The sequence below is a fragment of the Pyrinomonas methylaliphatogenes genome, from assembly GCF_000820845.2.
GTDB classification, from domain to species: Bacteria; Acidobacteriota; Blastocatellia; order Pyrinomonadales; family Pyrinomonadaceae; genus Pyrinomonas; species Pyrinomonas methylaliphatogenes.
In genome coordinates this window covers 1-57,671 of the sequence record NZ_CBXV010000003.1, presented here as the reverse complement: position 1 = coordinate 57,671, position 57,671 = coordinate 1, and the positions used below count along the sequence as shown (strand labels likewise).

Here is a 57,671-nt window from a genome sequence, read left to right as displayed (position 1 = left end):
ATCGCCCGGCGACCTTGGCCGGTAGCTTGATGCGGGGCGTCACCGCGCGCTTCAACGCATCGAACCGCTGCGCGGGATGGAAGCAGTGCTGCAACGCGATCGGGATCGCGCCGAAGAGGCTTGGACGTTGCACGCTGGCGGGCCGGATGTTGAGGTTAATGCGCGATGGGAGAATGTATCGGCTCTGCACTTTCTCGCGGATGAGCGGACCGATGATCTGCCATGCGCCGGCAATCTCTCCGCCGATGACGATCGTCTCAGGGCTCAATCCATGCGCGAGGTTGGCGATCCCCTCGCCCAAGTAAGCGGCGGTCGCGCGAAGCGTTTCGAGCGCCGCCTGATCGCCCTGCTGGGCTAGCGAGATAAGATCCGTGACGGAACCGATGGACGTTCCGGTGACGGCTCGGTATCTAGTCAGCGTCGCGCGATTCGAGGCGAGCGTTTCCCAGCAACCGCGCCGCCCGCACGAGCAGAGCGGCCCATTGGGATCCAGGCTCATGTGTCCGAACCCGCCGAGTCCGACGCGCGAACCGACATGAAGTTCGCCGTTGATGATCAACCCCGTCCCGAGTCCTTCGACGACGAGGACGAAAAGGAGCGTCCGCACGCCGACCTCTTCGAGCGGCCCATACCAAAGTTCGGCAAAAGCCGCCGCATTCGCGTCGTTTTCGACATAGACCGGATAGCCGAGCTCTTCCTCTAGAATGGCGCGCACCGGGATATCTTTCCATCCGAGATTTGGCGAGATCACCAGCGTCCCCTCATCGCGATCGATCAAGCCCGGGATGCTCACGCCGACCGCTTTGAAGCGCGTGCGGGCATATTGCGCGCCGATCAGATCTTTGATCTCGCCGGCCAACGAGCGCAAAAAGGCTTCCGGCTCCCCTTTAGTCAGCATCGCCCGTTGGGTCAGCAGACGGCCATTGAAATCGCTCACCGCATAGACCGAATCACGCACGCCGATGTCGATCGCGATGACGTACGCGCTTTCCGCATTGACGTAAAGATATTTCGGCGGTCTCCCTCCGCTCGATGGCCCGGCGACGCCCTCATAGACGAGTTTCTCGCGAATCAAACGGTTGACGATCGCCGAAACGGTTCCGGCGCGCAGGCCCGTTGCTTTGGCGATTTCAGCGCGCGAGATGGGCTGCCGTTCGCGAATCAGATGGAGGAAGACCGTTTGATTGATATCGCGCACATCGCGCAGACCGACCATGTGCAGTTTACGATTATCCGCTCTTTTCATCACTCGCTCCTTTGCGCCTTGACGCGAGCCCTTTTGCGCTCCGGGGGACTCGGCTCCATCAGCGCTCGACTGACGAGCGTCTAATTGTATATCTCAGCGCGGCGCGGAGCGAGCGGCTCCCCTTCAAAGCCGCTCCAGCGTTGCCCGTTTCGCTTTTACATCTGGCACCTCGCGACACTCATGCGTATTGAAATCCTCGACGTTCTTCAGGACGAATGTCGGCACGTCGGCGGCGCGGAGAGCGCGGACGAAGATGAAAGTCGCATCTTTCACATCGTCGAGGATAAACGGAGGACGTAAATCCTCTTGCAAGTACTGCACCTCAACGTCGTTCATTTTGATCCCCTTGACATGCCGGATGAAGAACCCGTAAGCGGGGATCACGCCGAACATCGCCGGTTCGGGATAAGCTTGTTCGTTCTCTGGCGGTTCAAGTGTGGCCTGTTCGCGTGTTCCGCCGCCGCGGTAATAGATCCGAATGGCATTCAAAGTCACATCCTCTATCGCGTGGTTTGGTATGCCGCTGATGATCGAACTATATCTTGGATCGGCGTTATAGACGACGACATTGCTGATGATCACCCGTCGAAGAGCTCCGACCGCCGTCCCTTTAGGGCCGCGAAGCCGCGCGCCGAGCCGCAAGAAGATCGGCGAGTTGGTCACATCGCGCATCGTGATATTAGCGATCGTGACATCCTCGAGCGCTCCGCCATCAACCGTTTCAAGCGCCAACCCGCGCGAGTAGTCGAAGACGCAGTTCGCGATCGTGATGTTCTTGAATCCGCCATTCGACTCCGTTCCGAACTTGATCCTCCCCGTTGGGTTGCCGAGGCTGTATCCCCGATCGTCGCGCTTGAAAGTCCCATCGAGGAACGTCCCTTCGTCATAACCGCTCACCTGACAGTTCGTGATGGTCACATTCTCGGTCGCCCGCGCGAATCCCAAAGCGTATGAACTCTTCAGACAGATGCCATCGTCGAACGGCGAATTGACGCTGCAATTCGAGACGCGCACGTTACGGCAACAATCTATATCGATGCCGTCGCGATTCGTGTCTATCTTCACGTTGTCGATCGTCAGATTATCGACGCCTGTTGCGAGGATCGCGAAATGGCCGCCGTGAAGGATCGAGACATCGCGGATCGTGACGTTGCGACAAAGCTTCAAAGAGATCGCTTTGTTGCCCCATCCCGGTTCGACCGCATCGCGCGGATTTGGATAGCCGAACGGCCCGCCGGAAGGCGCCGCGCGCAACGCCTCGTTCTGTTCGCGCGAGCGCGATTGATTGCCGCTGCGAACAAGTCCCTTCCCCCAAATCAGTCCCGGCCCTAGGATCGAGACGTTCGCCACGCCCTCGCCCCAAATCAAACTGTTATGCCAATGGCTGTGGCCGAAATCTTGATACTGATCCCACGGATTCGGTTCCGGATCATCGTACTTCCCGTCCCCGTCGCGCGGATCGGCGGCCAAAATCACAGCCCCATGATCTAAATAAAGGGCGATGTTGCTTTTCAAACGAATCGAAAAAGATCGATAGGTCCCCGCGGGAAAATAGACGGTCCCACCGCCAGCTTGCGCCGCCGCCTCGATCGCCCTATTGATCGCAGGCGAATCGAGCGCTTTGCCATCGCCTTTCGCCCCGAACGCGCGCACGTCGTAGACCATCGCGCGTTCGAGCTGTCCGCTACTTACCTTTCGTTCGCTGAACGCCGCCGAATAAGAAACGAAGAATCCAAACATGAGGAGCCAATGGCACCAGCTTCGCTTCATCCCTCTCCTCCTGACTGAGCAATCGCCGGAACGCAGATCGCATCCCGCTTGTTAGCGGTAACAGATCGAACACTTTAACGACGCTAAAGCCACCTCGTCAACCGCCGCGCTCATAGCGGGCTGGATTCTCAGCGACATGGGACCGTCCGACGGAAGATGAGCGACTTCGATGTTCGCGATTTTTTTAGGTTAGTACGCCATCCCGCATCACACCTATTGCCCCCTAACCATCTCGCAGCCTTCGAACTTAGCGCCCTTCGACTAGCTCAACTTGCGTTACGCTGGGTCCGAGCGGGATCGCATATGCGCCGCGCTCCGAAGCGAAGCGTTGGCGCGCGCGATATGCGCCGACGCCTTGGACTTTCGCCGGTTGCTCTACGCGCAGAAGAGCCCGAGAGACATAGCGGGTCGCGCCCGATAAGCGGATGCGCACCGCTCGAGTGCGAACGTTAATTGCCACGCTCTCGAACGAGCCAGCATCGAGCGTCAACCATAATCCGAGCGGCGCAATATAGATGCGCTGCCGCATGGAGTCGCGCGGCTCGACCGTCACCCAATCGCCCGACAATTTGAGATTCCCGCCAAAGGATAGCCAGCCCAACTCAGGATGATTGACGATGTAAGTCGCTGCGTTGATGACGTGACCGAAGAAGTTCGGCCCATAATCGCCGCTGTATGCATCCCAGCGAAGAGTCGTCGGGTAAGAATGGAAAGCCGCTGAGGCGAATCCTTCTTGATCTATGTTGGAAAGAGCGCCGAGCGCGCCGCCATACCCGATGCGAAGAAGATAGTAGTCATCCGGATGCTCGCGGTAGTGCGCGAGGACCGGAATCGCATTCAAGCCCGACCCATAATGATGAAGCTGCCGCTCGATACGCCGCAACTTACCGGCGTAGAGAAAGTCCCAATAACGACGAGCGTTGCCGTTATACCCCCAATGCGGGATGGTCGGCATGTAGCCGATGATCGAAGCGAGCGCGATTTCCGCCTTATCGTCGTAGCCGAAATATTTGCACCACGCATAGACCTCTTCCTGTCCGGTCGAATCCCACGCCATCTCGCTGCCGAACGGATAGGCCTCTTGCCGCCAGCGATCGGCGCGCTCTTTCATTCGCGTTTCGAGATCGCGGGCCTTCTCGTTCCACCCTTCGCGTTTCAGATCCTCAAGCAGGAGGACGAAGATCGTCCCTTCCATCAACCCTTTGTCGACGTAGCCGACTCGATAACGCCCGCGTGCATCGCGCTCGGTCAAGAATCTGGCCGTCTGATATGCCTGCTCGAGATACCATTCCCACGGATGATTCGTCACAAGCCCGCGCTGGTTCCGCGCCAAGCGATAGAAGGCCCAGTACGCCGCGACGACGTGTGGATAGTTGTAGGCGCGTCCGATCGATTCGGCTTCGGCTCGTTTCCAACTGGTCCACGTGGACCAGTTAAACGATGGGTCGTATTTGAATCCGGCCATCTCTTGCGGCGCGTAGAAGAATAGGCTTTTACGCACGCCGTACTTGTTCGGCCCATCTTTGTACTGAATACCGCCCCACAAAACCTGATCGATGAACCGCTCGTATTTTCTGATCTCCTCTTCGTCAGGCTGTGCGAGCTGCTTCATCGCCGCCGCGAGCCACGATCCGGCGCCACCTTCATCGCTTAAGCCGGCGATCCAGACGCGACTCTCCTGCGCGATGATCTTGTTGGCTTCGCGGTCATAGCTCATCACCGATGGACTGCGACGAAATGGATCGTTGGGATCGTCGAACCATTGTCGCGTCATCAAGAAACGACCGAGATCGGCGACCGCCTGCGCAGCCGGCTTGATCACGTAGTAATGGACCGATTGTTCTAGACCATCATCATAAGAGATCGTCAAGCGCGCGCGTCCCCAAGTCTTGCCGCGCAAGCTGTAGGCGAGCCAACCGTTGCGCGGTCTCTCTTCGGCGATCGCGATCGCGCCTTGCGGTTCAACCCTCACGCGCTTGACCTTGTGTCCCGCGTAACGCAAGAAGAGGCGCCCTTCCAAATCCATCGGCAGAATGTAGCCGGGAACGCCGACGGCGACCGGTCGCCCGTGAGCGATCAAACTGTTTTCGATCGAGCGAATCTCGTCGGCGAGAAGAAACCTCAGGCCGTAGCTTACCGTTTCGCCCGGCGCGAGCGTCCGGCTCGTCGGCGGGTTCCACGGCTCAGCCGAGCGCCATTCGTTCTCCGCATAGGCACGACTGTGGACCATCCAGGCGAACATCCCTTCGAACGTTTGACTGGGCCGCATGGGTTCGCTGAGCGGCATATACGCTTCAAACGGCGTGCGTCCATCGGGCACGACGATGAGCGCCGGACCGCGACCGTTCAAGCGCGTCACTTGCAAGTAACCGCCATCACGACCGATGTATGGATCGGAGAAGGAACAGACCTCATGCGCTTGTTCAAGCGTCCGATTGGTGAGGATGTTATTGAAGACCAAAGGGATGCCGAGCGCGCCGATTTCGACCGGCACGTCGCGCCGGTTCCTGATCGCAAAACGCAGGACGAGCCTCCCGCCATCGAGCGCCCAGGTTCGCGTGATCTGCAATGGAGAATCCGGCGGCAGGGTCGGTTCCAGATCAGCCGCGGCAAGCGCTGGTCCAGAGACCGGCAATTGACGCACCGGCTTGCGCGCCGCCGCCGTCGAATAATCCTGCCAAGAAGATTGCCCTTCTACCCGCACACGAAAGATCAGATCGCCCAAGTGATAGAAACCGTCACGCGCGCGCAGGGTGAGCCTGTCTGCCGGCGTGAAATCGAAATCGCCCGCCCCCTTCGGCTGCAACGCGGCGACTGTCTGCGAAGCGCGCACGAGCTTCAGCCTGAAGTCCGGCGTTTCGAATTCGATGAACCCTTGCTCTAAGCCGAGAGTCGGCGGCCCGCTCGGCCCGCGTTGCTGTGCCAGGCTCGAAGCGAACAGGGAATGGCACAGTAGAAGCAGAAGGCAACCGACGCTCGTTCTGATCCACAAAGATGCTTGATGATGGTTCGACACGCTGCTCACCTCCTCATTGGCCTAAATCTTCGCTGGCATTCATTTCGAGATCTCCATCCGCGCGCGCGACAGTCGCGTTTCGTTTGAGTTCGATCTTGTTCCAATCGGGCGGTTCGACTCCCAGCAGGTTGTGAACGAAGAAATCGAACCGTTTCCTTTCGCCGTAGTCTCCGCCGGGAGTATGGCCCTGGCCCGGTAGGACCAGCAGATCGAAAGTCTTGTTGGCCTTGATCAAGGCGTTGACAACCTGCATTGTCGAAGATGGATCGACGTTGGTATCCAACTCGCCGACGACGAGCAAAAGCTTGCCCTGCAGTCTGTAAGCATTCTCGACGTTAGATGAGGCGGCATATTCAGGCCCGAGCGGCCAACCCATCCACTGCTCGTTCCACCAGATCTTGTCCATGCGGTTATCGTGACATCCGCCCGAAGCGACGGCGACCTTGTAAAATTCGGGATGGAAGAGGAGCGCCGCCAAGGCATTCTGTCCGCCAGCCGAATGGCCGTATATCCCGACGCCGCGGCTGATGTCGTAGTACGGATATTTCGCCGCGACCGCTTTGTGCCACAAGATGCGATCGGGGAAACCGGCATCCTTGAGATTCTTCCAGCAGACGTCATGGAAGGCTTTTGACCGGTTGGAAGTCCCCATCCCATCGATCTGCACGACGATGAAGCCGAGTTCGGCTTGCGCTTGCATCTGGTAGTAAGGACTGAACGATTTCGGAACGAATGAATCTTGCGGTCCGGCGTAGATATACTCGATGACCGGATATCTCTTCGTCGGATCGAAATTGGTCGGGCGGAAGATGACTCCCCAGATATCGGTCTTGCCATCGCGCCCCAAAGCCATGAACGATTCGGGCGCACGCCAACCGGCTTTGATCAGATCCGAAATGTCGCCGCGTTCGACTTCAGCCAATATTTTCCGGTCTGCCGTGCGACGCAATTCGACGACCGGCGGCTGGTCCACGCGCGACCATGTATCGACGTAGTATTCCATGTCGGGCGAGAAACTGACCGTGTGATTGGCGTCTGCTTCAGTTAAGGGCGTCAACCCCGTGCCATCGAAGTTGATCTTGTAGTAGTGCACGAAGTACGGGTCCTTGCCCGGATACATGCCGCTTGCCCTGAACCAGATGACGCGATTCTTCTCATCCACCTTTTCGACTCCGCGCACGACCCAGTTGCCCTTGGTGATCTGATTCTTCACCTTGCCGGTCCGACCGTCATACAAGTACAGGTGGTTCCAACCATCGCGCTCCGACATCCAGATGATCTCCTCGCCATCGTTGACGTCGTAACGGTACTTCTTGCTGGAATAACAGAAGAAAGTTTTGCTCACTTCGTCGATGAGAGGGCGCGCGCTTCCCGTCTCACCATCGACTTCTATCACGCGATAGACTTGATGCCCGCGCTGGTTGTATTCGAACGTGAAGGCGCGACCGTCTTTTCGCCAGACCAACGGCGACATGTCGTATGGGTTTGGGAAGAGGCCGTTTTCGATGTTGATCTGCCTTCGCGTCTCGACGTGGAAGAGGACCGGTTGTTCAAGGTTGAGCACATCTCCTGGTTTGGCATAATCGATCGTGAAATGTTTCGGTTGAAGCTGGTCCGACGGCGAAGATTCGATGTAATGGACCTGGCGGCGATATCCGGGGCGCACGCGATAAACGGCGAGCTTTTTCGAATCGGGCGACCAACTGATCGAAGAGAAGTCATAATAGTTCCCTTCGGAACCGTCGGAACTGAGCGCAAATTCCTCTTTCTTGTCCGCAGAACGAAGATAGAGATTGTAGTTTTTGATGAACGCTTCCCATTTCCCGTCGGGCGATCGTTTCGCTTCGCTGCTCATCGCCTGTGGCTCGCGCCAGCGCGGCGGCCACTCCGCGCGGCGACGTTCGACCGGCCCGATCTTGCTGCACACGTAACTCGTCAAATCGCACTTCCACCGCGCATCATCGAACGCGACTTCGATCGCACGCTCATCGTCAACAAATTCGATCGTCGTAAACGGCAGCTCAAGCGCTTTATACTCCTTGCCCGCCGCGGACGAGAGCGCCGCCGCCAGTCGTTCGTGATCGAACGCGGGCCGCTTGGCGAGCCTTTCGGCATCGAACAACACGAACTCATGTCCGCCCTTGACCGATCTCCTGTACCAGAAGCGATGGGTCTTCCCGATCCAGTTGATCCTTCCGGGGATGTTATAAGCCAGCTTCTCGAATTTCTCGCGCAGGCCGAAAGCTCGTTCATAATCGGCCAATGTCCCTTGCGCGTACACGGGAAGCAGCGAAAGATAGATCCAGAAGAGCACGAACGCTGCCCTGCGGTAGTCGTTCATAGACGCCTCCTTAAAGACATGGGATAGGTTGACGCGAAGAGATCATCCAACGCACGTCGACCGTGCCGGCCCAATCGATAAAGCACGGGTGGAGAACTCATGCCGTGTCCTCCACCCGGACGAGCCTCGCGCTCAAAGAACGCCGCAAGCTTCTTAGCGCGCTCGAAGAACGGCAGAGACGCGCTCAGCTATTCGTCGGTTCGATCGAATTCGATCAGCATGGATCTTTCGTCAACACGCCATCCACCATCCGCCAGATGCCGAGCGGATTTCCATCCTGTAACTCAGGCGGCAGCGCCATGGATGGGAAATTCTGGAAAGAGACCGGGCGCGTGAAGCGAAGGATGGCGCGCGTTCCGACGGAGGTCGAACGACCATCGGAAGTCGCCGGGAACGGCCCTCCATGGACCATCGCATGGCACACTTCGACGCCCGTCGGGAAACCGTTGAAGATCAACCGTCCAGCTCTCTCTTCGAGAGCAAACAATAGCTCGCGATATTCACTCAGCTCGTTTTCGGTCGCATGAACCGTCGCCGTCAACTGCCCTTCGAGTGAACGCGCGACCTCCATCAACTGCGAACGATGCGTGTAAGTGATGATCAACGCCGCGGGACCAAAGACCTCATGAGCCAACTCCGGATCGGTCAAAAACGTCGCGGCATCGGTGCGAAAAAGGGCCGGGCACGCATGACAGCCGCTACGATCGGAGGGCGCAGGATGACCGACAAGCACATCTACCCCGCGCTTTTGCAGACGTGCGGCGATCGCCTGATCATACATCGCGCGGATGCGCGGCGTAAGTAGAACGAAATCAGCGGTGCTGCTCATCAATTCGCGGAACAGTTCAATGAACCGTTCAGCATCTTCGCCTTCCTCAAGGAAGATGAGTCCCGGCTTGGTGCAAAATTGACCAGCCCCTAAAGTCACTGAGGCGTGCAAGCCTTGCGCGATCCTTTCGCCACGCTCGCGCAAAGCTTCCGGTAAGATGAAGAACGGATTCACGCTGCTCATCTCGGCATAGAAAGGGATCGGCACAGGACGTGCCGAAGCGGCCCGCATCAATGCGAGCCCGGCGGCGCGCGAACCTGTAAAAGCACCCGCTTTGATCAAAGGATGCGTGACCAACGCCAGGCCAACTTCGTTACCAGCATCATAGAGAAGCGAGAAGACGCCTTCGTGGAGATTCGACTGGCGGACGGCATCGCGTACAGCGCGGCCCACCAATTCAGAGGTTCCGGGATGGGCCGGATGCGCTTTGACGATGACCGGATTGCCTGCGGCCAAGGCGGATGCCGTATCGCCTCCTGCGACCGAAAAAGCGAGCGGGAAGTTGCTCGCGCCGAAGACGACTACTGGACCGAGCGGGCGAAGCATGGAACGAACGTCAGGCTTCGGCACGGGCTCGCGTCGCGGGTCGCCACGATCTATGCGCGCATCGACCCATGAACCCTCTTCGATAAGAGCAGCGAACAGGCGAAGCTGGTTGCATGTGCGCGCCCTCTCGTTCCTGAGACGATTCTCATCCAACCCCGTTTCGCGCGCGGCGCGTGTGATGAGCGCTTCGCCCAATGCTTCAATCCGCTCGGCGATCAACCGCAGAAAGCGAGCGCGCTCTTGACCCGATGTGCGTTCGTAAGAGGAGAAGGCTTCGTCCGCTAAACGGGCTGCCTCATCCACCTCATCGGCGCTCGCCGAGTAATAGACCGGAACCAACCTCTCGCCGGAAGCAGGATCGATCGCTTGAAACCGTTCACCGCCCGCTTCCCCATCGCGAGATCCGATGAGCGATCTTCCCCGCAGCTCCATCTCGTTTCACCTCCCGAAACCCTGCATTCGGCGCGCATCAGAGCAAAGCGGCAGGTCGCGCCTCCAACGCGGCGCGAATCGTCGCCAGCGCGCCTGCCAATTCTTCGCCGACGAGCTCCAATCGCGGCGGACGCACGCGCGCGTTTCCCATTCCGACCTCTTGCTGGACCAGCTTGATCAGCTGGACGAATTTCGGAACCGTGTCCATCCGCAACAACGGCAAGAACCAGCGGTAGAGTTCAAAGGCTTTGTCGCGCTCCCCATCCTTCGCGTAGTTGAACAGCGCCACAGATTCTCTGGGCAGCGCGTTGGCCAACCCCGCGACCCAACCGACGGCTCCCGCGTTCACTCCTTCGACGATGACATCATCAACCCCAACGAAGATTCGCAGACGGTCGCCGACGAGCGCGCGAATAGCCGTCACGCGCCGCACATCCGCGCTCGATTCCTTCACCGCCTGCAGATTCTCATGCTCTTCGGCCAACTCCCGAATCTGTTCTGGCAGAAAGTCAGTGCCGTAAGCGATCGGATTGTTGTACAACATGCAAGGGAGCGTCGTCGCCTCGATGATGGCTGCCACATGCGCCTTCATCTCGCGCCAATCGCCCGAAGCGTAAACATAAGGCGGCAAAACCATCAACCCATGGCAACCGCACTCGGCTGCCGCTTTAGCTAAACGGACCGCCTCCGCCGTGCTCAACGCGGAGACGCCGGCGACGACCGGGGCGCGATCGCCCACGGCGCGGACGCAAGCCTTTAAGATGGCGAGCTTCTCGTCAAACTCCAATGTCGCGCCTTCGCCCAGAGAGCCGAGCGCGATGATGCCCGCGCATCCATTGTCCACCAACCAGCGGCAATGGCGAGCCATGAAATCGAGATCGACTTTCGAATTCGCATCGAAGCATGTCGTCATCGCAGGCATCACACCCTGCCATTCGATCTTCATCGTCTACCCTCACCTCTCAATTGACGTAATGAGCATTTCTCAACGACAACTTTAACCGCGTTCGACCCTCTCCGCTTCGGAAGAGGGATCGTAGGCCAAATTCCGCAACTGGACCGGAAACAAGGGCGGCCTGATCGAAGTGACCCGCCAGCCGAACAAGAACTCCAACGCCGCTCCGCACACTCGCCCCTGACACGGCCCCATGCCACACCGCGTCTGTAGCTTCGCCGCGCGCCACGAATCGAACTCGCGCAACTGGCCCAGTCTGACATCTTCGCAGCGGCAGACGATCGTCTCTTCGGTCGCCAACTCTCTTAACTCTTCGCGCAGATCGAAAGCGGCGTTGAGCGCCGAAGCGAAGCGGCGCGCGCGTTGGCGTGCGGCGAAAAGACGCCGCGCTTCATCTTCGCGCCCCGCCGCTGCGCATCCGGCGATCTGCCCTTCGATCAAGGCCAATTCGACGCCGCCGACGCCCGTCGCCTCTCCAGCGCAATAGATCTCAGGTCGCGAAGTCCGCTGCAGCTCATCGACCCAGACGGCGCCATCGACCGTTTCACAACCGAGCAACTGAGCGAGTTCCGCATTGGGCACGAGATGAAAGCCGCACGCCAAATAATCGCACGCGACCTCCCAAAGGCGCGCTCCCCTCTTCAGCGTGACGCGCTCGAGCTTCCTTCTGCCGTGTGCCATGACGGGCCAGCAGCCGGTCAGGTACGGAACATTGAACAGATATCTTTGCAACCGCATCAGATGAAGGAGCTTCTCCGGCCACTCGATCAAGCGCAGGCCAAAGCGCAGAACTCTCGCGCGCGGCGCTTGTTCGGCGATGAGCAAGACTTCCGCTCCGCGCTTCCGCAAGTGCGCTGCGACGGCGAGCAGAAGCGGCCCGCTGCCGGCGACGACGACCCTTCTCCTCCGAATCGAGAGGCCGGATTTGACCAGAGCTTGTAACCCGCCGGCGCCCATGACGTTGGGTAACGTCCAACCGGGGAAAGGCAGGAACCTTTCGCGCGCCCCGGTCGCAAGGATGAGCTTTTCATAGCTAAATCGATGAACGCCGTCCGCCGCTTCGGCCAATAAAGATCCATCTTGAAGCTGATTGAAGACGTGCGCGCCGCCGATGAACTTCACGCCCGCTCGCCGCACTTCGTCGAATAACGAAGTCGCTTGAGGAGACTCATCTTCGCCAGATCCGCGGCGCCAAATTTGACCGCCCCAACGAGGATTATCATCGACGATGATGACCCGCCGCCCACAGCGTGCGGCATGGGAAGCGGCGGCCAATCCGGCTGGTCCACCACCGATCACCAACACGTCGCAAGCGTGGGCCGTCTCATACATCTGTGCGCACGTCCATCCCCTCTCGACAGAGAATCTGGCAACTACGGCGATGCGGCTGCCCGTCAATCGTCACGCGACATTCGAAACAGACGCCCATGCCGCAAAGCGGCCCGCGCGGCTCTCCCGTCACCGACCGACGCAGAGCGATCGCCCGCGCTTCGAGCAATGCCGCGCAGACCGTGCTGGAAGCTGAAACGGTCACCGGCACGCCGTCGATAAAAAGAGTCACTTCGTCAGACATGAGCCGACTCCTGCATGAATCTGATCGGCAGAAAAGGCTCGCTCGAGATCGGCGGTGTGCGCCCCATGATCTGTGCGACGATCAGTTTAGCCGTCCCAAGCGAGGTCGTAATCCCCAAGCCTTCGTGCCCGGTCGCCAAATATAAGCGCGCGCCCTCAGCGTATGGACCGATGAGCGGGAGATTGTCAGGCGTCGCCGCGCGGAACCCAGTCCACACGCGAATCGCGGATAGATCCGCAAGGCCCGGCATGAACGCGAACGCGCGATTCAGCATCCGCGCCAACACGCCCTGATCAACGCGCGCGTCTTCGGCCCCGTACTGCCTTGACGATCCGATCAACAATTGCCCGGTCCGCCTCGGTTGAACGTTGAAGGCGACGGAATCTGACGATGCGGCATGCGCGCTCTCGAGATAACCCAATTCGACGAGCTGGTGCCGAACGAAGCCCGCATAGCGATCCGTGATGACGAGATGCCCTTTCCGCTTCTGCACTTTGATCTGCGGCGTCAGTTTCGGCGATGAACTGCCCGCGCAATTGATCACGATCCCCGATGAGATGTTCGATCCATCTTGCAGACGGACTTCTCCGCCGAGCGTCGCTTCGATGACGGCGCGCCCGACGATCAACTCGGTCCGATGCGCACGCGCTTTAGAGAGCAGGAAATGCGCCGCCGCTGGCGGATAGATGACTCCATCGCCCGGAACGCGAAGACCGCCCCACAGATCTCGACGCAACCGAGGTTCGGCCTCCCGCAATTCCCTCGCATCGAGCAGTTCGACCGCGACGCCACGTTCGGCATAGAACTTTCCTTTGCGCTCGGCTTGCCGCATCTCATCCTCAGTCGCCGCCACCCAGATCGTCCCGCATCGATCGTATTCGACCGACGGCGGCAACTCTTCGGCCAATTCCTCCCAAAGCCGCTGCGAATAGAGGGTCAACTCGAACTGCGCTTCCGAATCATCCATCACGACGATGTGGCCCATGCCCGCCGCCGTCGCCCCGCCGCCAACCATCTCGGCTTCGACGACGAGGACGCGCAATCCTTCGGCAGCGCACTCCGCGGCACAAGCCGCACCGACGATCCCGGCTCCGACGATGACCACATCATACGTGGGCACGCTCATTTTCGGATCCCCATGCAGAACGGGTCGCGCTCATCCAGAATCAGATCCGCCTCCGCCGTGATGTAGGCCGAGCCCCTGATGTGCGGTATCACCTGGTCGTTGACGATTGAGATCGTCCCCTCGAACAGACTGCCGACGATGCTCTCCTGTCGCCAGATCTGTCCCTCTTTGAGCTTCCCGTCGGCATAAAGACAGGCGAGCTTCGCGCTCGTCCCCGTGCCGCACGGCGATCGATCATAGGCTTTGCCCGGACAGAGGACGAAATTTTTACTATCCGCACCCGCAAGCTGCGGAGGACCGAAAAGCTCGATGTGATCGATCTCTTGACCGTCCGCTCCGGTGATCCCAGCCCGCGCCAAAGCTTGGCGAACGCGCCACGTGTAATCGGTCAGGGCCTCGAGGTTGTCGAACGCGATCCGCTGCCCGTGATCCTCGACGAGGAAGAACCAGTTGCCGCCCCACGCGATGTCTCCCGTGACCGGCCCAATCCCCGGCACGTCAACCGTAACCGCCGCCGCATAACGATAGCTAGGCACGTTCGTCACCGTCACCGAACCGTCTTCATGAAGTCGCGCCTCGACCGTCCCGACCGGAGTCTCCACTAGATGCGCGCCGGGCCGAATACGGCCCAGATAAGCGAGCGTGGCGAGCAGACCGATCGTCCCGTGCCCACACATCCCAAGATAACCGACGTTGTTGAAGAAGATCACTCCGGTAAGACACCGCTGGTCCACCGGAGCGCACAAGAGCGCGCCAACCACCGCATCCGATCCGCGCGGTTCGTTGACGACGGCTGAACGGAAGTCATCGTGATCAGCCTTGAAACGTTCCAAGCGCTCGGCAAGCGAGCCGCCGCCTAAATCTGGACCACCCCCGATCACCACGCGCGTCGGCTCACCCCCCGTGTGCGAATCTATCACTTTCACGCGCCTCATCGCTCCACGATCGAATCCCAAGTAAGACATAGATCCATCTCCCGGGTCTTGAACTCTCGTAAGACTATTTGAACATACTTAGGGCATCGCGCCGCCATGAGCTCGAACCCGCGACGCGCGATGGAAAGCGCAAGCGGCTTGACACCTGTTCGTTTTAAACTAAAATGAACTATAAAATGATCGTTTAATACCATTTGGAGAGTCAAGATCGCGCGTCCGACTGACAGCGAGGATCCGTTTCCGGGGGACAATCGATTCTGTGGAGGTTCAGGCTCGCACGCAGCGAAGCGATTTCGGTGGTCCAGTTCATCTCGGCGGTTAGCTCCGCGCTTCGGCTGATGCGACCGTAAGATGTTCTTTATGATTTCGCACGAGCGGGCTTTTCGACATCAAGCACCTTGCTAGGTCAAAGGCCATCGTTTCGATCGCCGTGCTGCGCTGCGAGTCGAAAGGAGGATCCTAATGCCCAGACAACTGCCGCCAGGCTATTTCTACGGCGAAACGCTCAAACGTTATGAGGTGCCAGACTTCGCGCTTTGGGAAAGGGCCTACCCGCCAGGTTTCAAAACTCCGACGCACTCGCATAAGCGGGCTCTGCTCTGTTTTGTGATCCGGGGCGAGTATACGGAGACATACGGGCGCCGGATGCGCGAATGCAAACCATCGACCTTGCTTTTTCATCCCGCCGAGGAGACCCACGCGGAACACTTTCACGATTTAGGCGGCCACTCCTTCATCATCGAACTTGAACCGAGCTGGCTCGAGCGGATACGCGAATATCAAGCTGTGCCGCGCGATTCGGCCCAATTTCGTGGCGGGATCCTTGAGGTGTTGATGCGCCGGCTATACCGCGAATTCGCTTACATGGATGAAGTCTCGCCGCTCATCATCGAGGGGATCATGCTCGAGATCATGGGCGAGATCTCGCGTCGCTATAGCATCGGCGAAGGGATGCTTCCACCGCCTTGGCTCCGACGGGCTAAAGAGATCATCCAAGAGCGCTTCGCCGAAGCGCTGCGGTTGGAAGATATTGCCGAAGCGGTCGGCGTACACCCGGTCCACCTGGCCCAGATGTTCCACAAGTCATATCGGTGCACGATCGGGGACTATATACGCAAATTGCGCATCGAGTATGCCTGTCGCGAATTGGCGACCTCCGACACGCCGATCGTCGACATCGCGCTCGCCGCAGGCTTTTGCGACCAAAGCCATTTCACCAGAACCTTCAAACGTCTCACTGGAATCGCGCCTTCGCAATATCGACGCTCCTTTCGCCTGTCGAAGTGAGCGTGAACAGCGTCGAGCGTGATGGGACATAGATGTCCGACCTTACTATTTGATCAGCGATTTTCATCTTCTGAATTGGAAGGAGGCTTAAGAAACGACGGCGATGGAGAGACGAGAGTTCTTAAGGAGCGCCGTCGCCGCTTGTGCGACGACGCTCCTTACCAAGCGCAGCATCCAAGCGACCGAAGCGAGAATCGAAATCCTCCTCGACGAACCGATCGCGACGATCTCCCCGAATATCTACGGCCACTTCATCGAACATTTGGGCGGCGTCATCTACGACGGCGTGTGGGTCGGCGAAGATTCGAAGATCCCGAACATCGGCGGGATTCGCGCGGCACTTGTCGAAGCGTTGCGGCGAATCAAACCGAGCGTGGTCCGCTGGCCCGGCGGCTGCTTCGCCGATAGCTACAATTGGCGCGACGGCACGGGGCCGCGCGCTCAAAGGCCGCGCCGCACGAACTTCTGGATTCGCGACACGACACGGAATCTCGACCGCTTCCAAGTTTACGATCCCAATCAATTCGGCACACATGAATTCATGAGCTTCTGCAAGCTCATCGGCGCGCAACCCTATCTAGCGGCGAACGTGCGCAGCTCGACGCCGAGAGATTTTTACGAATGGGTCGAATACTGCAACGCTCCTGCTGGCTTGACGACGCTTTCGAAACTACGCGCGGCCAACGGCAGCGCGGAGCCATTCAACGTCAAATACTGGGGAATAGGAAACGAATCGTGGGGTTGCGGTGGCAACTACAGCCCGGAAGAGTACGCCGTCGAATTCGGCAGATTCGTCGCGTGGGTGCCGCAGTATGGAGAAAGGCTCGCCTTCATCGGTTCCGGACCGAACGGCGGCGATTGGCGATGGACGCGCGGCTTCTTCACTAAACTGGGCGAAAAGAGGATGCTCGGCGCCGTCTACGGTTGGGCGCTCCACTACTACTGCGGCAGCACGGGAAACAGGAACGCGGCCGTGTTTACGAACGATGAGTGGTACGAACTGCTCGGCAACGCGGATCGAATGGAATCTTTGATCGTCGGCCACTGGGGAGTCATGGGCGAGATTGACCGAGAGCATCGAGTCAAACTCATCGTCGATGAGTGGGGCGCTTGGCACGCGCGTTGGGATAAGATGCCGGAAGAGTATCTCTGGGCCTACCCCGGCACCCTACGCGATGCGCTCGTCGCCGGATTGACGCTCGACACCTTCAACCGCCACGCGGACAAAGTCGCGATGGCCAACGTCGCGCAACTCATCAACACCATCCACTCGCTCTTTTTGGCTTACGAAGACAGATTCATCGTCACGCCGAACTTCCACGTCTTCGAGATGTACGCGGCTCATCAAGGAGCGCAAGCGGTGCGGACGCTCTTCTCCGCCCCTTCGATCACTTACACGCGCGCCGGAAGACCGGCTCAACTGTGGGGCTTATCGGGTTCGGCTTCGCTTCGCGATAAGCGACTGACTCTAACGGTCGTCAACCCGTACGTGAGCGAACCGCGCGAAACCGAAGTGGTCGTCCGCAATGCTGAGATACGCTCATGTCGCGCGAGGATCCTAACAGCCAACGACATCCACGCTCACAACACATTCGATGACCCGCGCCGAGTCGAACCGCGCGATGAGGATGTTTCGCTGAGCGGAAAGACGCTGGTCTATCGTTTTGCCCCGGCTTCGGTGACAAGGCTGCAGCTAGATCTCGCTTAACCTCACACAGGCGAAATCCCGAGCCTATTCCAACCGGCGGACGGGAAGTCCGAAGCCCCCGTCCGCCGAACGATTTAAGAGTCGGTTTCGACTAGCGTGCCATGCCATCTCTCACGCCCTGCATTCTGCCGATAACCCAGATGGCTTCAGAATTACGCCCCAGACAGATAGCGCCGATCGCGTTCGGCTGATAACTCCAGAAGGCCTCAGAATGAGGCCTTTCGACTGAGCGCCGCTCAAATTTCGCGATTCGACCCGACGCTTTCGAATCGCCTTAAAAGCATACAATACACTTGCCGGATCGCTTAAAAACGTACAAGACAAATTCTTCTAAATGCCTAATATGCTCCTCACAGCCAATATCCGAGGTCGTTGGTCATAGCCATCCGCTGAGGAGGTCCGCCATGATTTCTAAAGCGACGAGGTCTTTATTCTGCGGGATCGCCCTCGCGTTCTTCGCTTCGCTTCTATCTTCAAGCGCGCATGGGCAATTTCGCAATGCGATCGAGGGAACCGTATACGACCCCGAGGGGAAGATCATCGCTAACGCTCAGGTCGTGCTCGTCAACGTCGAGACGGGAGTGAGCCAAAGCACACGCACCAACGCCGAGGGGCATTATCGCTTCCCATCGCTCCCGCCCGGCAAGTACAAGATCACGGCTTCGGCTCCTGGGTTCAAACAGGTGACGCAAGAGAACATCACGCTTGGCGGTTCTGAAGTGCGCACCGTACCGATCACGCTCGAAGTCGGGCAGGTCGCCGAGCAGGTGACCGTCACCAGCGAACCGCCGCCGGTGCAACTGTCCGAAGCGAAGGTCACATCGAGCCTCTCGTCGGTCGAGGTGCGAAATCTTCCGCTGGCCGGGCGGAATGTTCTCGATCTCGTTTCGCTGGCTCCGGGTGTCACCGGAGCGGGTAACATCGGCTCTGAGGCTGGAGGGAGCGATATCTTCAGCTTGGTCGGCAATCCCAGCTTCAATGCTGGAGGCCAACGCGGAGAGGGCAACGTCTTTTACGTCGACAGCACCTCGGTGACGAGCAATCCCGATCCCGGCACGTTCAACATCATTCCCAATCCCGACTCGATCCAAGAGTTCAACGTCGCCGTCAACGATTATTCGGCGGAATATGGGCGCAGCAGTTCCGTCGTCATTCAAGCCGTGACGCGTTCGGGCACCAACCAGTTTCACGGCTCACTCTTCGAGTTCCATAGGGACAATCGCCTGACGGCGCGCAACGTCTTTCAGAACACGGTCAATCCGCTCACGGGGCGCGTCATTCCGGTCACGCGGCGGAATGAGTTTGGAGGCTCGCTCGGCGGACCGATCAAGAAGGACAAGCTTTTCTTCTTCTTCAGCTGGGATCAGTTACGCTCATCTTACGCCATCACCCGTCGCGTCACTGTCGAACATCCGGATTTCGTCAACTTCCTGAAGACCAATTTTCCGAATAACATTTCGACCAAACTTCTGACCAGCTTTCCGATCAACGATGTGAGCGGATTCGAGCCCGGGAGCATTCAAACCGTCGCGACCGTGATGAACATCTTCGGCTTGGGCAACTGTTCGGGTCGCGGTCCACTTGGGATGCCTTGTGACATGCCTGTGCGCGGGACGGCGATTCAAGATTTCGCGCCGACGCGCAACGGGCTGCAATGGAACGCGCGGATAGACTGGTACTTCAACGAATCGAAGGACCGCATCTACTTCAACTCGTTCCGCAAAACGACTGAAGAAGCCGGAACGGCCGTACGTCCGGCTTTCAGGACTCCCTTTAAGCCTGAGGCGACGTATGCCAACATCGATTGGACGCACACGTTCGGCCCTTCGGCGGTCAATGAGGCCGCCGTCGGTTTCATCCGCAACCACGGCAACTCCGATTGCAACCATTGCGAGGTGCCGCCGATCAGCGCTGGCGGGTTGAACGGTTTCGGCAATGGGTTTGCCCCTGCGCTCTTCATCCAAAACGATTTTCACTGGCGCGACATCCTCTCCATCAACCGCGGCAATCACGCTTTCAAAGCGGGGGTGGACATCCTCACCGACCAAGAGAACGATCTTTTCTCCGGATCGCAACAACGGCCAACCTACTATTTCCTTAACCTCTTCGAATTCGCTGCCGATCAGATTCTAGGTCAAGCTGGCGTCAATTACGATCTGCGAACGGGCACCCCCTCTTTCCAAGATGTCCAGTACATCACGACCACATATGGATTCTTCGCGCAAGACAACTGGAAGGTGCGCAAGGACTTTTCGCTCAACTTGGGTCTGCGCTGGGATTTCTCCTCCAATCCGTATGAGACGCATGGTCGTTTGAGCAACGTAGTGATGGGCTCAGGCAACACGTTCGCGGAACGTTTGGCTAACGCTTCGGTACGCATCGTGCCGAATGCTTTTTACGCGAAGCACCGGATCGGGTATTTCGCTCCGCGTTTGAACTTCGCCTGGGCCCCCGCTCGGTTCAACGACAAATTGAGCATCCGTGGCGGATTGGGCGTCTTCATGGAGCGGTGGCCGAACATCGTCTGGAGCGACGCGCTGCGATTCAATCCGCCATTTCAATCGAGCGTCACTGCCGATCGACGTAACGCTTCCGGTCCGCAGCCGGTCTATGGGCTTTGCCAGCTAGATAAACCGCCCTTCAACTGTCCATTTCCGAGCGGGCTGGTCATCGGCGTCAATGAGCGGGGCGGGCCCATCGGGGCGCTCGCCGATATTGGGGGCGTGGCGGCTGATCTTCGCTACGCTTACTCGATCAACCGCTTCTTAGGTTTCCAGTATGCCTTCACTCCGGACTGGACGCTCGAAGTGGATTACTTGGGGTCGCGCGGCGTGCATCTTTACACGACGACGGATCGCAACCGCTTTGCGGGCGACACGACCTTCGATGGCGTCCTCAACCGTTTGAACCCGTTCTTCGCCGCGATCAATTACACGGATAACAGCGGGTGGTCCGATCACAACGGCGGAACGATCTCGCTGCGCAAGCGCTTCAGCAAAGGGTATGCGCTTCAAGCGACCTACACCTTTGGCAAGACGATCAGCGTCTCAGACGCCATCGGGCCGGGGCGCGATAGCGCCAACGCCCCGATCGTCGATGCTTACAACTTCAATGCGCAACGAGGTCTAGCGAGCTTCGACATTCCGAAGAGGTTCGCCTTCAGCATAGTTTACGAAATTCCGCCGATCGATCTCGGCAGCCGGGCGATGAACGCGATCGTACACGGCTGGCAACTGAGCGCCATCGGCACCTTCCAAGATGGCTATCCAGCTTGGGTGGTTGACACAAGCCGCGATTTTAACGGCGATGGATACTTCTTCGACCCACCCGATACGCCATCTTACGGCAATTCGAAGCACTGTAGCCGAACCGACTTTCTCAACCGCTGCCTCAGTCCGACGGACTTTCCGACGCCGCCTTGCGTGCGCACCGATGCGCAAGGGGTATGCATTGGGTGGGCCAGAGCGGGCACGCTCGGGCGCAACACGTTCCGCGGACCAGGATTGGCGCTCGTCGACTTCAGCCTGATGCGGAACTTTCCGATCCCTTGGTTCATAGGCAACGAAGGAGCGCATCTGCAATTGCGCGGCGAAGTCTACAATCTCTTCAACCGAGTCAATTTGACCAACTTCAGCACAGACCTTTCGGATGGGAACTTCGGTCGCGCGACTGGGGTCTACTACCCGCGCACGATCCAAATCGGTTTCAGGATAGAATTCTGAAAGACGCCGTGATCCGATGATGGTTTGCACCTAATCTGACGTGCGGCCATCATCGGACCGCGCCGCTTCGAGTTTAATATCATTTGCTCGCATTTGATGCGATGAACCTGCTCGCCAAACTGACGCTCATCATTTCGCTTGCCTTTTACGGCGCCAGCACCATTTCCGCACAAGACGCCGATTACCGGACGGCAACATCTCTGATCCAGCAGGGTCAGATCACCCAAGGGCTTGCGCTGTTACGACGCATGGCCGCACAAAGGCCGACCGATCCACAAGTGCATAATCTTCTGGGAATCGCTCTGACCACTGCCGGAAAGATGCAAGAGGCCAACGAAGAGTTCAAAAGAGCGCTCGCGCTCAACCCGAAACTCTTTTCCGTTTTGAAGAACCTCGCGCTCAATGAATTGGCCCTGGGGCAGCTTGAGGATGCGAAGCGCCATTTTGAATCTCTCCTGACCCTCTCGCCGCACGATCGAGCATGTCACTGGGGATTGGCCGAGATCGCCTTCGCGAAGCGAGATTTCGCTCAAGCGGCCCTCCATTATGAACGGAGCGGCGATCTAGCTTGGAAAGAGCCAACGACGTTGCTCAAATTCGCCAGCAGTTACACCGAAACCGGTCAGCGAGATAGAGCGCTCGCGTTGCTCGAGAAGTTGCCGGCGGACATCGACGCTAAACTTCAATTCGAAGCCGGATTGCTTTTCGCCAAGCTCGGAAAGTTCGATCTCTCCGCCCGCCGTTTTGCCGCCGCGCGAAGCGACTTCCCGGACCAATATCGAGTCGGTTACAACTTGGCTTTCGCTCAACTGAAGGCTGGAGAATTCGCGACAGCCATCGGGACTATCGAGGAGCTGTTAGCCAAGGGATACAGGCAAGCTGAACTCTACAACCTGCTCGCACAAGCGTATGAGGCGAGCGGGCGCACGAACGAAGCCTATGAAGCTTTGCGCTTGGCGACGGCCAGCGATCCGACGGACGAAGCCAATTATCTCGATCTGATCACGCTCTGTTTGAAGCATCAGAGCTACGACTTAGGGTTGAAGATCGCCGACATCGGGCTGCGTCACCTCCCGAATTCTTATCGATTGCGTTTACACCGCGGCGCGGTGTGGGCCTTAAAAGGCGAGTACGAGGAAGCGATGCAAGATTTCGAGATCGCCAGCCGCTTGGCGCCGGATAACGGGTTGCCCGCCGTCGCAAGGGGGATGGTGCTGATCCAAATGGGCAAAGCGGCTGAAGCGGTCGAACTGCTGCGCCGCCAGAGCGCGAAGAGTCCGAACGATCCGTTAGTCTTCTGGTTCTTGGGCGAAGCGCTCGATTACAGCGGTCCAGCCCCGGGAAGCGCCGAAGAGAAGGAGGCGATCGAGGCGCTCGAACGGGCGATCGAACTCGATGCCGATCTTCCCCAACCGCGCGCCCTTTTAGGCAAACTCCTATTGCGTCGCGGAGAGACGGCGAAGGCGGTTGAAGAATTAGAACGCGCTTTCAAGTTAGCGCCCGATGATCCGACGACGACCTATCTGCTGGCGCAAGCCCTGCAGAAGAGCGGTGAGGCTGAGCGCGCTAAGCAGCTTTTCGCGAAAGTCAGCCGGGCCCGAACGCGGGAACTGGAGACGACGAGGCTCAATCTGATCCGGGTGATAAACTCCGAAATGCGCTCAAACCGTGTCGAGAGATGATCGATGGGCCTCACCGTTGCAAGCTGCGATCCCGCTCCAGAGCGAGGTTCGCCACAGATGATCGATAGATCGCTTCAAGCCCCTTTTTGCCTCGACGAGGTTCGACTATCTTCCAGTTGGAGCGATACGCATGGTTTGGGAGGAGCGTTGGCATCCGTTACGCGAGGAGTGGGTGATCGTCGCCGCGCACCGCCAGAGCCGTCCGTGGCAAGGCGAGACGGTGGCTGAGCAGGCGGTTGAATTGCCCGCGTACGTTGCGGATTGTTATCTTTGTCCGGGCAACGTGCGCGCCAGCGGCGTGCGCAACCCGCACTACGTCGACACCTTTGTGTTTGAGAACGACTTTCCGTGCGTCGCTGTGGACGCTCCGGCCGTGGAGCCTCCGCCGGTCGGTTTCTATCGGAATCGGGCGGCGCGCGGCATTGCGCGGGTGGTCTGCTACAGTCCGAAGCACAACGTTGGGCTGGCCGAGCTTGATCAGCGTGCGGTGGAGCGTTTGCTTGTCGTCTGGCAGGAGCAGTATCGCGAGCTTGGCGCGCTCGCTGGCGTTGAGCATGTGTTGATCTTCGAGAACAAGGGCGAGGTGGTGGGCGTGTCGAATCCGCATCCGCACGGGCAGATCTATGCGACCAACTTTGTCTTCAAGACGATCGAGCAGGAGGTGCGGGCGAGCGAGCGGTACTGGCGCGAGCGTGGGCGTGGGCTGTTCGAGGAGGTGATTCGCGCCGAGCAGGAGGACGGGCGGCGCATCATCTACGAGAACGAAGGGGCGATCGTCTTCATCCCCTACTTTGCGCGCTATGCCTATGAGACCTATGTTGCGCCGAAGCGGCGGTGTGCGTCTGTCAGCGATTTGCGCGATGGCGAGGTGGGGGATTTCGCCGCCGCGCTGCGCGAGATCCTAGTGCGGTACGATAATCTGTGGCGGATGCCCTTTCCGTACGTTTTGGTGTTGCATCAGGCGCCGACCGATGGGGGCGACTATCGCGCTTTTCATTTTCACATCGAGATCCATCCGCCGCTCCGACAGCCGCACTTGCTCAAGTACTTGGCCGGGCCGGAGATCGGCGGGGGCAATTTTTTGAGCGACACGGCGCCGGAGGAGAAGGCGGCGGAGCTGCGCGCACTATCGAACGTCCACTATAAACGCGCTCGATGACCGCGCTTGTTCAACGCGCGGCGCGAGGCGCTTCTTGACGGGCCTCGCGGACGGCATCGAGGAATTGTCGCGCGCGTTCCGTGATGATGTGCGCGCGCCCAGCGCGCAACTCCTTCACATCGACGAGATCGGTGCCGACGCCGAGCGCCAACGCTCCGGCCCGTATGTGTTCCGCTGCGTTTCCTAACGTAACTCCGCCCGTCGGGACCAGTTTGATCTGCGGCAAAGGGCCCTTAAGCGCGCGGATGTAGCTGGCTCCACCCATCGCGCTGCAAGGGAAGACTTTGACCGCATCAGCGCCCGCCTGCCAAGCTCTGACGATCTCCGTCGGCGTCAACGCCCCGGGCATCACGACCACGCCGTAGCGGCGACAAACTTCGATCGTTCGCTCATCAAGTGCAGGGCTAACGATGAACCGCGCACCAGCGAGGATACAAGCGCGCGCTGTCTCCGCATCGAGCACCGTTCCGGCACCGATCAAAGCTCGCTCCTCGTACTGTTCGACAAGCCTCTCGATCAGACGCATCGCGCCCGGAACGGTCATCGTCACTTCGAGCACGTCTATTCCACCCTCACGGATCGCCTCGATCGCGCTCGCCGCCTCTTCGCTCGAGCGTGCGCGAACGACCGGGACGATCCCTACCTCCGCGATCTTTCGGATCACCTCAACTCCGCTCATCCTCGCCTTTCTCCGTTCGTTTCGAAAATCTCATCGCACAACGCGCGCTGTCCCTCCCCTCATCACCCTTTCGACCTCGGCAAGCGTCGCCATAGTCGTATCTCCGGGCGTCGTCATCGCCAATGCGCCATGCGCCGCTCCGCATTCGACAGCCCATTGCGGCCCTTTGCCGGCAAGGAATCCGTAGATCAAGCCCGAGGCGAAGCTATCGCCACCGCCGACGCGATCGTAGATCTCCAGATCTTTGCGCAACGGAGCCTCGTAAAACTCCCCATCGTAATAGAGCACCGCTCCCCAATCATTTAACGTCGCCGTCTTCGCGACGCGTAACGTGGTGGCGACGGCCTTGAGGTTCGGATACTCGCCAATCACGCGCTCGATCATACGGCGGAATCCGCGCGTATCCAGTTTCGAATAGCTCTCATCGACGCCTTCGACCTCGTATCCCAAACAAGCGGTGAAATCCTCTTCGTTACCCAAAAGGACATCGACCAATTTCACCAATTCGCGGTTAACCTGTTGCGCTTTCTCTTTTCCACCGATCCCCTTCCACAGAGACTCGCGATAGTTCAGGTCATAAGAGACGATGGTCCCGTGCCGCCGCGCTGCCTCCATCGCCTCGAGCGCCACCTCAGGCGTCGTCTCCGATAAAGCGGCGAAGACCCCGCCGGTGTGAAACCAGCGGGCCCCCTCTTGACCGAAGATCTTCTCCCAATCGATCTCGCCCCGCTTCAACTGCGAAGCGGCGGTATGTCCGCGATCCGAGCAACCGACCGCCGCGCGAACGCCGAAGCCGCGCTCGGTAAAGTTCAATCCGTTGCGCACAGTCCTCCCGACGCCGTCGTATTTTCGCCACAGGACATGGCGCTGGTCCACTCCGCCCTGAAAGATCAGATCCTCGAGCAAACGTCCGATCTGATTATCGGCAAAAGCGGTGACGATCGCCGTCTCTAGACCGAAGCAGCGGCGCAACCCGCGCGCGACGTTATATTCGCCGCCGCCTTCCCACACGCGAAACTGGCGTGCAGTGTGAATGCGGCAATCGCCCGGATCCAACCTCAACATCACTTCACCCAACGCCACCAGATCCCATCGACACTGAGTTTTGGGCTTTATCTGCAATTCGCTCATTCTCCTTTCCCATCCAGTCCGCAAGATTAGATGAGGACCGAGCGCTCACCGCGTGAGCGCCCACCTGACCTTAGCGTGTGCCTTCTCCCGACGTCAATTTCAGCGGCGACTCGCCTCTAATCCAGAACCGCTCGCCGCGAAATCCGGATGGACATTGACGACTCCGTACTGCCTGTACTCGACCTCCTTGTGCGCCGCCATGATCCACACGAAATTGATCGGATATCCGGGAATCGCGACGTTCGGATGATACCCGTAAGGCATCAAGACCACATCGCCATCGCGGACCGCGCCGGCAAATTCAGGTTCCTCCGCCTTGTTGAAGACGAACTGCACGCCGAAAGACGGAGCCGGCATGTCGTAAAAGACGTAGAGCTCTTCGAGCATCTCCGCGTGTTCATGCGGCGGCCAACTGGTCCAGTGCCCGGGTTCCGATCGCGTGAATCCGGCGAGCAATCGACCGGCGCGGACGTTCTTGCCGATCAGGATCGTGATCGTCCGCGTGCTCGTTGGCCCACCCGTGGTGAAGCGCAACGAACCGTCGCGCTCGACATCGGCGAGACGCACGACCTGTACGGGATAATCGCCTTCGACCGGCGCGGCGCACTCGATGAAGTCCACGCCCGCTTCAGTCGAGACCTCGACCCTTGAACCACGAGGGATGTAGATGGCGTCGTAGCGTTCGAGCTCATGCGTTTCGCCGCCGACGGCGACTCGCCCCCGTCCTGCCAAACAGATCAAACCAGTTTCGCACCTTCCGGTCTCGAAAGCGACCGTTGGCACCTCCGCGTCGAGGATGATACGCCCGTAATGAAGATGACGCATCGGACTGTTCTCCGGCGTCACGGCAAAATAGCGCCCTTTCCCTTTATCAGTTCCGCGAAACACGAGTTGATTCATACCTATCGCCTCCAATCCTCTATGATCTCGAAAACCTCAAGCGACGCGCGGCGCGGCGAAGATCGGAGCCGTGACGAGCGCCGCCGCGCCGCGCAGGCGCGGATATTCGCTGAAAGTCGAAATGCGAATGGGCGTTTGAGCCAACCGCTCCGTTAGCGCGCGCTCGGCGAGCGCCTTGCGCACGACCGGCTCGATCATGTCCCACGCCGTCATGATCTCGCCGCCGATGTAAACGCACTCCGGATTTAAACCATTCAGTAGGTTCGCCAATCCGATCCCCAAATAGCGCGCCGTGCCTTGAATGGCGCTGCGCGCACGTTCATCACCAGCTCGCGCACGCGCGATCAGATCAGTAATCGTAAAATCGCTCTCCTCGCCCCGCGGCAATCTCTTCGGTCTCAAGCGAGACAGATCGTAACCGAAATAGCGCGCCAGCGTCGCCAGATTTGAGATGTAAGCCTCCCAACAACCGACGGAACCGCAAAGGCACCGCGGCCCATCGAGACTCAGCGGAGCGTGGCCGAATTCACCGGCGACGTTATCATGCCCGCGTATGAGCTCGCCGTTGATCACAATGCCGACGCCGACGCCATCAGAGACCGTCACGAAGATGAAATCGTTAGGCGCCGTGCCGTTTGCGCCAAGCCACATCTCAGCGAGCGCACAAGCCTTCGGCGCATTCTCGATGTGAATCGGCAACCCCATCGCTTTAGCCAAAGGCGTGCGCAGGTCCACGTTGCGCCACTCAAGGGCCGGCGCATTCAGAACGACGCCCGTCCGATGATCCACGATCCCGGGGATGGCGATGCCGATCCCCTCGCAATTTGCCGCCGCATTGTGCGTCGCCAAGATGCGTCGCATGCGCTCGACCAATTCCGCGATCAAATCATCCGGCAAAAGGACCGTTTCGAACGTCTCCAGAGCGATCTGGCGCCCGCCGAAGTCCGTCAGCATCAGGTAAGTGCGACTGAACCGGATATCGACGGCGATGACGAAACGATCCTGTGTGCGCACATGGAGGAAGGTCGGCTTGCGCCCCCGCACCGTTTCGCCCGTCGCCCCTTCATAGATCAACCCATCAGCGATCAGCTCGTTGACGATCATGCTGATGACATTGCGCCCAACCTTCATGCGCCGCGCGAGATCGGCCCGTGAGATCGGCTGATGCTCGCGCACGAGATTGAGCACGATCTGACGGTTTATTTCGCGCGAGGTCGAACGCTTCGCGACGCGAAAATCGTAGGGATTGATCTTGCGCAAGGCGAACTGAGGCCTCCCGTCGAGTTTTGTTCAAACTTTGAACAAGTTAGCTCAAAACCGCCCGAGGATCAAGTGGCGAACCGGCCAAGCCGCAAACTGCCTACTCGTAGCTCAGCGCCTGGACCGGATCCTGTCGCGCCGCGCGCAGCGCCGGATAGAGCGCGCCGACTATCCCACCCACCACACCGATCAAGGCGGCGACAGCGACCCAGCGTAGTTCGATCTCTACGACCAAGGACGTGGCTCGCATCACGGCGGCGCGTGCCAGCAGCGTCAGAATCAACCCGAAGATGATCCCCAAGACGCTGACGAGCAGCGCCTCCTGTTCTATGACCCACGCGATCTGCGCGTTCGACATCCCGAGCGATTTGAGGATGCCGATCTGGCGCGTGCGTTCCGTCACCGTCGTGTACATCGCCAGCAATACGACCAGAAAGCTGATGATCGCGGCGATAGCGACGACCACCTCGATGAAGATATTCAACGCCGGGACGCTCGTCGTATAAAGTTCCGGCAGGTCGCGCGTGAAGATGATTTGGTCTTCGGGGAAACGCTCGTGAATGCGCGCGGCCACTCTCTCCTGTTCGGCTGGATTCTCACACGCGACGAGGATGGCCGTGCAACGGCCTTCGCTTCCGACCTGCTCTTGCATGGTTTTGAGAGGGATTTTAACGCGCGCGCCGTTAGGCGGTTCGTAGACGCCGACGATGCGGAACGGGCGATCATAAAGCTGGATCGTCGCGCCGATCCCTGCGCGCCGCTGCTCCTGCCAAACGGTATCGACGATCGCTTCATCGCCCGCCTCGTTCAATCCGCGTCCTTCGACGATATGTAGGTTGGCGATCGCGGCATATTTTTCGAACGGGATGCCATCGACGAGTCGCATTCCGAAACCCGTGTCGCTGCTTACGGTGCTTTGACCGATCGGCACGGCGGCGCGCACACCCTCGATCTTCTCGATCTCTTCGGCGCGCGAGACGGGCAGCAGGAAAGGCTCCGATCCGCTCAAACCGAAGGTCCCCGAAGCGCGCACCATGATCTCGGCGCCCATATTGGCTTCGCGGCGCGCGCGCTCTTGCAAAAGGCCGTGGGCCAGACCGACGGTGAACGTGATCAGCAAGACGCCGATCGCGATGCCGAGGATGCTCGTGAACGTGCGTGCAGGTCTATGCGCGAGATTCGACAAAACCAGATTATCCATAGCCCTTCTCAGCCGTGGGTGTTTTGCGGCGAGTCTTTCGAGCGCGCCGAGCCCGGCCCGCCACATGAGGACCAGCAATCCGATGCTGGTCCAGAAGACCATGCCCGCTTTGCGGGCTAAAGCGAGCGTGACGCCCGTCGCGGCAGCGAATCCGAGGGCGCGCAGGATGACTTCCGTGCCGCCTTCGTAGACCCCGATCGTTGCCGGGACGAAGCCGAAGGCGAAGTTTATCACCTTCGTGAGCGACTCGATGATATAGGCGGCAGCGATCTTGGGGCTCGCGCCGAGCAGATCAAGGATAAAATAGACTTCGAAGACGCTGGAAGCGTGCGACAGCAGATCTAAGAAGACGATCGCCAGAAAGGCGCCGCGGCGATGCGTGTAGAAATCATAAACGCTCGCCTCGATCTGGCGGACGTGTTCGCTTCGCTCACGAATCAGTTTGCGTCCCACTCCGGTGCGCCCGAGCCGCGCCAGCAACCAGGTGACCGGCATGATGCGATGGCGCAAAGCCAATGACGCGACGATGAGCGCGGCGCCCATACACACGACGATGCTGATGAGCGCATAACCGATGACGGGCGGCACGGTGTAGTTTGCTAACATCACGCAAGCGCCGCTCAAGATGAAGAGAGCAACCGACAGGTTGTAGAGGATGTTATCGACGATGAGCGCTTGAACGCTATGAACCAATGGGACCGTGCGCCGCAAAAGCGCGGCCTTCGTCGCTTCACCGAGCAGCGGTCCCGTGAACGTCAGAAAAGTTATCGCTTCGCCGCCCAAACGCGCGGCAAACGCCTGCCCGAAGGTGAACTGGCGATGCGTCGGTTCGATCGCGGTCCGCAGAGCCTGCGTGCGCAAGACGTGTCGCAATCCGCTAATGGCGAGGATGGGGAAAAAGCCGATGCCGATGCTGGCGAGCGCGTCGAAGATCGGTCCAACGCCAACGCGGTGGATGACATAAGCGAGAAGAGCGGCGCCGAAAGCGAAGGCGATCAGTTGCAATCGCGCGATGGAACGGCGCGCGATCGGCCCCGGCTGCTCGCTGCGTCCCGTCGCTTTCTGCCGTTCAGCCCCTTTTACGCTCTTTGCGGAAATCAACGCTCTCCCCCGGTCGCGACGGGCTGCGGTCGCACCTTCGCGTCGCTAAAAAGCTCTTGAATCACTCTTCCCGGAAAAGGACGGAAACCGCGCCTCCAAAGGACGGGGACGGGCTGCCCGGCGCGCATCTGTCCCGTCAGAGCCATCATCGTCGGCACGAAGCTCAGGCTATCGTAAGGCTCCTCGATGACCAAGCCGCGCGGGATGCCGGTCCGCTCGCCGCCCGCGATCATCAAAGTCGCGTGCGTCGAAACGCGATAGAACGAACCGTGATTTCCGCCCGGATTGAAACCGCGCACGTCGAAGTTCCAATGGAAGCTGGCATGAATGAAAAGATCGGTCTCGACTAATCGGCGCTGACGTGCACGAAAGCGACGGATCAAGCGCTCATCGGCAGAAAGCCCCGGAGCATCTTGATCGAGCATGGGGGCGAGATGGCGCGCGAACTGTTCATGAAGACCGATCAGCGCGTTCGCATACTTCGTCAAGTGAAGCGCGCGCAACCATTCGAGATCCGTGTGCCAAGCGCTCAGCCAAGCGGATCTATTCGCCCCCGCGGGAAGGCGTAAATTCTCATCTTCCCAAATTTTGAGCGGCAACCCAGTACGCCACGCGATCCGATCGAAAGTCACTGTGCCGTCAGCCCGCTCTCTCAAATGCGCGATCGGCACGTAGCGCAATTCCAATTCGCCGTCGGCGCGCGTGCGCCCCAAAATCAACGCCTGCGCCTCCTCGCCGCCGTAAAGCCAGATCGCATCGTCCGCCCGCAGATCGTCATCCGCCAAGAGCTCAGCCGGGATGCGCGCGGCGAGGAAATCTATCGGATGATCGCTCAAACCGGGTTGCACGTTATTTCGCACGCTGATGGCATGCAGCGTTTTGAAATAATCTATCCGCTTGAAGCTTCGCGTCCAATCGAGCGTGCCGTCCGGCGCGAGCGCGAGGCCATCCGGCCCGAGTCCGACGATGTAGTTCTGCAGCTGATGGATCGTATTTTGATCGCCCATCGCGCGCGGGGCGATCAGATCCTCGATCTTCACGGCGCGCGGAGTGAAAGCGTCGCGCCGCAAATTCAGCAGATTGCGCAACGTGCGCGCGTAAGCCGCGTACTCGCGCTCGTCATCCATCCACGAATCGAGACGCGCCAACTCGCGACGCGACTCCTGATCAAGCCCTTTATCGCGATCTTCCTTGGTCCACTTTTTAGGTTGCGCTTCGACGATGGCGCGTTGGCGCTCGATCAAACGATGCAAGGCGCCGAGTTCCTCTTCGAGTTCTCTGAGCGTCTGTGTCCATTTAGCGCGATTGCGTTCGATGATCGAAAAGAGAGCTTCGCTCGCCGCGCGCCTGACCGCCGGCGCGAGATCGTCGCGCTTCAACTGTTGCAACAGGATGTGGAGCGCGTTGAGGTCGCTATTGCGAAGATGGATCGCGGCGCGCTCGTTGCCATCGAAATCGACGAGCGCCGTCGGATAGGTCGTGCTCTGCCCTTTGAGGTAGTACGAGTCCGACGTGGTCGTCACGATCCACGAGACTATCGGGTAGATGCCCTTGATCGCGTAATCGTTCAGTAGCCTCCGTTTCGTCACGACGTGGTGTCCGCCGCCTTCGGCGCTCGCCAGATACTTCACCAGATTGAAACCCTGACTATAGACCTTCTCATCAGAATTCGTCCCATGATCGGAGACGAGGACGAGCGCCGTCTCCGAAGCCAACGGGGATCTTTCGATCGCAACCCAGATCCGACCCACGAGCGCATCTATCTCCTGCAAGGCCGCGAGATGCGATTCGCGGTCGCGGTTATGATGCGTCCGATGATCGAAATCCGAGTTGTAGATATCGAGATAGCGTATGCGCGGATTTCGCAGCTTCTCCAATAGCTCTCGCTCCATCTGCTCGTAGAGGATGCTGCGCGCATCGAATCCGATGGTCCACTCATCGAGCAATTGGCGCGGGCTGCGCGAAGTGAACCTGTTTTGTAAACCGCGTTGCAAAGCGGTCCAACGCACGCCGCGTTGATAAAGCTGGAATCCCATGAAACGCTCGTCATACGGATAGGCGTCGAGAAGCAAAGGGATGCCAAGCTCATCGAGCACTTCCGGTCCGGGCATGTCCACGCGCTGGCCCACCGCGTTCGCGAGATAGAACGGGATGAAATTCAGGTAGTCGTATATGTGCATCGTGTAGCGATCGAACTCGACGTTGCCTTTGATTTGCAGATGCTGGCCCGTATCGAGCAGCGACCACGATGGCGCCGAAAGGCTCATCCCGCGCACGTAGAAGTTGGCGAGTCGCGTCCCGCGTTCGTAGAAGACATATTTGATCCACGGCAACGCGCTTTTGCCCGTCCGCGGATCCGTCTCGCGGACGAATCGATCGACCATCTCGAAGGGCAAGCCGTCGACTTTGATGACGACCAAGCGCTTGACCTGCTGGCCGAACGCCACAGAAGGTGCAAGCAAAAGCAGCGCGATGATCAGGTGGAGTTTGAGGGAAGCGCGCCCCGCATCTAGGAGATCGGAGGCGACACGTCCGCGCGTTCGTTTATGACTGATCTCAAATGCTCCACGCATCCTTACCATTCCGCCAACGCCGCACCAGAACGAAGACCGCTCCCCGCCGCGCTACCGACAGATTTCACGGCGCCAGTTGAAGCATCGTCATCACCGCACGCGCATCGGACGACGAGATGCTCTGTCGCTCACGCATCGCGGCGATCAGATATTGCGCCGTCAAGATGCGCCAGCGCTCTTCCGTCTGGCCATTACGATAGATCTTCAGAAGCTCATTCTTCGCCGTCTCGTTGTTGATGCGGTAAAGGCAACGCAGAGAAAGCGCGCGCGCAATTTCATCTTCAGTCCCATTGAAGATGCGCGCTACGGCGCGCGCCGTCTCCCCATCAGCTTTCGCCCCATGATCGGCGATGTAGCTGAGGGAACGGCGAACGTCCTCGATGCGCCAAACGACTTCGACGCGCGGCGTCGAAGAGGCCACCTCGCGCAAGAACCTTCGATGATAAGCCAAACGGCGCGCCCCATCGAGTTCGGCGCGCAAGTCCGGCGCATCCTCGCTATGTTTGTATAAGCCCAAACTGGCGATGTTGGCTAACCGGAAGAGCGCTTTGGCGGCCCGCCCGTGCCTGAAAGCAGACAACTCGGCGCGCCGATCCTTCTCCAGTCGGGCAGCTAAACCGTCGGATCGTTGCGCGTAGTCGAGAAGCGCCGCATATTGCTGTCGCGCGATGCGGATTTCGGCATCCGCTCCGTTATCGAGCGGGTTGAGCGAGACGCTCTCCAAACGCTCTTCGATCTCGTGGCGTAATTGCGGCGCAAGTCTCGCGTCGAAAGCGAGAAGCAGTTTTAATTGCGAATAGGAACGCAAGCGTGACGGTTGATTGATGTCCATGCCGCGCCTTCCGGTGACGAAATCGTATGCGGCGCGGCCCAGAAAATAGTAGATATCGCCGAAGCGCGAGACCTGCAACACGTTGCGCGCTACGTCATCGAGCGAGCGGCGCGACATCTCACGCCGTTTAGGGTTCAAGCGATCGCGGAGATCTACCAGCAAGATCGGGATCTTTGGATGGTCCAGCCCGTAGACGGCCAGCGGGATCATCTCCGCCCGCCGCGCGACGCTCGGATCGCCATCAGTCACACGCCTGTTCTCTCGATCGAAGCACCACGTCTCAGTGTACCCACGCCACTTAAGCAGATCATCGTCACGCCAAGGGTTGGCGATATTCAAAAAGCGTCCATCGAACCTCCGCCCGCGATTCTTTCTCAAATCCTCGCGCGCGACCCAGAGGATCGCATGCGTCTCGCTTCCATCTGGCATTCGCAGCGGTTCGAAATACAACCCCTCGGCCTCGGCGCGTTGCCGCAACAACTCCCAGTTGTGACCGCGCACATCGCGCCAATATGTGTTCTGCTTCTGATAAGCCCGTTCCAGATAGATATCGTCGACTATCCCACCGAAGAGTTTCTGAGCGAGCGCCAAACGGGCTTGAATGTCGTGTAACTCGACCGGGCTGAGCGCCTTATCCTTCGGCTCATAAAGCGAGAGCACAGCCAAAGCGCGCAGTTGATGCGCGAGCTTGTAGTCATCCACGTTGCGTTTGAAAGTGCGCGCCGTCGCGCGCGCGCTGAAGCCGTAAGAATCGAGGAAAAGCGTACGGAGAGCGAGCCAAAAGGCGCGGTCCCAAGTCTGGCGCGCCGGATCGGCTAAATCGAGCACGGGACGCGGCACGGTCTGTTTCGCATGCGTGTTCCCCAGTCGCGCATAGAGGAAGGGCGTTGCTGCTGCCGCCAATTGCAAGATATCGGGCCGAGCATAGGTGTGCGCCCAGACGTAGCGCAACCGATCGTTATCCGGGTCCGCATCGCCCAAGGTGTCGCGCAAGACGCTGACCAGCGGGATCTCCTCCACCTTCCCGTGCGAATCGCGCGCGCGTCCGAAGATGGTCAGCAGTTCCGCCCCTCCCGGGACCGGCACCGTTTCGAGGCGCAGTCTCTTCCCCTCGGTCGCGGCCTTTTCCGAAGAATCTGCAGCGCCCTCACCCGCCGCATCATCATCAAACGTCGAGTTGACGGGCAGCGGCAAATCTTCGACCGGATCAAGCAACTTCAAGCTCGAAGGCGAAACGGACGACGGATTGGGCAATCCTTCGCCCTGAGGTTCACGCAAGATCTCTTGAGCATGCGGCGAATCGCCGAAAATAGCGAAAAGGCTGAGACACGCGAGAAGGATGAACGCACGCTGTCGATCACATCTCCGAAAAACGCTCAACATAAGCCACCCTGCAAGCGAAAAGCTTCAATTGTCGCGCTAGCTCTGCACCGCGCTATTTGCCGCTCCCATCTGATGCGCGACAATTTAGCACAAACCTTAAGCAAACCACATTCCACCAACCACACCGGGCGTCGGGGACTAGAAGGCTGCGAGCCGTGAGATGGTTGACCTGAGCAGTGAGGTTTACCGAATGGGACCGCCGAGCCCTTTCAAGCGTTGCAAGGTCGTTTCCTCCATGACGAAGATGTAGGCCGATGGCACAGCGCCGAGCGTTATAGTATGCGCCGGGACCGCTTCTTCCGATAGATATCGGGATATCGCCTCGTTGCTGAAATAGCGGCGTCCGCGCGCGATGATCACGAGATCACCCGCCTTGAGCTGCGCGACCGCCCCTTGATCAGAAAGAGAGCGCGATCGCACATCGCCGCGCCCGGCGAGCGACAGATAATGCGCCATCAATCCCGGAGTCTCGCTCAACACCATCACGTCGCGCGGCGCATTGACGGCAATCCACCCTGCCACATCGCGCACGCTCGCATCGTAGAATTCATCATGGGGGAAATAGCTCCCCGCCCGTTCCATGCCGCCTCCGAGCGCATTCGTGAACAGACGGTAATGGGGCGCGACGCGGATCGCAGCCGAGAGCGAAGCGCTGATCACCACCAGAGCGATGCCCGAACTGACAGCGGTGGACCTATTCGCCAACCAAGTGACGCGGCGCGCGATCGATCGCGCGCCAGTTTCCACTCCTAGAGCGGCGACGATCAGCACGGCGGGAAGCGCGACCGTAAAGTAGCGGGTGAACTTTCCGCCGAGCAGTGTGAACGGGAAGAACCAGAAGAAGAGCCAGAAGATCACGAACAACCGGCCATCGCCGAGCCTTCTAGTGAAAAGCGCCGGCAAACCGACGATGAAGGCAAGGAGCGTCAGGATGGGAAGCTTTACGCCGATAAACACATAGTAGAAGGTCCACGGCACGCCTTTCAGCCAAAGCGACATCTGGTTGTGATAAAGATGGCCCATGAACTCGTAGGCGTCGTGTCCGATGCGACTTTCCTCGGCGAACGTGCGCATCTCGCGCCACGTGTCGGGTAAGAGGATCGCCGGATTGCACAGCAGAAAGACGCCTCCCAGCACGATGAAGAAGAGCAACCAACGACGCTTCCCCAAACGCCAACGAGTTTCCGGCAATTCTTGGAAAGCATGATAATACCCGGCGCTCACCGCCAGAAAGTGCGGGATATATTTCGAAGCGAGCATGGCGCCGAAAGCGGCGGCGGTCGCCCAATAGAACGGTTCAGGATCGCGCGTTTGCGTCTCGGCCGCGCGTTGCCCTCTTAACCAGAAGATATTCGCCAAGAGGAAAAAGAAGAGGAAGAAGGTATCTTCCTTGGCGATGCGATTGAACCCGATAGCCGTCGGATCAAAAGCCCACAGCGCGGCGGCGATCAAGGCTGGACCAGAACCGAAAAGCTCCGCGGTGAGGATGAAGATCAATGGCGCCGAAAGGGCGCCGAGGATGCTTCCGGGCAGACGAAGCGCCGATTCGGTTGGGATCTTCAGCGAAGGATGGGCTTGGACCGTTTGCGTGCGATTCCAACGCTCCGCGAGGATCACGCTGAAAGTCAAGATCCCCTTCATCAACATCGGGTGCTCGCCGTTGACTGAAGTGATTCCCCAGCGTCGATACTCTTCGACCGCGCGCAGTTTGTTGAGTTCGTCCTCGCTTAAACCTTCGGCGCTCAATCGATACGCGCGCAGCATGAATCCGCCGAGCGCGATCAGGACGAGCAACGAAATGACGAGCGCGCGACCGATCGTATATCCCTCGCGTCGCGCTTGGCGTTCGCCGATCGCTATGGCACTGGTCGCTGGAACGAACAAGGCTAGGGTCGCATCTCCTCAATCCGAGAAATCCAACCGGATCATCAAAAGCGGCAAGGTTAACTTGTGAACGAGTCCGTAGTCAAAGCGCGCGCCGCGCCTTTCGCTCTTTCGATCGCCCCGGCGCAAGCGGCCCACGGCTATCTTACGGCGTTGAAATTTGCTTGCGGCGCATGCCAGCCCGCGCGTTCGAGAAGCGGCTTGGCGTAACGGATCGGCACGGCGAAATTCGATGCCGTGTTCTCTGTGAAGATAGCAAAATTGATCCCGATCACCTTACCCGATGGACCGAAGACCGGCGCGCCCGAACCGCCTTCCGCGGTGCGCGCGTCGTAGGCGATACGCCGCACGCTCAGATCGGTGATGTTGCCTTGTGTCGTCAGCGGCGTGATCAGATTGCGCGAGGCGAAGTAAGCGAGCAAGGCTTCGAGCGAGGTATAACGCATCTGAATGCTCCGCGCCTCGACTTCAGGCAACGTGGCGAGTAAGCGATCAGGCCCGGATGGATAACCGATCATGACGACCGGTTTGCCGACGGTCACCGAATCAGCGCTGAAGTCCAGAGGCAACGCGGGCAGATTGGCCGGCACTTCGTCCAATTTGCATACGGCGATATCTTCGTGCTGCGCAACTTGACGCACGCGCAAAGCGATCGGCTGCTGCCGTCTGGGGAAGAAAGCGAGCAACTTGATCAAGCGGGGCCGCCCGGCGGTCGTTCCCTGCAAAGATACCAACCGTTCATCGGAACTCCACGGCTGGACCACATGCCGATTCGTTAGGACGTAACCGCCGCCGACGTGAAAGCCCGTCCCCGTAAACCAGAACTCTGCGACGGAGCCTGAGCCTTCCGGCGAAAGCAGATCCTGCCCGTTGCCGTTCTCTTCGGAAGTCGAACCGGACGAGCGTAGAGGCCGATTCGTCACCGGATCGACGAGCACATAGGAACCGTAGATCATACAGACGCCGGCGCTATAATCGCTCCACACCTTGGTCGCCAGCGATTGACTGTTAAGCAAAGCGCGATTTGTCCTGTCGAGTTGCGTGATCTGCTGATTGTTCTGCTCGAGCTGCTTCTGCAGCTCGACGAGGCGCGCCTGCTGGTCGTTGATCAATCGCCGACTGTTGCGCAGCTCCCTATAGGCCGCGAATCCCAAGTAGAGCAGTCCGCCGATGAACGTGACCGTGAGCGCCAAGATGAGAAGCTTGGTGACGGGACTGATCTCGCGGATCAACTCGCGCGTGAACTCGCGCAAGAATACTTTAGCGTCGTCACGACGTTCGGTAGCCGCAGCTTCCAACGCCGCCTGTTCGATGAACGGAGCGACGTGTACATCGCGCGAGGCGAGTGCCGGGGGTAACGAGCGCAGAGAGAAGAAATGCAGTGTGAGAGCCGAATCGCCGATCCTCAGCTCGTCGCCATCGTTGATGATCGAATCGGAAGCGAGCGGCCCTCCGTTATGTTTGATGTCGAGCGTCGGATCGTAATCGGCTATGCGGTAGTGTCCGTTGGCGCGCGCGATCTCTAGGATCGTGCCCGTGGCCGAGGGCGCCAGAGAAGGCGGGAGTCGTAAGTCGCAATGCTCCCCCGATCCGATCTTGATGCGATCCTGCGTTAGAATCTCCGTGAGCCTTGCGCCGCCCGCTTCGACGTGAATGACCAGACCACTTGCCATCTCGACTTCCGCCGATGAACCGGACAAACTTCAGCTTCGGTTCTCCGGCCCCGAACCGCCTTTCAAGCTAAATTCTAGCCGATCGGCCAAGCAAACGAAAGACGGGATCGCAACTTCCTGCAACTTTTCGCTCCCGCTCTTCGTACAATGCACGCTCGAAGTACAACACCGGCGCGGAAATCGCGCATCCAAATCGGCAAAGAACCATTGAGAGGAGAATCCGGTCACCGATGCGCTTCGTCAAGCTGCCGTTCTCTCTGCTCCTCAGCATGATGCTCAGCTACCAAGCGTTCAGCGAACCGATGCCGCGACGAAACGATCTTGAGACCGACAACGTTCCGAAGATCGATTACCGTCTGCGCACGCTGGCGAACGGATTGCGCGTCGTCAGCGTCGAGGACCACTCGAGTCCGACGGTCGCCATTCAAGTCTGGTACCACGTTGGCTCGAAAGACGATCCCGAGGGGCGCAGCGGTTTCGCCCACCTGTTCGAGCACATGATGTTCAAAAGCACGAAGAACATGAAGGACGAGATGATGGATCGGTTGACGGAAGACGTCGGCGGATTCAACAACGCTTTCACCGCCGATGACGTCACCGTCTATTTCGAAGTCGTCCCGTCAAATTACCTAGAGACGTTGCTTTGGGCCGAAGCCGATCGCCTCGCCTCGCTCAACGTTAACGACGAGAGCTTCAGATCCGAGCGCGAAGTGGTCAAAGAGGAGTTCATGCAAAGCTACGTCGCGCCGCCTTACGGCAAACTCAACCTGCTCATCGAACAACGCTCGTTCATGGTCCACCCTTACCGCCGTCCGGGGATCGGCAATATCGAAGAGCTGAACGCGGCGACGCTCGAAGACGTGCGCCGTTTCCACGCGACCTACTACCGACCCGATAACGCGACGCTCGTCGTCGTCGGCGACTTCGATCCGAAACAGCTCGATGCTTGGGTCGACAAATATTTCGGGCGTATTCCGAAGCCCGCCGCTCCGCTGCCGCGCGTCACGGCGCGTGAGCCGGAGCGGAGCGGAGAGAGGAGGTACATCGAGCACGCGCCCAACGTCCCGCTTCCGGCTATCGCCGTAACCTATCTCGTGCCGCCGCAACGAAGCGATGACGCTTTCGCGCTGCGCGTCGCCGAAGCGGTTCTCGCCGAAGGCGAATCGTCGCGCCTCTATCAGAGGCTCGTCTATGAACGACAACTCGCGCAATTTATCAACGCTAATGCCGATCTGCGCGAAGATCATGGCCTGTTCGTCCTGCGCGTCATACTCGCCAGCGGCAAAGATCCGGCGGAAGCGGAACGCGCTCTATTAGCTGAGATCGAGAAGATGCGAAGCGCGCCGGTCGCGAACGCGGAACTTGAGAAAGCGAAGAACCAATTGCTCGCCGATCTGCTCCGCGAACGCGAGACGAACAACGGCAAGGCGCTCGCCATCGGCGAAGCGACCGTTCTGCTCGGCGACCCGAATCGCGTCAACACGGACATCGCGCGACTGCAAGCCGTAAGCGCCGCCGATGTGCAGCGTGTCATGCAAAGATACTTCACGGATAAAAACCGCGTCATCATCCACTATCTGGCGGAATCGACAAACGCGCAGACGGAGGGCAAAAGATGAAAGATCTTCAGGTCATCCAGATGGGCGCGCGCGCGCGAAAGATCAAAGCTTCTCTCCAAACCATCATGCTCCTCTTCACGCTTTCGTCAACCGATCGTCGCCTCAGCGCTCAGCAGGAGACGCCGCCACCGCCTGGCCCACCGCGCTCGGTCCAGTTCCCGAAACCGGTGGAGAAGACGCTGTCCAATGGCCTGCGCGTCATCGTCGCGTCACGCCCCGAGAGCGTGCCGTTAGTCACAGCCATGTTGATGATCAAAACCGGCGCGGAAGCCGACCCGCCCGAACTCAGCGGTTTGGCTGATATGACGGCTAATCTGCTAGCCAAGGGGACGACGACGCGCTCAGCGCCCGAGATCGCCGAGGCGATCGAAGCGCTCGGCGGATCGCTCGATGCGGGCGCGCGTTGGGACTCTTCGACCATCAGCATCAACGTGCTCTCTTCGCGCCTACCGCAGGCGATGGAGATACTATCCGATGTCGTCCGCCATCCGGTCTTCAAAGAGGAAGAGATCGAGCGGCAGCGAAGACAAACGCTCGACGGGCTTCAAGTGGCGCTTCGTCAGCCCGGCTCGCTCGCGCGCTTCGTTGCGTCGCGCGTCCTTTTCGGCGACGCGCCTTATGCCCATCCCATCTCGGGCACGCTTGAGACCGTTCAAAGGATCGACCGCGATGCGATCGTCCGCTTCCACCGAACCTACTACCGTCCGGACAATGCGGTACTAGTCATCGGCGGGCGGATTTCGCCCGAAGGCGCCTTCGCCCTCGCCGAACGCTTCTTCGGCGATTGGGCGCGCCCGGCCCAACCCTTAACCTCTTCGACGTCGAGCGCGCGGTTGCCCGCTAAATCGCGCATCGTCGTGATCGACAAACCGGATGCGGGGCAAGCCGCCGTGATCTTGGTGCGCGCCGGGATAAAGCGCACGGATGCGGACTATTTCCGCGGCCTCGTCGCTAATTCGGTTCTAGGGGGCGGGTTTTCATCACGTCTCAATCAGGAGATTCGCATCCGCCGCGGCTTGAGCTACGGCGCCAGCAGCGCGCTCGATGTGCGGCGCGATGTCGGACCGTTCATCGCTTCGGCACAAACGAGAAACGAGACGGCAGATGAAGTCGCGGCGCTGATGATCACGGAACTTGAGAGACTGGCTACCGACAATCTTCCAGATGCCGAACTGACGCCGCGCAAAGCGGCGCTGATCGGCAATTTCGCGCGCACCATCGAGACGACCGGCGGGTTGGTCGCCCAGGTCGCCTCGCTTGCGCTTTATGGGTTGCGACTCGACGAGATAAACGACTACATCCGCAACATCCAAGCTATCACCGCCGACGATGTGCAACGATTCACGCGCGAGCGGTTGAATGCCAGCGAAGCCAACATCGTCATCGTCGGGAACGCGCGCTCCTTTCTCGACGATCTGAAGAAACGCTTCCCCAACGTCGAGGTCATCAAAGAGGACGAGCTGGATCTGAACTCCGGCGCGCTGCGCCGCTCTCAAGCGCAAACCGGGAAGGAGGCTGGGCCATGACGTATCGAATGATGCTCCTCTTTTTGACGGCGGTCGTGGCCGCCGCCAACGCCCGCGCGCAGGATCTCACCCTCTACGCGGGGAGCGCGGAAGAACGCGCCGCCGTTGCGGTGCAGAGGCTGACCAATAAGGATGCGCTCGTGCGTCAACGGGCTGCGGAAGAACTGGCGCGTCTGCGCGCAATCAATAAAAGGAAGCTCGTCGAAGGGTATCGCTTGCAAGAGAAGAACAAGCGCGTGCAATTGGCGCTCGATTGGGCGCTTTATCGAATGGGGAAGAGCGAAAACCTCTACGCGATCGTGCGCGCGCTCGACTCGCCGCGCCACAATCAAGCCTATGCCTACCTGATCGAACTCGAATCACCCGAACCGCTCTATCCTATCCTCTCGCGCGTCAACGATAAGACGCAGATTCGCCTGCTCGAAGTGCTGGCGCGGATCGGTGACGCCGAAACCCTCAAGCGGATCGAACCGTTCCTCTCCGCGACCGATGCGCGCATCGCCGATGCGGCGCGTTTTGCCGAGCGCGAGATCAAGCTGCGTCTGGAATCGAGATCATCCCCGAGCGCGCATTGACGGCTCTCATCCCCCAACCGATGGCTGACGGGGGCCATTCGCTACTTCATAAACAACGCGAATTGCGCTAATATTTTCCGACCTACACTAAACCAGGGCGCGTCTGCCGCCCAACTCGACTTTCGGCCATCGTTTGGAGGAGCGATTTTGCGAGCTGCGGCTTTTTACGACCTTGAGGGGACTCTGGTCAGAACGAACCTCGTCCACACGCTCGGCTTCTACGCGCGCAACCAACCGGGCCTGTGGCGAAGTTTCAAGAAGAGCGCAGCGACGTTGCTGAGCATTCCGCTCTTCGCCATCACTGACCAGTACAGTAGGCAGGTCTTTAACACGCTCTTTTTCAAACGCTATCGTGGCGAAACCGAGGACCGGTTGCGTTTCTTCGCCGATGAGCTTTTCGAAAAAGTCTTAAAACCTGCCGTCTATCCGGGCGCATTTGAATTGATCGCCAAATCGCGCCAGCTCGGATTGCGGCAAGTGGTCGTCACCGGCGCGCTTGACATTTCGGTCGCGCCATTGATGAAGTATCTCGGCATCGACGATTACGTCGCCAACCACCTGGAATTTGTCAACGGCGTCGCGACGGGGCGCCTGCTTCCGCCCGTGCTCGCTTCGGCGACCAAGGCTTCGTGGATTCGCGAATATGCCGAGCGCGAAGGGATCAATCTGAACGATTCTTATGCTTACAGCGATTCGATCAGCGATCTACCGATGCTGTCGGTGGTGGGCCACCCGGCAGCCGTCAATCCCGATTTCCGTTTGCGTCAAACGGCGCTTCATCACCACTGGCCCATTCTCGATTTGAGATAGTCGGTCTGGCGCAGATCGCCCGAGCATCTCGGCAGTCGATCTGCGCTTCCGTTTTTTGGAACTCTTCGGGAATTGCGCTTTTCGCTTTTGACGCCCATCACTGGTAATATCTGCGGAACTTGAGGGGAATTTAAGAAGAACCTTATGGCACTTGCGCTCAGACGTAAACTACACGAATCAGTCGTCTACATAGATCGCGACAGCGCGCCGCGCATCATTCCGTCGGGCGAGGATTTCCTGCTCGAAGATCTGCCCGTCGGCACGCGCGTCATCTACCCGAAACCGCCGATCAAGGGGCTGCCCAACCGCGAAGCGGCCATCCGCTACGCGATCAACCACCCGCTCGATTGCGATCCGCTCTACGCGCAGCTCGAACCCGGCATGCGCGTCACCATCGCGCTGGACGATATCTCGCTGCCGCTGCCGCCGATGGCGACGCCCGACGTGCGTCAAACGGTGCTCGAAATACTGCTCGACATGCTTGCTAGCCACGGCGTCACAGATATTCACATCATCATCGCCAACTCGCTTCATCGCAAGATGACGCCTGCCGAGATGAAGCGCATGGTCGGGGCGAAGATCTTCGACGAGTTCTATCCGGACCGCTACTACAACCACGACGCCGAAGATCCTGATGGTCTCGTCTTCATCGGCGAGACTCAACACAAAGAACCTTTGCGCATCAATCGACGCGCGGCTGAGAGCGATCTGCTGATCTACGTCAACATCAATCTCGTGCCGATGGACGGCGGTCATAAATCGGTGGCCGTCGGATTGTGCGATTACGAATCGCTGCGCGCGCATCACGAGCCGCAGACCATACGCGATTCGGATAGCTACTTCGATCCGCAACGTTCGGCGCTCAACCACAAGGTGACGCGACTTGGCAAACTCGTCGATCGCACGCTCAACGTCTTTCACATCGAGACGGCGCTGAACAATCGCATGTACACGGGGCAGATGGACTTTCTGCTGAAGAACGAAGACGACTTCACGTCGTTCGATCGCATGAAGTTCGAGGCCGTGCGTTTCGCCATGAGCAAAATGCCGCGCGCTGCCAAAAGGAAATTGCTTCACTCGATACCGGCCCAGTACGAGATGATCGCCTGTTACGCTGGGCGCACCGAACCGGTTCATGAGAAGATCCTCCAGAAGAATTTCGAGCAATATTCGATCCCCATCAATGGGCAGTGCGACATCCTGATCACCGGCATCCCGCACATCTCGCCCTACAACGTCAACTCGATCTTAAACCCGCTGCTCGTGCAGGTGATGGGTCTCGGCTATTTTCACAACATGTATCGCGGGAAGCCATTGTTGAAAAAAGGCGGCGTGCTCATACTCCATCATCCGTGCTACGACGAATTCGATCACGAGTTTCATCCGAGCTACATCGAATTTTTCAATCGTCTATTGCCGGAAACGCGCGATGCGTTCACCTTGCGCGAGAAGTACGAACGCGAGTTCGCCGAAAATCCGAGTTACATTCAGATGTACCGGCGCGGCCACGCCTATCACGGCGCGCATCCGTTCTTCATGTGGTACTGGGGCGAGAACGGGCGTCAGCATGTCGGGCGCGTGATCGTCGCCGGGGCGGAGAACGCGCATGTTCCCGAAATCCTCGGCTGGGAGCGAGCCGACAATCTGCAAGAGGCGATCGCCATGGCGAGGAGCTATATGGGCCGGTCGGCAGAGATCACCATGCTCCATCAACCTTTGATCGCCGTGTGCGAAGTCGAATGAAAACTGTGCGCGATTTCATCGCCGGGATTGGCATGAGGATTGGGCGCAACTGAGTTTGACATCGGCCTGGTTATCGTTTAAAGGCGTAATCGCAAGTGGCGATCGTTTCGGTGAGAGCCTTGGACACTTGAGCAATATACTTTCACATGATGAATGACGTGCCGACGATCGCTCGTGTCGAGGTTTTAGTGAGACCATGAAACTATCTCCGACGGAAATTTACAACGGACGGCGTATCTTCTTCATCGGCGGAACGGGCTTTCTCGGCAAAGTGACGCTGAGCATGCTGCTCTATCGCTTTCCGAACATCGGGCGCGTGTACGTCACAGTACGAGCCCGGTCGCAAGCCGAATCCGAAGCCCGTTTCTGGAACCACATCCTGCCGTCGCCCCCCTTCGATCCGCTGCGCGAACGATTGGGTGGCGCGCTCGAAGGTTTCATCAACGACAAGGTGCGCATCGTCGGCGGAGACATCGGCGAGCCTAATCTCGGGTTCACGGAAGAAGAGGCGCAAGCGATCGCCGATGACATAGACATCATCATCAACAGCGCTGGCAACGTCACGTTTAATCCGACGCTGGAGAGCGCGCTTCGGACCAACGTCGTCGGCACGCAGAACGTCATCTCTTTCGCCAAACGGATGCGCCGTCCGGCGCTTCTGCACGTTTCGACCTGCTTCGTCGCGGGCAACCGCTCCGGTCCGGTTTGGGAGAGCGATCCCGTGGTCGGCTATTTTCCGCGCCGCGAGGAGATGCCCGACGTTGAGTTTTCGCCCGAGCAAGAGATACGCGACTGCGAACGGCTCGCCGAGCGCGTCCGCGAAGAGGCCAAAGATGCGATGATGCAGGCGCGTTTTCGCGAACTGGCGCGCGAGCGTCTGATCGAAGAGGGGCGCGATCCGGACGATCCGGAAGCCTTGAGCTTGGCCATCGCGCGCGAACGCAAGGTGTGGACGCGCAATCGTTTGACCGAACTCGGCATCGAGCGCGCGCGTTTCTGGGGCTGGCCCAACATTTACACTTACACGAAGAGCTTGGGCGAACAACTCGTCGCCGCCGAGACCGGCATCGTCCGCACCATCGTCCGTCCGAGCATCGTCGAATCTTCGGTCGAATACCCGTTCCCCGGTTGGAACGAAGGCTTCACGACCACTGCGCCGCTCATCTTCATCTCGCTCAAAGGACAGACGCAGATCCCGGTCAAAGAGGATCTCGTGCTCGACATCACGCCCGTCGATTTCGTCGCCAGCGTTATGCTCGCCGCGGCGGCGGAAGCCTGCATAACGGAACCACGCCTCGTCTACCAAGCAGCAACAGGCGACAGCAACCCGAACGAACTTCGGCGCATCGTCGGCCTTCTTGGTCTCTACAAACGCAAACACTTCAAGGAGAAGGAGACCGGCTTCAAGCTCATCAACGAGATCGCCGGACGCATGGAGGCTGTGCCCGTCAGTCCGGCGCGCTTCGACCGCACCTCAACGCCGATGATCAACGAGGCGGCCAAGCGCGTCTCGTCGTTTCTTGATTGGGCACGACCGCGCTGGGGCGGCGGGCGGCTGACCGACATCATCGACCGAGCGAAAGAGCGCGTGGACCACATCGAGCGCGTGACGCGCGAAACGCGCGAAGCCTTCGAGCTGTTCCGCCCCTTCATGGTCGAAAATGCCTACATCTTCCGCGCCGACAACGTGCGCTCCCTTTTCGCGCGCATACGCAAAGACGAACAGAAGCTCTTGCCGTGGTATCCGGAGCGGCTCGATTGGTACGACTACTGGATGAACATCCACTTTCCGGGTCTCAAGAAGTGGGTCTTCCCGAAACTCGAAGAGGATATGCGCGCGCAACCCAAGCGGGTCTATACTTACCGCGACCTCATCGAGCTTTTCGAGACGACGACCAAACGGCACGCGACGCGCGTCGCGATGCGCATCGAGCGCGATGGGCGCGAAGAGCAGTACACATACGCCGATCTACACGAACTGGCGACGCGCGCGGCGGGCTTTTTGGCCGCACATGGCATCCAGCCTGGCGATCGCGTGCTGCTCGTCAGCCAGAACGCGCCCGAGTGGGGCATGAGCTACTTCGGCGTTCTGAAGGCCGGCGCGACGTGCGTGCCCGTCGATCCGCAAAGTTCGACGGATGAGATAGTCAACTTCGCTCGCGCCGCTGAAGCCGCTGGCATCATCATCAGCGAGAAGGTGGACGAAGAGCATCCTGAGCTGCGCACACGATTGCGCGAAGCTGGATTGGAGCGGGCGCAAGTCTGGACCTTCGATGAGGTCTTCGCGCTGCCCGACGAGCGGACGGAAGCCGAAAGGACGTCGCTCCTTCCAGCGCGCGTTCCGGCCAATACGATCGCCTCGCTCATCTTCACTTCGGGCACCACGGGCCGCCCCAAAGGCGTCATGCTCTCGCATCGGAACTTCACGCACATGGTTTCGATGCTCACTTCCATCATCGACATGTCAACGCGCGACGGCGTGCTTTCGGTCCTGCCGCTCCATCACACGTTCGAGTTCTCTGCCGGTTTTCTCGCGCCGCTCAGCCGCGGCGCGCAGATCACATATCTGCCGGAGATGACGGGCGAAGCGCTCGCGCGCGCGATCAAGAACGGTCACGTGACGGGCATGGTCGGCGTGCCGGCGCTCTGGGAGATGCTCCATCGTCGCATCAAGAACCGCCTGCGCGAAGGCGGCGAATGGGTCGAGCGCGCATCCGATCTATTGATCAAGCTGAACGGTTGGTTGCGCAACCGCGCGCCCATCAATCTGGGCCACCTCATCTTCTACCCGATCCATGAAGGCATGGGCGGGCGCATCCGTTACCTGATCAGCGGCGGCGCCGCTTTGAACGAGCGCGTCGCGCGCGATCTACACGGATTGGGCTTCACGATCCTCGAAGGCTACGGTTTGACCGAAGCCGCGCCTGTTCTGACGGTCGTGCGCCCGCAGAATCGTCTACTGGCGGGGAGCGTCGGGCGCCCGCTTCCGGGCGTCGAAGTGCGCATCGCCGATCCCGACGCCAGCGGCGTCGGCGAGATCATCGCGCGCGGGCCCAACGTCATGGTCGGCTACTTCGGCGACGAAGAGGCCACCAGACGCACCATCGTCGATCGCTGGCTGCACACGGGCGACCTCGGGCGCATGGATGCTGATGGCAACCTCTATATCGTCGGGCGCTCCAAAGATGTCATCGTCGATACCAACGGCAAGAACGTCTATCCGGACGAGATCGAAGAGCTGTACGGCAATTCGCCCTACATCAAGGAACTGAGCGTCGTCGGGCTGCCCGATGGTCATGCGGAGAAGGTCGCGTGCGTCGTCGTTCCCAACTACGAGTACGACATCTCGCTCTCGCGCGAAGAGGTGCGCCAAAAGATAGACGATCACTTCCGCGAAGTGTCGGCGGCGCTGCCCTTCTTCAAGCGCGTCAAGGTCCTGCACTTCTGGGACGGAGAGCTGCCGCGCACAGCGACGCGCAAAGTCAAGCGGCGCGAGGTGGTCCAGTTGCTCCAGACGCTCGAAGAGGGCACGCGCGCCTTGGCGAGCGCGCGCAATGGACGCGAAGCCGAAGCAGATTGGCTGATCGAGATCGTCGCGCAGGTGGCGAACAGATCGCGTGCCAACATCACGCTCGACACGCGCCTGAGCGATCTCGGGTTCGACAGCTTGATGTACGTCGAACTAGCGTCGGCGATCGAGCAAGCGGGCGCGCACCTTCGCTCGCCAGACACTTTGACCGAAGTGCGCGATCTTCGCGAGCTGCTGAGCCGCGTCACGCCGCCCGATCAGGTGAAACGTCATGGCCGGCGCGATGAAGACGAGCGAGCGCGCGACGACGAAGAAGAGATTCGCGTGCCAGCGATCGTGCGCGCCATCGGCAACAAGGGGCTGGACCTCGTGCAGCGCGCCTTCTACGAAGTCGTCTTGAACACACGCTACGAGGGGCGCGCCAACATCCCGGTTCACACCAATTTCCTCGTCGCGGCCAACCACACTTCGCATCTCGACATGGGTCTCGTGAAGATGGCGCTCGGCGATGCGGGGCGCGATCTGGTCGCGCTCGCTGCCGCCGATTATTTCTTCGACAACAAGTACAAACGCGCCTACATGGAGAACTTCACCAATCTCGTGCCAATGGAGCGGACCGGGAATCTGCGCAAGTCTCTGCGCTACGCGCGGGCATATCTTGAGCAAGGCTACAACGCGCTCATCTTTCCCGAAGGGACGCGCTCGCTGACGGGTCAGATGAACGAATTCAAGCCTGTCATCGGTTACCTGGCGCTGACCTGTCGCGTCGGCATCCTGCCGGTTTACATCTGGGGCACATATGAAGCCTTTCCGAAAGGCGCGACCATGCTGCGCAGCCGTGATGTTGGCGCGCGCATCGGGCGCTTCTTGCCGATCGAAGAGCTGGAAGAACTTACACAAGGGATGCCGCGCGCCGAAGCCTATCGTTTGATCGCCGCGCTTGTGCGCCATGAGATCGAGAACTTGCGCGACGGGACGCGCCATGCTTTCGATCCGACGGCATTGCGACAGAAGTGGCGGACCGAACGGCGCACGACGCGCGCGACGGAAAGGGAGGCTGAAACGCTCGAACGCCTCGCGGCGAGCGGCGATTGAAGCTCATCTTTGAGACGAAGGGCACGCGATCTCCTCTCGCACATCGTCCGTCATCTTCTCCTGATCGAAAACTATGGGCAATTCCGGGCGAAAAACGGAAACGAAGCAAAAACGCAAGGGCCGGTCTCTTCAAGAGACCAGCAAGAATCCATCGCGACGTCGCCTGCGAAAGATTCTAATAACGGGCGGCACAGGTTTTTTGGGCTCGCATCTGCTGCGCGCGCTCATCTCCTCGGGCGAGCGCAATCTGCGCGTCCTTTCGACGACTGCGCCTGAATGGCTCAGCGATTTCGGCGTGGAAGTGATCCAAGGTTCAATCACGTCGCCTGAAGCGGTGGCGCGGGCCGTCAAAGATGTGAGCGCGATCTATCATCTCGCCGGTCTCGTCTCGCGCGAAGCGGAAGATGCGCACCGCATGTATCAACTACACGTCGATGGCACACGCCTGTTGTGCGATGCCGCGCGTGAAGCTGGAACGCAAGCGATCATCTTAGCCTCGACGAGCGGCACCATCGCGGTGACGGAAGATGGCGATGAGATACCGGACGAAACCTATCCGCCACCGCTCAAGATCATCACGCGCTGGCCTTACTACGCGAGCAAATACTATCAAGAGCGCGTCGCGCTCGAACGATTCGATGGAGATGGGCGCAAACTCGTCATCCTCAATCCGAGCCTGCTGCTCGGCCCGGGCGATGAGCGATTGAGTTCGACGAAGTTCATCTTGGATTTTCTCGCTGGCCGCATCATGACCGTGCCATCCGGCGGTTTGAGCTTCGTTGACGCACGCGACGCGGCCCAAGCGTTCATCAATGCGCTAGAACGCGGCAAACACGGCGAGCGATATCTGCTCGGTGCCGTCAACTGGACTTTTCGTGAGCTCCTCGGAAGATTGGAGAGATTGACCAAAAGAGGTGGCCCGCGCTTTACGCTTCCGTCGAAATTCGCGATCGCGGGCGCGCAAGCCATTCACGCCCTCTATCGCCACTGGAAGCTTAGCCCCCCGCTTGACCCCGTTGCCATCGAGATGGCGGAATATTTCTGGTATGTGAATCCCGGCAAGGCAGAGCGCGAGCTTAGCTTTGCGCCGCGCGATCCGACGGAAACGCTGCACGATACGGTCGAATACGTGCGCGAGCGCTTTCTGGGGAGAGAGAGGTTTGACTAAGACCGACTCTGGCAGCTTGCGCGTCTGTCCGATCATCAAACTATGTGAGGGGAGGAAGATCATGCGAAGCATGAGCGGACTGAAAACGGTCATCCTGCTCGGCGTATTGACGGCGCTGTTCATTTTGATCGGCGGTGCCATCGGCGGCCAATCGGGCATGGTCATCGGCTTCATCTTCGCCATCCTGATGAATTTCGGCAGTTACTGGTTCTCCGATCAGATCGCGTTGCACATGGCCGGTGCGCACGAAGTCTCCGAGCGGGAAGCGCCGGAGCTTCATCGCCTGGTGGCTGAGCTTGCTCGCGAGGCGGGGCTACCCAAACCGCGCGTCGCGATCATCGAAGCCGACGCGCCGAACGCTTTCGCCACGGGGCGCAACCCGCAACATGCCGTCGTCGCCGTCACGACCGGCATCATGCGCATTTTGAATCAGCGCGAACTCGCAGCCGTGATCGCCCACGAACTGGGCCATGTGCGTAATCGAGACATTTTAATCAGCGCCATCGCCGCCACTCTTGCGGGAGCCATCACGCTGATCGCGCAGATGGGCCAGTGGGCGATGATCTTCGGCGGCTACGGGCGAAACGACGAGCGCGACAACGGCACCGCTGGCGTGCTCGGCGCATTGCTGATGCTGATCCTCGCGCCCATCGCGGCGACGCTCATTCAACTGGCGATCTCGCGCTCGCGCGAATTCGGCGCCGATCGCACCGGCGCGGAGATCGTGCGCGATCCGGAAGCGCTCGCCTCGGCGCTCGAAAAGCTCGAGGCTTACTCGCGCCGCATCCCGTTGCCGGTCAATCCGGCGGCATCGCACATGTTCATCGTTCGTCCATTCACCGGCGCGACGCTGCAGAAGCTCTTCAGCACGCACCCGCCGACCGAGGAGCGCATCGCGCGCCTGCGCGCCATGGCTCAGGGCGGAGTGGCGGCGTTCGGAAGAGTGTGAATCTCAAGCCGATAATCCTCAAGCGCAAGAGAGGGTACCGCTTCCGGGCAGCGCGTAGATAGAGCGCGCTGCTCGGTTTGTGATCTAGGGGTCATGTTGATAAAAAGTTCGCCGACGTTAAGCCGGAAGAGATAGAAGAGTTCCGACGAGTCACGTTGATAAGAAGATTAGAGTTCGCTTGTAACGCAAGCGTTATAACCGAACGATAAAGTTCCCGCCATGAAACTCTCCTAGCGTCGCCTTCTGCGGCGGGTTCGCGGCGCGGACCAGATCGGCGCGCACCACCGCCGCGTTCTCGATCTCACATCCAGCGGGCACGCGCACTCCAGCGCCGAGCACCGCGCGCCGCACGCGCGCTCCCCTCTCAACGCGCGCGCCTTCCCACAGAACGGCCTCGCTGACGTCCGCGCCGTCTTCAACGATCGCTCCCGGACACAATCCCACGCTCTTCCCTTCCCGCGCCATCAAGCGAAGGTTGGTCTCAAGATAGCGCTTGATAGTCGAAAGCTCGTGCCACATTCCTTCCGCTATGTGCGCCACTATCCTTTCGCCAGATGCGATCGCTTGCGGGTAAACGTCGGTCGTCGAATGGGAGAAGATGCCTTGCGGGATATAATCGAAGATGCGCGGTTCGAGAATTTGAATCCCCGTAAACATCAATGGCGCCTGAGGAAGATTTCGCCCATCCGTCGCTCCATCTCGCTCGGGCGAAGGGAAACCGCCGAAACCTTTGATCAAGCCATCTTCGACGACGACGACGCTATAACGTTCGCCTTCAACGTTGCGGCGCAAGATGAGCGTCGCGAGCGCGCCCTGCTCGCGATGCGTTCTCAAAGCGGCTTCAAGGTCAATATCGGTCACGATCTTGCCGTTGATGACGACGAAGGTTTCGGCGAAGAAGTCTGCTCCTAGAACCTTGCGCGCGTTATCCAACGCGCCGCTCGTCCCCAAGATCTCCGGTTCTTCGACGTAATGGACGCGCACTCCGAAACGGCTTCCGTCCCCGAGGGCGGCGCGCACCGATTCGGGTCTGTGATGTAGGTTCACCACAACTTCACGGCACGAAAAGCGCGACAGGTATTCGGCGACATAGCCGATCAAGGGGCGTCCCATGATGGGGACGGCAGGTTTAGCGCGATCCGCAGTCAAAGGCCACAGGCGGGTTCCATATCCGGCGGCGAGGATCATTGCGCGCATTGCACTTTTTCCTCCACTCTCCAAAGTCGCTTAAAGCCTACCTCACGCGAGACCAGATTTTGGACCAGCAGCGGAAGCCTTAAGGCAGCGCGAGCCCTGCTTCGAGTAAGCACGCCTGGCGCAGGTGAGGACTCTAGCTTAAACCTTTCTGCCGCGCACGGCCCTTCATTGCCGAATGATGGGTCATGATACCATGACGTTGGTCATACAACTATCTGCTCCAAGATGCTTAGCCGCGCGATCGATCGCCGGCTCCCATCTTGGTTTCGCCAGCAATTGTGCTATTCTTTCGCCTCTTCACCTTCTGCGGACTCTTCCGCGCGGGCGATGATTTGATGAAGGAACTGAGGGCTGACGTTCTGATCGTAGGCGGAAGCTTGGGCGGCTGTGCGGCGGCGCTAGCCGCATCACAAGCTGGGTTCAAAGTGATCCTTACGGAAGAGACCGATTGGCTGGGCGGACAACTGACGAGCCAAGCGGTCCCACCGGATGAGCACGGATGGATAGAGCGCATGGGCTGCACGAGGAGTTACCGCCGTCTCCGCGAAGGCGTGCGCGCCTACTACCGGAAGTTCTATCCGCTAACGCCACAGGCGAAGAGCGATCCGTTCTTCAATCCGGGCACCGGCTGGGTCTCACCATTATGTCATGAGCCCAAAGCCGCGCTCTTCATTCTAGAAGCGCTGTTCGCTCCGTTGACGAGCAGCGGTCGGTTGATCATCCTTCGCGAGCATAAAGCCATCGCGGCTGACACGGCTGGGGATCGGGTGCGCGCCATCAAGCTGCGCGATCTGCGGTCGGGCGCTGAAAAGACCATTTCGGCTCGCTACTTCCTCGACGCAACCGAACTCGGCGATCTTCTGCCACTCACCGGCACCGAATTCGTCACGGGCGCGGAAAGTCGCGCTCAAACAGGCGAACCCAATGCGAAAGATCGACCTGAACCGCGCAACGTCCAAGCTTTCTCCGTCTGCTTTGCGCTCAGTTACCATCCGGGTGAAGATCATACCATTGAAAAGCCAATCAACTATGAATTCTGGCGCGACTATGAACCCAAACTCACCCCCGCTTGGCCGGGCAAGCTCTTCTCTTGGACCATTTCCAACCCGCGCACACTTCAACCGCAAACCTATCACTTCGATCCGGAAGGCGAAACGGGACGCGCTTTCTCCGGCCTGTGGACCTATCGCCGGATTTTGGACCGTAAGAACTTTCAGCGCGGATTCATGCCGAGCGACATCACGCTCATGAACGTTCCGATGCTCGATTATCTCGAAGGCGACATCACATGCGCCGACGAAGAAGAGAGAAGGCGGCATATTGAGCGCGCCAGAGAACAGAGCCTCTCTTTCCTTTATTGGCTGCAGACGGAAGCGCCGCGCCCAACTGGCGGCTACGGTTTCCCCGAACTCAAACTGCGGGCTGATGTGGTGGGTTATACCTCGGATGGGCTGGCAAAGGCGCCCTACATTCGCGAATCGCGCCGCATATGCGCCGAATTTACCGTCTGCGAACAGCACGTCTCAGCCGCATTACGCCCGCGCGATAACCGCGCCGAACAGTTCGAGGATTCCGTCGGCATCGGCTATTACCGCATAGATCTCCATCCGACGTGTGGTGGCGATAACTATTTGGACATCGAAAGTCTACCGTTTCAAATCCCGCTCGGCGCGCTGCTGCCCGTGCGCGTGGAGAACTTGCTTCCAGCCTGCAAGAACATCGGCACGACGCACATCACGAACGGTTGTTATAGGCTTCATCCGGTCGAGTGGAACATCGGCGAGGCTGCCGGCCTGCTGGTTGCTTTCTGTCTCGAGCGCAATCTCGCGCCGCGCGCAGTGCGCGATTTCGGGCCGCGCCTGGCCGATTTCCAAAAGCTCCTCATGCGCTCCGGGATCGAACTCGCTTGGCCGCCGGATATCGATCCAAACGAGGGAGATCCGCATAGACACGCCGTTTGAGTTTTCGGTTTACGATCCTCTCGGCACGCTTGAGTTTAACCGAGATTTTTGAGATAAACGACGGTTTGCGACTCGCACTTAAATCTTTGGGTTTCGAAACCGAGGGAATTGAGATGTCTGACGGACCGATCTCCTCTTTCATTAAACACCATTTCAGACACTTCAATGCCGCCACACTCGTGGACGCAGCCGAGGCTTATCGTCGTCATCTCGAAGCGGGCGGCAAGATGTTTCTCACTTTGGCCGGCGCGATGAGCACGGCGGAACTCGGTTTGAGCTTGGCCGAGATGATCCGCCAAGACAAAGTTCATGCCATCTCGTGCACGGGAGCTAACCTCGAAGAAGATCTCTTCAATCTGGTGGCCCACAATTTCTATGAGCGCGTTCCTAACTGGCGCGATCTGACGCCCGAAGACGAACGCGCGCTGCTCGAACGCCACATGAACCGCGTCACCGATACGTGCATCCCGGAGATGGAAGCCATGCGACGACTCGAAGGCGCGCTGCTCGACGAGTGGACGCGCGCCGATCAAGCGGGCGAGCGCTACTTCCCCCACCAATTCATGTACCGCATCCTGCGTTCGGGCGCGCTCGAAGAGTTCTATCAGATAGATCCGAAAGATTCATGGGTCTATGCGGCGATGGAACGTGAGCTTCCGATCTTCGTCCCAGGCTGGGAAGATTCGACCATGGGCAACATGTACGCCGCCCACTGCATCGCGGGCGACATCAAACAGGTCCATACGGTGCGCACCGGCATCGAGTACATGATCGAGTTGGCCGACTGGTACACGCGCGCTTCAGCCGAAGCGCCCATCGGATTCTTTCAGATCGGCGGCGGCATCGCCGGCGATTTCCCGATCTGCGTCGTCCCGATGCTCCACCAAGACCTACGCCGCGAGAACGTCCCCGTCTGGGCCTACTTCTGCCAGATCTCAGATTCGACGACGAGCTATGGTTCGTATTCAGGCGCCGTCCCGAACGAGAAGATCACGTGGGGCAAGCTGGCGGTCGATACGCCTAAGTTCGTCATCGAGTCGGACGCGACCATCGTCGCGCCGCTCATCTTCGCCTACGTCCTTGGCTGGTGATAGGCTCGCAGTCGGGGCGTAATCCCTTCAGGGGATCGTCAAATGGTTTCGTCGCACCGTTTCATCGTCACGGGCGGAGCTGGGTTCATCGGCAGCGCGCTCGTCTGGAAGCTCAACCGGATGGGCGAGACCGACATCCTCATCGTTGATCGGTTGGACCAGTCGGACAAGTGGAAGAACCTCGCGCCGCTTAAGTTCCAAGACTATTTGGACGCCGACGACTTCCTGCAACGTGTGGAGCGAGCGCCGCAGAGCTTCAGCGCGACGCGCTTCCTGCTTCACATGGGCGCTTGCTCTTCGACCACCGAGCGCGATGCGCGCTACATGATGCGCAACAACTACGAGTTCACCAAAGAACTGGCCCATTGGGCGGTGGCCCACGGCGTCCGTTTCATCTACGCTTCGTCGGCGGCGACCTACGGCGACGGCTCAGCCGGAATGGAAGATGGCACAGAGAATTTGGAGAGGCTCCGCCCGCTCAACATCTACGGCTACTCGAAACACCTCTTCGATCTCCATGCGCATCGTTGCGGTCTATTTGCGCGCATCGTCGGGCTGAAGTATTTCAACGTCTTCGGTCCGAACGAAAATCACAAGGGCGAGATGCGCAGCCTCGTCAACAAAGCCTTCACGCAAGCGCGCGAGACGGGCACGATCAAACTCTTCAAGAGCCACCACCCAGACTACCGCGACGGTGAATTCGGGCGCGATTTTCTCTACGTCAAGGACGCCGCCGAGATGACGCTCCACTTCATCGAAAATCCGGCCAGCGGATTGTTCAACATCGGATCGGGCCACATGCATACATGGCGCGAGCTGGCCGAGGCGGTCTTTGCGGCGCTCGAGATGGAACCGCGCATCGAATACGTCGAGATGCCCGCTGAAATACGGGACCGTTACCAGTACCACACGCAGGCCGATATCACCCGCCTTCGTCAGACCGGCTATACGAAACCCATCACGCCGCTCAAAGAGGCGGTCGCCGACTACATACGCAACTATCTCATCCCAGGCAAATTCCTCGGCGACGAAAGAGATCAATGACGGCGCATCCTAAAGCGCCCTTGCCCCTTGAACGCAATCTCGCAATGTACGCTTTAAAAGTTTAAAAGTACGGATCAGGATAAAGAATAACACACCGGTCCGAAAACATCTAACGGAGGGCTTGACTTCGATTCTTTTTTTTTAAACTCCGGCACGGTCAGATCTTTATGCTTGGGGGGATGAAAGGCAATGCTGTGGAAACGTGGATCGATCGCGCTTCTTACAATCGTGTTGGCCATCGCTCTAGCGAATATTTCGGCGCTTGCGCTCTGTACCACCGTAGTCGCCGACGAATACACATGCTATCCCGTTAGCGAAGATGCCTGTTATTGTTACTATGATTGCTATTGCAAAGTGAGCGTGACTGAATGCAACGCGGCGCTGGATAGAGATGGGTTTGAAGATGTCGGGCAGGCCTAT

General features: G+C 59.2%; 37 protein-coding genes (1 of these 37 running past the window's edge). 17 read left to right on the top strand and 20 right to left on the bottom strand.

The features are described from left to right. From PYK22_RS03750 to PYK22_RS03705, 10 genes are all read right to left on the bottom strand, one after another. Nucleotides 1-1,246: the 5' portion of an ROK family transcriptional regulator gene (locus tag PYK22_RS03750; protein ID WP_083437580.1), read on the bottom strand. Its footprint begins 2 nt before the window's first position; 1,246 of the gene's 1,248 nt are visible here — the first part of the coding sequence; its start codon is at nt 1,244-1,246; only part of the stop codon is in view: it crosses the left edge, with 1 base visible at nt 1. Nucleotides 1,247-1,369: 123 nt separating this feature from the next. Next, nucleotides 1,370-2,911, bottom strand: coding sequence for a rhamnogalacturonidase (locus PYK22_RS03745; RefSeq protein ID WP_041974872.1), 1,542 nt, complete (start codon nt 2,909-2,911; stop codon nt 1,370-1,372). A 352-nt stretch (nt 2,912-3,263) separates the two neighbouring features. Then, on the bottom strand, nt 3,264-6,041 hold the full coding sequence (locus PYK22_RS03740; RefSeq protein ID WP_157770649.1) for a DUF5695 domain-containing protein: 2,778 nt from the start codon (nt 6,039-6,041) through the stop codon (nt 3,264-3,266). A 4-nt stretch (nt 6,042-6,045) separates the two neighbouring features. Beyond that, a complete protein-coding gene (locus PYK22_RS03735; RefSeq protein WP_060635305.1) occupies nt 6,046-8,373 on the bottom strand; it encodes a S9 family peptidase in 2,328 nt (775 codons plus the stop codon). Nucleotides 8,374-8,587: 214 nt separating this feature from the next. Continuing rightward, complete coding sequence (locus PYK22_RS03730; protein WP_041974632.1) at nt 8,588-10,180, bottom strand: aldehyde dehydrogenase (NADP(+)); 1,593 nt, start codon at nt 10,178-10,180, stop codon at nt 8,588-8,590. Nucleotides 10,181-10,217: 37 nt separating this feature from the next. Continuing rightward, on the bottom strand, nt 10,218-11,126 hold the full coding sequence (locus PYK22_RS03725; RefSeq protein ID WP_041974631.1) for a dihydrodipicolinate synthase family protein: 909 nt from the start codon (nt 11,124-11,126) through the stop codon (nt 10,218-10,220). A 51-nt stretch (nt 11,127-11,177) separates the two neighbouring features. Then, on the bottom strand, nt 11,178-12,467 hold the full coding sequence (locus tag PYK22_RS03720; RefSeq protein ID WP_041974628.1) for an NAD(P)/FAD-dependent oxidoreductase: 1,290 nt from the start codon (nt 12,465-12,467) through the stop codon (nt 11,178-11,180). After that, nucleotides 12,460-12,708, bottom strand: a complete 249-nt coding sequence (locus PYK22_RS03715) for a (2Fe-2S)-binding protein (protein ID WP_041974626.1) — start codon at nt 12,706-12,708, stop codon at nt 12,460-12,462. Before PYK22_RS03715 ends, PYK22_RS03720 begins: the two co-directional genes overlap by 8 nt. Next, entirely contained in the window at nt 12,701-13,834 is a 1,134-nt protein-coding gene (locus PYK22_RS03710) for an NAD(P)/FAD-dependent oxidoreductase (RefSeq protein ID WP_041974624.1), read from the bottom strand. Before PYK22_RS03710 ends, PYK22_RS03715 begins: the two co-directional genes overlap by 8 nt. Then, nucleotides 13,831-14,769, bottom strand: a complete 939-nt coding sequence (locus PYK22_RS03705; protein ID WP_041974866.1) for a 4-hydroxyproline epimerase — start codon at nt 14,767-14,769, stop codon at nt 13,831-13,833. The genes PYK22_RS03710 and PYK22_RS03705 overlap by 4 nt, the downstream gene beginning before the upstream one ends. A gap of 462 nt (nt 14,770-15,231) precedes the next feature. On the opposite strand from PYK22_RS03705, the gene PYK22_RS03700 reads away from it, so the two are divergent. From PYK22_RS03700 to galT, 5 genes are all read left to right on the top strand, one after another. Beyond that, complete coding sequence (locus PYK22_RS03700; protein ID WP_041974622.1) at nt 15,232-16,056, top strand: AraC family transcriptional regulator; 825 nt, start codon at nt 15,232-15,234, stop codon at nt 16,054-16,056. 103 nt (nt 16,057-16,159) lie between these two features. Further along, nucleotides 16,160-17,764, top strand: a complete 1,605-nt coding sequence (locus tag PYK22_RS03695) for an alpha-N-arabinofuranosidase (protein ID WP_041974620.1) — start codon at nt 16,160-16,162, stop codon at nt 17,762-17,764. 404 nt (nt 17,765-18,168) lie between these two features. Beyond that, entirely contained in the window at nt 18,169-21,486 is a 3,318-nt protein-coding gene (locus PYK22_RS03690; protein WP_041974618.1) for a TonB-dependent receptor, read from the top strand. Nucleotides 21,487-21,587: 101 nt separating this feature from the next. Beyond that, nucleotides 21,588-23,168, top strand: coding sequence for a tetratricopeptide repeat protein (locus tag PYK22_RS03685; RefSeq protein WP_041974616.1), 1,581 nt, complete (start codon nt 21,588-21,590; stop codon nt 23,166-23,168). Nucleotides 23,169-23,298: 130 nt separating this feature from the next. Further along, complete coding sequence (gene galT, locus PYK22_RS03680; RefSeq protein WP_041974614.1) at nt 23,299-24,327, top strand: galactose-1-phosphate uridylyltransferase; 1,029 nt, start codon at nt 23,299-23,301, stop codon at nt 24,325-24,327. A 10-nt stretch (nt 24,328-24,337) separates the two neighbouring features. On the opposite strand, the gene PYK22_RS03675 is transcribed toward galT, so the two are convergent. From PYK22_RS03675 to PYK22_RS03635, 9 genes are all read right to left on the bottom strand, one after another. Beyond that, a complete protein-coding gene (locus tag PYK22_RS03675) occupies nt 24,338-25,006 on the bottom strand; it encodes a bifunctional 4-hydroxy-2-oxoglutarate aldolase/2-dehydro-3-deoxy-phosphogluconate aldolase (protein ID WP_041974612.1) in 669 nt (222 codons plus the stop codon). Nucleotides 25,007-25,036: 30 nt separating this feature from the next. Beyond that, on the bottom strand, nt 25,037-26,137 hold the full coding sequence (locus tag PYK22_RS03670; protein WP_041974610.1) for a sugar kinase: 1,101 nt from the start codon (nt 26,135-26,137) through the stop codon (nt 25,037-25,039). 99 nt (nt 26,138-26,236) lie between these two features. Then, on the bottom strand, nt 26,237-27,037 hold the full coding sequence (locus PYK22_RS03665) for a 5-deoxy-glucuronate isomerase (protein WP_083437578.1): 801 nt from the start codon (nt 27,035-27,037) through the stop codon (nt 26,237-26,239). A gap of 36 nt (nt 27,038-27,073) precedes the next feature. Further along, a complete protein-coding gene (locus PYK22_RS03660; protein WP_060635304.1) occupies nt 27,074-28,297 on the bottom strand; it encodes an ROK family transcriptional regulator in 1,224 nt (407 codons plus the stop codon). 100 nt (nt 28,298-28,397) lie between these two features. Then, on the bottom strand, nt 28,398-30,599 hold the full coding sequence (locus tag PYK22_RS16335; protein ID WP_060635303.1) for an ABC transporter permease: 2,202 nt from the start codon (nt 30,597-30,599) through the stop codon (nt 28,398-28,400). Then, the gene (locus PYK22_RS03650; protein WP_041974608.1) at nt 30,596-33,172 is read right to left on the bottom strand and encodes an alkaline phosphatase family protein; all 2,577 of its coding nucleotides are present in this window, start codon (nt 33,170-33,172) and stop codon (nt 30,596-30,598) included. The genes PYK22_RS16335 and PYK22_RS03650 overlap by 4 nt, the downstream gene beginning before the upstream one ends. 64 nt (nt 33,173-33,236) lie before the next feature. Further along, nucleotides 33,237-35,387 carry a hypothetical protein gene (locus PYK22_RS03645; RefSeq protein ID WP_041974606.1) on the bottom strand — a complete coding sequence of 717 codons (2,151 nt, stop codon included), beginning with the start codon at nt 35,385-35,387 and terminating at the stop codon, nt 33,237-33,239. A 183-nt stretch (nt 35,388-35,570) separates the two neighbouring features. Beyond that, nucleotides 35,571-37,271, bottom strand: a complete 1,701-nt coding sequence (locus PYK22_RS03640) for a glycosyltransferase family 39 protein (RefSeq protein WP_041974604.1) — start codon at nt 37,269-37,271, stop codon at nt 35,571-35,573. Between the two features lie 140 nt (nt 37,272-37,411). Further along, on the bottom strand, nt 37,412-38,944 hold the full coding sequence (locus PYK22_RS03635; RefSeq protein WP_157770647.1) for a trypsin-like peptidase domain-containing protein: 1,533 nt from the start codon (nt 38,942-38,944) through the stop codon (nt 37,412-37,414). A gap of 230 nt (nt 38,945-39,174) precedes the next feature. Here PYK22_RS03635 and PYK22_RS03630 point away from each other — a divergent pair, with 230 nt between their 5' ends. The 8 genes from PYK22_RS03630 to htpX all read left to right on the top strand — a co-directional run bounded on the left by PYK22_RS03630 (nt 39,175) and on the right by htpX (nt 51,958). Continuing rightward, nucleotides 39,175-40,563, top strand: coding sequence for a M16 family metallopeptidase (locus PYK22_RS03630; RefSeq protein WP_041974600.1), 1,389 nt, complete (start codon nt 39,175-39,177; stop codon nt 40,561-40,563). Next, on the top strand, nt 40,560-42,089 hold the full coding sequence (locus tag PYK22_RS03625; RefSeq protein WP_060635302.1) for a M16 family metallopeptidase: 1,530 nt from the start codon (nt 40,560-40,562) through the stop codon (nt 42,087-42,089). Before PYK22_RS03630 ends, PYK22_RS03625 begins: the two co-directional genes overlap by 4 nt. Next, nucleotides 42,086-42,664 (top strand): hypothetical protein, encoded by a 579-nt coding sequence (locus PYK22_RS03620; protein ID WP_157770646.1) that lies wholly within the window; start codon nt 42,086-42,088, stop codon nt 42,662-42,664. Before PYK22_RS03625 ends, PYK22_RS03620 begins: the two co-directional genes overlap by 4 nt. Before the next feature lie 147 nt (nt 42,665-42,811). After that, nucleotides 42,812-43,474 carry an HAD family hydrolase gene (locus PYK22_RS03615; RefSeq protein ID WP_211197603.1) on the top strand — a complete coding sequence of 221 codons (663 nt, stop codon included), beginning with the start codon at nt 42,812-42,814 and terminating at the stop codon, nt 43,472-43,474. A 144-nt stretch (nt 43,475-43,618) separates the two neighbouring features. Next, nucleotides 43,619-45,217, top strand: a complete 1,599-nt coding sequence (locus tag PYK22_RS03610) for a lactate racemase domain-containing protein (RefSeq protein WP_041974594.1) — start codon at nt 43,619-43,621, stop codon at nt 45,215-45,217. 196 nt (nt 45,218-45,413) lie between these two features. Continuing rightward, on the top strand, nt 45,414-49,841 hold the full coding sequence (locus tag PYK22_RS03605) for an AMP-binding protein (RefSeq protein WP_041974592.1): 4,428 nt from the start codon (nt 45,414-45,416) through the stop codon (nt 49,839-49,841). A gap of 73 nt (nt 49,842-49,914) precedes the next feature. Next, a complete protein-coding gene (locus tag PYK22_RS03600) occupies nt 49,915-51,009 on the top strand; it encodes an NAD-dependent epimerase/dehydratase family protein (protein ID WP_060635301.1) in 1,095 nt (364 codons plus the stop codon). A gap of 61 nt (nt 51,010-51,070) precedes the next feature. Further along, on the top strand, nt 51,071-51,958 hold the full coding sequence (htpX, locus tag PYK22_RS03595; RefSeq protein WP_041974854.1) for a zinc metalloprotease HtpX: 888 nt from the start codon (nt 51,071-51,073) through the stop codon (nt 51,956-51,958). A gap of 192 nt (nt 51,959-52,150) precedes the next feature. Here the strand turns inward: htpX and PYK22_RS16330 are convergent, their stop codons facing one another. Further along, complete coding sequence (locus tag PYK22_RS16330; protein ID WP_083437576.1) at nt 52,151-53,155, bottom strand: sugar phosphate nucleotidyltransferase; 1,005 nt, start codon at nt 53,153-53,155, stop codon at nt 52,151-52,153. A gap of 335 nt (nt 53,156-53,490) precedes the next feature. Between PYK22_RS16330 and PYK22_RS03585 the strand changes: the two genes are divergently transcribed. The 4 genes from PYK22_RS03585 to PYK22_RS17905 form a co-directional block, all read left to right on the top strand. Continuing rightward, a complete protein-coding gene (locus tag PYK22_RS03585; protein WP_083437602.1) occupies nt 53,491-55,116 on the top strand; it encodes an FAD-dependent oxidoreductase in 1,626 nt (541 codons plus the stop codon). 113 nt (nt 55,117-55,229) lie between these two features. Then, nucleotides 55,230-56,207 (top strand): deoxyhypusine synthase family protein, encoded by a 978-nt coding sequence (locus PYK22_RS03580; RefSeq protein ID WP_041974848.1) that lies wholly within the window; start codon nt 55,230-55,232, stop codon nt 56,205-56,207. Nucleotides 56,208-56,249: 42 nt separating this feature from the next. Further along, on the top strand, nt 56,250-57,251 hold the full coding sequence (rfaD, locus tag PYK22_RS03575) for an ADP-glyceromanno-heptose 6-epimerase (protein WP_041974590.1): 1,002 nt from the start codon (nt 56,250-56,252) through the stop codon (nt 57,249-57,251). 189 nt (nt 57,252-57,440) lie between these two features. Continuing rightward, a partial coding sequence (locus tag PYK22_RS17905) for a hypothetical protein (RefSeq protein ID WP_041974588.1) occupies nt 57,441-57,671 on the top strand: 231 nt, incomplete at its 3' end.

What these genes read in the sequence shown, in the direction of transcription:
- PYK22_RS03735 (WP_060635305.1), bottom strand. Translation starts at nt 8,373, where the DNA reads ATGAACGACTACCGCAGGGCAGCGTTCGTGCTCTTCTGGATCTATCTT.
- PYK22_RS03730 (WP_041974632.1), bottom strand. Translation starts at nt 10,180, where the DNA reads ATGGAGCTGCGGGGAAGATCGCTCATCGGATCTCGCGATGGGGAAGCG.
- PYK22_RS16330 (WP_083437576.1), bottom strand. Translation starts at nt 53,155, where the DNA reads ATGCGCGCAATGATCCTCGCCGCCGGATATGGAACCCGCCTGTGGCCT.
- PYK22_RS03685 (WP_041974616.1), top strand. Translation starts at nt 21,588, where the DNA reads ATGAACCTGCTCGCCAAACTGACGCTCATCATTTCGCTTGCCTTTTAC.
- PYK22_RS03600 (WP_060635301.1), top strand. Translation starts at nt 49,915, where the DNA reads ATGGGCAATTCCGGGCGAAAAACGGAAACGAAGCAAAAACGCAAGGGC.
- PYK22_RS03715 (WP_041974626.1), bottom strand. Translation starts at nt 12,708, where the DNA reads ATGTCTGACGAAGTGACTCTTTTTATCGACGGCGTGCCGGTGACCGTT.
- PYK22_RS03695 (WP_041974620.1), top strand. Translation starts at nt 16,160, where the DNA reads ATGGAGAGACGAGAGTTCTTAAGGAGCGCCGTCGCCGCTTGTGCGACG.
- PYK22_RS03665 (WP_083437578.1), bottom strand. Translation starts at nt 27,037, where the DNA reads ATGAATCAACTCGTGTTTCGCGGAACTGATAAAGGGAAAGGGCGCTAT.
- PYK22_RS03700 (WP_041974622.1), top strand. Translation starts at nt 15,232, where the DNA reads ATGCCCAGACAACTGCCGCCAGGCTATTTCTACGGCGAAACGCTCAAA.
- PYK22_RS03650 (WP_041974608.1), bottom strand. Translation starts at nt 33,172, where the DNA reads ATGCGTGGAGCATTTGAGATCAGTCATAAACGAACGCGCGGACGTGTC.
- PYK22_RS03710 (WP_041974624.1), bottom strand. Translation starts at nt 13,834, where the DNA reads ATGAGCGTGCCCACGTATGATGTGGTCATCGTCGGAGCCGGGATCGTC.
- PYK22_RS03635 (WP_157770647.1), bottom strand. Translation starts at nt 38,944, where the DNA reads ATGGCAAGTGGTCTGGTCATTCACGTCGAAGCGGGCGGCGCAAGGCTC.
- PYK22_RS03610 (WP_041974594.1), top strand. Translation starts at nt 43,619, where the DNA reads ATGGCACTTGCGCTCAGACGTAAACTACACGAATCAGTCGTCTACATA.
- PYK22_RS03625 (WP_060635302.1), top strand. Translation starts at nt 40,560, where the DNA reads ATGAAAGATCTTCAGGTCATCCAGATGGGCGCGCGCGCGCGAAAGATC.
- galT (WP_041974614.1), top strand. Translation starts at nt 23,299, where the DNA reads ATGGTTTGGGAGGAGCGTTGGCATCCGTTACGCGAGGAGTGGGTGATC.
- rfaD (WP_041974590.1), top strand. Translation starts at nt 56,250, where the DNA reads ATGGTTTCGTCGCACCGTTTCATCGTCACGGGCGGAGCTGGGTTCATC.
- PYK22_RS03675 (WP_041974612.1), bottom strand. Translation starts at nt 25,006, where the DNA reads ATGAGCGGAGTTGAGGTGATCCGAAAGATCGCGGAGGTAGGGATCGTC.
- PYK22_RS03630 (WP_041974600.1), top strand. Translation starts at nt 39,175, where the DNA reads ATGCGCTTCGTCAAGCTGCCGTTCTCTCTGCTCCTCAGCATGATGCTC.
- PYK22_RS03645 (WP_041974606.1), bottom strand. Translation starts at nt 35,387, where the DNA reads ATGTTGAGCGTTTTTCGGAGATGTGATCGACAGCGTGCGTTCATCCTT.
- PYK22_RS03580 (WP_041974848.1), top strand. Translation starts at nt 55,230, where the DNA reads ATGTCTGACGGACCGATCTCCTCTTTCATTAAACACCATTTCAGACAC.
- PYK22_RS03720 (WP_041974628.1), bottom strand. Translation starts at nt 12,467, where the DNA reads ATGTATGAGACGGCCCACGCTTGCGACGTGTTGGTGATCGGTGGTGGA.
- htpX (WP_041974854.1), top strand. Translation starts at nt 51,071, where the DNA reads ATGCGAAGCATGAGCGGACTGAAAACGGTCATCCTGCTCGGCGTATTG.
- PYK22_RS03745 (WP_041974872.1), bottom strand. Translation starts at nt 2,911, where the DNA reads ATGGTCTACGACGTGCGCGCGTTCGGGGCGAAAGGCGATGGCAAAGCG.
- PYK22_RS03690 (WP_041974618.1), top strand. Translation starts at nt 18,169, where the DNA reads ATGATTTCTAAAGCGACGAGGTCTTTATTCTGCGGGATCGCCCTCGCG.
- PYK22_RS03705 (WP_041974866.1), bottom strand. Translation starts at nt 14,769, where the DNA reads ATGAGGCGCGTGAAAGTGATAGATTCGCACACGGGGGGTGAGCCGACG.
- PYK22_RS03585 (WP_083437602.1), top strand. Translation starts at nt 53,491, where the DNA reads ATGAAGGAACTGAGGGCTGACGTTCTGATCGTAGGCGGAAGCTTGGGC.
- PYK22_RS03670 (WP_041974610.1), bottom strand. Translation starts at nt 26,137, where the DNA reads ATGAGCGAATTGCAGATAAAGCCCAAAACTCAGTGTCGATGGGATCTG.
- PYK22_RS03725 (WP_041974631.1), bottom strand. Translation starts at nt 11,126, where the DNA reads ATGAAGATCGAATGGCAGGGTGTGATGCCTGCGATGACGACATGCTTC.
- PYK22_RS03605 (WP_041974592.1), top strand. Translation starts at nt 45,414, where the DNA reads ATGAAACTATCTCCGACGGAAATTTACAACGGACGGCGTATCTTCTTC.
- PYK22_RS03620 (WP_157770646.1), top strand. Translation starts at nt 42,086, where the DNA reads ATGACGTATCGAATGATGCTCCTCTTTTTGACGGCGGTCGTGGCCGCC.